This is a genomic window from Micromonospora coerulea (assembly GCF_016598485.1).
Taxonomy (GTDB): Bacteria; Actinomycetota; Actinomycetes; order Mycobacteriales; family Micromonosporaceae; genus Micromonospora; species Micromonospora coerulea.
Window position 1 is genome coordinate 1 of sequence record NZ_JAEMUW010000023.1, and the last position, 53,944, is coordinate 53,944.

Annotated in this window: 68 protein-coding genes and 2 tRNA genes (1 of these 70 cut by a window edge); 27 read left to right on the forward strand and 43 right to left on the reverse strand. The window is 71.4% G+C overall.

The features are described 5' to 3' along the window. Positions 1-520: 520 nt before the first annotated feature. Positions 521-748, forward strand: a complete 228-nt coding sequence (locus I8N68_RS25205; RefSeq protein WP_200214939.1) for a hypothetical protein — start codon at positions 521-523, stop codon at positions 746-748. Between the two features lie 6 nt (positions 749-754). Here I8N68_RS25205 and I8N68_RS25210 read toward each other — a convergent pair whose 3' ends face one another. From I8N68_RS25210 to I8N68_RS33150, 3 genes are read right to left on the reverse strand one after another with little or no spacing between them, the layout of a single operon-like run. Next, a complete protein-coding gene (locus I8N68_RS25210) occupies positions 755-1,552 on the reverse strand; it encodes a carbon-nitrogen hydrolase family protein (protein ID WP_200214940.1) in 798 nt (265 codons plus the stop codon). Between the two features lie 40 nt (positions 1,553-1,592). Next, positions 1,593-2,222 (reverse strand): EamA family transporter, encoded by a 630-nt coding sequence (locus I8N68_RS25215; RefSeq protein WP_234040564.1) that lies wholly within the window; start codon positions 2,220-2,222, stop codon positions 1,593-1,595. Continuing rightward, positions 2,180-2,425: a hypothetical protein gene (locus tag I8N68_RS33150; protein ID WP_234040565.1), complete on the reverse strand. Its 246-nt coding sequence runs from the start codon at positions 2,423-2,425 to the stop codon at positions 2,180-2,182. Before I8N68_RS33150 ends, I8N68_RS25215 begins: the two co-directional genes overlap by 43 nt. A 41-nt stretch (positions 2,426-2,466) precedes the next feature. On the opposite strand from I8N68_RS33150, the gene I8N68_RS25220 reads away from it, so the two are divergent. Beyond that, positions 2,467-3,093, forward strand: coding sequence for a helix-turn-helix domain-containing protein (locus I8N68_RS25220; RefSeq protein ID WP_200214941.1), 627 nt, complete (start codon positions 2,467-2,469; stop codon positions 3,091-3,093). A gap of 24 nt (positions 3,094-3,117) precedes the next feature. Here the strand turns inward: I8N68_RS25220 and clpX are convergent, their stop codons facing one another. From clpX to I8N68_RS25245, 5 genes are all read right to left on the reverse strand, one after another. Continuing rightward, positions 3,118-4,413: an ATP-dependent Clp protease ATP-binding subunit ClpX gene (gene clpX, locus I8N68_RS25225; RefSeq protein ID WP_200214942.1), complete on the reverse strand. Its 1,296-nt coding sequence runs from the start codon at positions 4,411-4,413 to the stop codon at positions 3,118-3,120. A gap of 208 nt (positions 4,414-4,621) precedes the next feature. Beyond that, positions 4,622-5,284: an ATP-dependent Clp protease proteolytic subunit gene (locus I8N68_RS25230; RefSeq protein WP_200214944.1), complete on the reverse strand. Its 663-nt coding sequence runs from the start codon at positions 5,282-5,284 to the stop codon at positions 4,622-4,624. Positions 5,285-5,294: 10 nt separating this feature from the next. Next, positions 5,295-5,936 carry an ATP-dependent Clp protease proteolytic subunit gene (locus I8N68_RS25235; protein WP_200214946.1) on the reverse strand — a complete coding sequence of 214 codons (642 nt, stop codon included), beginning with the start codon at positions 5,934-5,936 and terminating at the stop codon, positions 5,295-5,297. Between the two features lie 172 nt (positions 5,937-6,108). Then, positions 6,109-7,455, reverse strand: coding sequence for a trigger factor (tig, locus tag I8N68_RS25240; protein ID WP_200214949.1), 1,347 nt, complete (start codon positions 7,453-7,455; stop codon positions 6,109-6,111). Between the two features lie 144 nt (positions 7,456-7,599). After that, a tRNA-Pro gene (locus I8N68_RS25245) sits at positions 7,600-7,673 on the reverse strand. A gap of 266 nt (positions 7,674-7,939) precedes the next feature. Here I8N68_RS25245 and I8N68_RS25250 point away from each other — a divergent pair. Next, a tRNA-Gly gene (locus I8N68_RS25250) sits at positions 7,940-8,013 on the forward strand. Between the two features lie 86 nt (positions 8,014-8,099). Here I8N68_RS25250 and I8N68_RS25255 read toward each other — a convergent pair. Both I8N68_RS25255 and I8N68_RS25260 read right to left on the reverse strand, forming a co-directional pair. Beyond that, complete coding sequence (locus I8N68_RS25255; protein WP_200214950.1) at positions 8,100-9,323, reverse strand: tyrosine-type recombinase/integrase; 1,224 nt, start codon at positions 9,321-9,323, stop codon at positions 8,100-8,102. Then, positions 9,307-10,026 (reverse strand): helix-turn-helix domain-containing protein, encoded by a 720-nt coding sequence (locus I8N68_RS25260; RefSeq protein WP_200214952.1) that lies wholly within the window; start codon positions 10,024-10,026, stop codon positions 9,307-9,309. The genes I8N68_RS25255 and I8N68_RS25260 overlap by 17 nt, the downstream gene beginning before the upstream one ends. 159 nt (positions 10,027-10,185) lie before the next feature. On the opposite strand from I8N68_RS25260, the gene I8N68_RS33155 reads away from it, so the two are divergent. The 16 genes from I8N68_RS33155 (at position 10,186) to I8N68_RS25340 (ending at position 17,232) form a co-directional block, all read left to right on the forward strand. Then, complete coding sequence (locus I8N68_RS33155) at positions 10,186-10,410, forward strand: helix-turn-helix domain-containing protein (RefSeq protein ID WP_200214955.1); 225 nt, start codon at positions 10,186-10,188, stop codon at positions 10,408-10,410. A gap of 72 nt (positions 10,411-10,482) precedes the next feature. Beyond that, on the forward strand, positions 10,483-10,680 hold the full coding sequence (locus tag I8N68_RS25270) for a hypothetical protein (protein WP_200214957.1): 198 nt from the start codon (positions 10,483-10,485) through the stop codon (positions 10,678-10,680). Then, a complete protein-coding gene (locus I8N68_RS25275; protein ID WP_200214960.1) occupies positions 10,677-11,015 on the forward strand; it encodes a hypothetical protein in 339 nt (112 codons plus the stop codon). Before I8N68_RS25270 ends, I8N68_RS25275 begins: the two co-directional genes overlap by 4 nt. Next, positions 11,012-12,397, forward strand: a complete 1,386-nt coding sequence (locus tag I8N68_RS25280; protein ID WP_200214962.1) for a F0F1 ATP synthase subunit epsilon — start codon at positions 11,012-11,014, stop codon at positions 12,395-12,397. The genes I8N68_RS25275 and I8N68_RS25280 overlap by 4 nt, the downstream gene beginning before the upstream one ends. Before the next feature lie 166 nt (positions 12,398-12,563). After that, positions 12,564-12,755: a hypothetical protein gene (locus I8N68_RS25285; protein ID WP_200214965.1), complete on the forward strand. Its 192-nt coding sequence runs from the start codon at positions 12,564-12,566 to the stop codon at positions 12,753-12,755. After that, positions 12,752-12,934 carry a hypothetical protein gene (locus I8N68_RS25290; RefSeq protein ID WP_200214968.1) on the forward strand — a complete coding sequence of 61 codons (183 nt, stop codon included), beginning with the start codon at positions 12,752-12,754 and terminating at the stop codon, positions 12,932-12,934. Before I8N68_RS25285 ends, I8N68_RS25290 begins: the two co-directional genes overlap by 4 nt. A 62-nt stretch (positions 12,935-12,996) precedes the next feature. Then, entirely contained in the window at positions 12,997-13,476 is a 480-nt protein-coding gene (locus I8N68_RS25295; RefSeq protein WP_200214971.1) for a helix-turn-helix domain-containing protein, read from the forward strand. Then, positions 13,473-13,724, forward strand: a complete 252-nt coding sequence (locus I8N68_RS25300; protein WP_200214974.1) for a hypothetical protein — start codon at positions 13,473-13,475, stop codon at positions 13,722-13,724. Before I8N68_RS25295 ends, I8N68_RS25300 begins: the two co-directional genes overlap by 4 nt. A 76-nt stretch (positions 13,725-13,800) precedes the next feature. Beyond that, on the forward strand, positions 13,801-14,007 hold the full coding sequence (locus I8N68_RS25305; protein ID WP_200214976.1) for a hypothetical protein: 207 nt from the start codon (positions 13,801-13,803) through the stop codon (positions 14,005-14,007). A 54-nt stretch (positions 14,008-14,061) separates the two neighbouring features. Next, positions 14,062-14,424 carry a helix-turn-helix domain-containing protein gene (locus I8N68_RS25310; RefSeq protein ID WP_200214978.1) on the forward strand — a complete coding sequence of 121 codons (363 nt, stop codon included), beginning with the start codon at positions 14,062-14,064 and terminating at the stop codon, positions 14,422-14,424. After that, the gene (locus tag I8N68_RS25315) at positions 14,421-14,585 is read left to right on the forward strand and encodes a hypothetical protein (RefSeq protein WP_200214981.1); all 165 of its coding nucleotides are present in this window, start codon (positions 14,421-14,423) and stop codon (positions 14,583-14,585) included. The genes I8N68_RS25310 and I8N68_RS25315 overlap by 4 nt, the downstream gene beginning before the upstream one ends. Further along, complete coding sequence (locus I8N68_RS25320; protein WP_200214984.1) at positions 14,582-15,307, forward strand: hypothetical protein; 726 nt, start codon at positions 14,582-14,584, stop codon at positions 15,305-15,307. The genes I8N68_RS25315 and I8N68_RS25320 overlap by 4 nt, the downstream gene beginning before the upstream one ends. Then, positions 15,304-15,606, forward strand: a complete 303-nt coding sequence (locus I8N68_RS25325; protein WP_200214986.1) for a hypothetical protein — start codon at positions 15,304-15,306, stop codon at positions 15,604-15,606. The genes I8N68_RS25320 and I8N68_RS25325 overlap by 4 nt, the downstream gene beginning before the upstream one ends. A gap of 5 nt (positions 15,607-15,611) precedes the next feature. Next, positions 15,612-16,301 (forward strand): 2OG-Fe(II) oxygenase, encoded by a 690-nt coding sequence (locus I8N68_RS34020; protein ID WP_200214989.1) that lies wholly within the window; start codon positions 15,612-15,614, stop codon positions 16,299-16,301. Then, positions 16,298-16,927 carry a nucleotidyltransferase domain-containing protein gene (locus I8N68_RS25335; protein WP_372433843.1) on the forward strand — a complete coding sequence of 210 codons (630 nt, stop codon included), beginning with the start codon at positions 16,298-16,300 and terminating at the stop codon, positions 16,925-16,927. Before I8N68_RS34020 ends, I8N68_RS25335 begins: the two co-directional genes overlap by 4 nt. Before the next feature lie 92 nt (positions 16,928-17,019). Beyond that, positions 17,020-17,232 (forward strand): hypothetical protein, encoded by a 213-nt coding sequence (locus I8N68_RS25340; RefSeq protein WP_200214993.1) that lies wholly within the window; start codon positions 17,020-17,022, stop codon positions 17,230-17,232. On the opposite strand, the gene I8N68_RS25345 is transcribed toward I8N68_RS25340, so the two are convergent. The 8 genes from I8N68_RS25345 to I8N68_RS25380 form a co-directional block, all read right to left on the reverse strand. Then, positions 17,229-17,798 (reverse strand): DUF2321 domain-containing protein, encoded by a 570-nt coding sequence (locus I8N68_RS25345; protein ID WP_200214996.1) that lies wholly within the window; start codon positions 17,796-17,798, stop codon positions 17,229-17,231. The genes I8N68_RS25340 and I8N68_RS25345 overlap by 4 nt on opposite strands. A gap of 122 nt (positions 17,799-17,920) precedes the next feature. After that, positions 17,921-19,672 (reverse strand): type IV secretory system conjugative DNA transfer family protein, encoded by a 1,752-nt coding sequence (locus tag I8N68_RS25350; protein WP_200214999.1) that lies wholly within the window; start codon positions 19,670-19,672, stop codon positions 17,921-17,923. Then, entirely contained in the window at positions 19,669-20,367 is a 699-nt protein-coding gene (locus I8N68_RS33165; protein WP_234040568.1) for a hypothetical protein, read from the reverse strand. The genes I8N68_RS25350 and I8N68_RS33165 overlap by 4 nt, the downstream gene beginning before the upstream one ends. Then, a complete protein-coding gene (locus I8N68_RS25360) occupies positions 20,364-20,537 on the reverse strand; it encodes a hypothetical protein (RefSeq protein WP_200215000.1) in 174 nt (57 codons plus the stop codon). The genes I8N68_RS33165 and I8N68_RS25360 overlap by 4 nt, the downstream gene beginning before the upstream one ends. Further along, positions 20,534-20,836, reverse strand: coding sequence for a hypothetical protein (locus tag I8N68_RS25365; protein WP_200215001.1), 303 nt, complete (start codon positions 20,834-20,836; stop codon positions 20,534-20,536). The genes I8N68_RS25360 and I8N68_RS25365 overlap by 4 nt, the downstream gene beginning before the upstream one ends. Continuing rightward, a complete protein-coding gene (locus I8N68_RS25370) occupies positions 20,836-21,411 on the reverse strand; it encodes a DUF6907 domain-containing protein (protein ID WP_200215002.1) in 576 nt (191 codons plus the stop codon). The genes I8N68_RS25365 and I8N68_RS25370 overlap by 1 nt, the downstream gene beginning before the upstream one ends. Before the next feature lie 171 nt (positions 21,412-21,582). Then, on the reverse strand, positions 21,583-21,753 hold the full coding sequence (locus I8N68_RS25375; protein ID WP_200215003.1) for a hypothetical protein: 171 nt from the start codon (positions 21,751-21,753) through the stop codon (positions 21,583-21,585). 768 nt (positions 21,754-22,521) lie between these two features. Then, positions 22,522-22,680, reverse strand: coding sequence for a hypothetical protein (locus I8N68_RS25380; protein WP_200215004.1), 159 nt, complete (start codon positions 22,678-22,680; stop codon positions 22,522-22,524). A gap of 250 nt (positions 22,681-22,930) precedes the next feature. Here I8N68_RS25380 and I8N68_RS25385 point away from each other — a divergent pair, with 250 nt between their 5' ends. Then, positions 22,931-23,500 (forward strand): DUF3592 domain-containing protein, encoded by a 570-nt coding sequence (locus tag I8N68_RS25385; RefSeq protein ID WP_200215005.1) that lies wholly within the window; start codon positions 22,931-22,933, stop codon positions 23,498-23,500. A 760-nt stretch (positions 23,501-24,260) separates the two neighbouring features. On the opposite strand, the gene ltrA is transcribed toward I8N68_RS25385, so the two are convergent. The 8 genes from ltrA to I8N68_RS25425 form a co-directional block, all read right to left on the reverse strand. Then, complete coding sequence (gene ltrA, locus I8N68_RS25390) at positions 24,261-25,718, reverse strand: group II intron reverse transcriptase/maturase (protein ID WP_200215006.1); 1,458 nt, start codon at positions 25,716-25,718, stop codon at positions 24,261-24,263. A gap of 705 nt (positions 25,719-26,423) precedes the next feature. Further along, a complete protein-coding gene (locus I8N68_RS25395; RefSeq protein WP_200215064.1) occupies positions 26,424-26,735 on the reverse strand; it encodes a tyrosine-type recombinase/integrase in 312 nt (103 codons plus the stop codon). Between the two features lie 190 nt (positions 26,736-26,925). Continuing rightward, positions 26,926-27,882 carry an ABC-2 membrane transporter-related protein gene (locus tag I8N68_RS25400; RefSeq protein WP_234040570.1) on the reverse strand — a complete coding sequence of 319 codons (957 nt, stop codon included), beginning with the start codon at positions 27,880-27,882 and terminating at the stop codon, positions 26,926-26,928. A gap of 5 nt (positions 27,883-27,887) precedes the next feature. Continuing rightward, on the reverse strand, positions 27,888-28,781 hold the full coding sequence (locus tag I8N68_RS25405) for an ABC transporter ATP-binding protein (RefSeq protein ID WP_200215008.1): 894 nt from the start codon (positions 28,779-28,781) through the stop codon (positions 27,888-27,890). Continuing rightward, positions 28,778-29,182, reverse strand: coding sequence for a GntR family transcriptional regulator (locus I8N68_RS25410; RefSeq protein WP_200215009.1), 405 nt, complete (start codon positions 29,180-29,182; stop codon positions 28,778-28,780). The genes I8N68_RS25405 and I8N68_RS25410 overlap by 4 nt, the downstream gene beginning before the upstream one ends. Before the next feature lie 276 nt (positions 29,183-29,458). Then, positions 29,459-29,758, reverse strand: a complete 300-nt coding sequence (locus tag I8N68_RS25415; RefSeq protein ID WP_200215065.1) for a tyrosine-type recombinase/integrase — start codon at positions 29,756-29,758, stop codon at positions 29,459-29,461. 194 nt (positions 29,759-29,952) lie between these two features. Next, positions 29,953-31,206: a hypothetical protein gene (locus I8N68_RS25420; RefSeq protein WP_200215010.1), complete on the reverse strand. Its 1,254-nt coding sequence runs from the start codon at positions 31,204-31,206 to the stop codon at positions 29,953-29,955. A gap of 315 nt (positions 31,207-31,521) precedes the next feature. Then, complete coding sequence (locus I8N68_RS25425) at positions 31,522-31,821, reverse strand: hypothetical protein (protein ID WP_200215011.1); 300 nt, start codon at positions 31,819-31,821, stop codon at positions 31,522-31,524. 339 nt (positions 31,822-32,160) lie between these two features. On the opposite strand from I8N68_RS25425, the gene I8N68_RS25430 reads away from it, so the two are divergent. Both I8N68_RS25430 and I8N68_RS25435 read left to right on the forward strand, forming a co-directional pair. Beyond that, a complete protein-coding gene (locus I8N68_RS25430) occupies positions 32,161-32,838 on the forward strand; it encodes a hypothetical protein (protein WP_200215012.1) in 678 nt (225 codons plus the stop codon). Then, a complete protein-coding gene (locus I8N68_RS25435) occupies positions 32,829-33,758 on the forward strand; it encodes a hypothetical protein (protein ID WP_200215013.1) in 930 nt (309 codons plus the stop codon). Before I8N68_RS25430 ends, I8N68_RS25435 begins: the two co-directional genes overlap by 10 nt. A gap of 209 nt (positions 33,759-33,967) precedes the next feature. On the opposite strand, the gene I8N68_RS25440 is transcribed toward I8N68_RS25435, so the two are convergent. Then, positions 33,968-34,957 (reverse strand): hypothetical protein, encoded by a 990-nt coding sequence (locus I8N68_RS25440; RefSeq protein ID WP_200215014.1) that lies wholly within the window; start codon positions 34,955-34,957, stop codon positions 33,968-33,970. A gap of 275 nt (positions 34,958-35,232) precedes the next feature. Then, positions 35,233-36,261 (reverse strand): DUF4331 family protein, encoded by a 1,029-nt coding sequence (locus I8N68_RS25445; protein ID WP_200215015.1) that lies wholly within the window; start codon positions 36,259-36,261, stop codon positions 35,233-35,235. A gap of 462 nt (positions 36,262-36,723) precedes the next feature. Between I8N68_RS25445 and I8N68_RS25450 the strand changes: the two genes are divergently transcribed. After that, positions 36,724-36,885, forward strand: coding sequence for a GNAT family N-acetyltransferase (locus tag I8N68_RS25450; protein ID WP_200215016.1), 162 nt, complete (start codon positions 36,724-36,726; stop codon positions 36,883-36,885). A 71-nt stretch (positions 36,886-36,956) separates the two neighbouring features. On the opposite strand, the gene I8N68_RS25455 is transcribed toward I8N68_RS25450, so the two are convergent. Further along, a complete protein-coding gene (locus tag I8N68_RS25455; protein ID WP_234040571.1) occupies positions 36,957-37,520 on the reverse strand; it encodes a GrpB family protein in 564 nt (187 codons plus the stop codon). A gap of 125 nt (positions 37,521-37,645) precedes the next feature. Further along, entirely contained in the window at positions 37,646-39,529 is a 1,884-nt protein-coding gene (locus I8N68_RS25460; protein WP_200215018.1) for a propionyl-CoA synthetase, read from the reverse strand. A gap of 143 nt (positions 39,530-39,672) precedes the next feature. Between I8N68_RS25460 and I8N68_RS25465 the strand changes: the two genes are divergently transcribed. Continuing rightward, a complete protein-coding gene (locus I8N68_RS25465) occupies positions 39,673-39,939 on the forward strand; it encodes a hypothetical protein (RefSeq protein WP_200215019.1) in 267 nt (88 codons plus the stop codon). A 148-nt stretch (positions 39,940-40,087) separates the two neighbouring features. Here the strand turns inward: I8N68_RS25465 and I8N68_RS25470 are convergent, their stop codons facing one another. Then, positions 40,088-40,621: a hypothetical protein gene (locus I8N68_RS25470; protein ID WP_200215020.1), complete on the reverse strand. Its 534-nt coding sequence runs from the start codon at positions 40,619-40,621 to the stop codon at positions 40,088-40,090. A gap of 98 nt (positions 40,622-40,719) precedes the next feature. Between I8N68_RS25470 and I8N68_RS25475 the strand changes: the two genes are divergently transcribed. Both I8N68_RS25475 and I8N68_RS25480 read left to right on the forward strand, forming a co-directional pair. After that, positions 40,720-41,931 carry a GNAT family N-acetyltransferase gene (locus I8N68_RS25475; protein ID WP_200215021.1) on the forward strand — a complete coding sequence of 404 codons (1,212 nt, stop codon included), beginning with the start codon at positions 40,720-40,722 and terminating at the stop codon, positions 41,929-41,931. A gap of 69 nt (positions 41,932-42,000) precedes the next feature. After that, positions 42,001-42,333: a hypothetical protein gene (locus I8N68_RS25480; RefSeq protein ID WP_200215022.1), complete on the forward strand. Its 333-nt coding sequence runs from the start codon at positions 42,001-42,003 to the stop codon at positions 42,331-42,333. A 16-nt stretch (positions 42,334-42,349) separates the two neighbouring features. On the opposite strand, the gene I8N68_RS25485 is transcribed toward I8N68_RS25480, so the two are convergent. The 4 genes from I8N68_RS25485 to I8N68_RS25500 form a co-directional block, all read right to left on the reverse strand. Continuing rightward, positions 42,350-42,820, reverse strand: coding sequence for a ribose-5-phosphate isomerase (locus tag I8N68_RS25485; protein ID WP_200215023.1), 471 nt, complete (start codon positions 42,818-42,820; stop codon positions 42,350-42,352). A gap of 64 nt (positions 42,821-42,884) precedes the next feature. Next, entirely contained in the window at positions 42,885-44,093 is a 1,209-nt protein-coding gene (locus tag I8N68_RS25490) for a DUF1015 family protein (protein WP_200215024.1), read from the reverse strand. Positions 44,094-44,169: 76 nt separating this feature from the next. After that, positions 44,170-44,562 (reverse strand): hypothetical protein, encoded by a 393-nt coding sequence (locus I8N68_RS25495; protein WP_200215025.1) that lies wholly within the window; start codon positions 44,560-44,562, stop codon positions 44,170-44,172. A 129-nt stretch (positions 44,563-44,691) separates the two neighbouring features. Then, the gene (locus I8N68_RS25500) at positions 44,692-45,315 is read right to left on the reverse strand and encodes a mycothiol-dependent nitroreductase Rv2466c family protein (protein ID WP_200215026.1); all 624 of its coding nucleotides are present in this window, start codon (positions 45,313-45,315) and stop codon (positions 44,692-44,694) included. A gap of 219 nt (positions 45,316-45,534) precedes the next feature. On the opposite strand from I8N68_RS25500, the gene pepN reads away from it, so the two are divergent. Beyond that, on the forward strand, positions 45,535-48,081 hold the full coding sequence (gene pepN / locus I8N68_RS25505; protein WP_200215027.1) for an aminopeptidase N: 2,547 nt from the start codon (positions 45,535-45,537) through the stop codon (positions 48,079-48,081). Between the two features lie 218 nt (positions 48,082-48,299). Here pepN and I8N68_RS25510 read toward each other — a convergent pair whose 3' ends face one another. From I8N68_RS25510 to dmpG, 8 genes are all read right to left on the reverse strand, one after another. Further along, the gene (locus I8N68_RS25510; protein WP_200215028.1) at positions 48,300-48,713 is read right to left on the reverse strand and encodes a DUF5130 family protein; all 414 of its coding nucleotides are present in this window, start codon (positions 48,711-48,713) and stop codon (positions 48,300-48,302) included. Further along, on the reverse strand, positions 48,700-49,002 hold the full coding sequence (gene ctaJ / locus I8N68_RS25515) for an aa3-type cytochrome oxidase subunit CtaJ (RefSeq protein WP_443673264.1): 303 nt from the start codon (positions 49,000-49,002) through the stop codon (positions 48,700-48,702). The genes I8N68_RS25510 and ctaJ overlap by 14 nt, the downstream gene beginning before the upstream one ends. 56 nt (positions 49,003-49,058) lie before the next feature. Beyond that, entirely contained in the window at positions 49,059-50,522 is a 1,464-nt protein-coding gene (locus I8N68_RS25520; protein ID WP_200215029.1) for an amidase, read from the reverse strand. A 281-nt stretch (positions 50,523-50,803) separates the two neighbouring features. Beyond that, positions 50,804-51,814: an amidohydrolase family protein gene (locus I8N68_RS25525; RefSeq protein WP_200215030.1), complete on the reverse strand. Its 1,011-nt coding sequence runs from the start codon at positions 51,812-51,814 to the stop codon at positions 50,804-50,806. Beyond that, entirely contained in the window at positions 51,814-52,338 is a 525-nt protein-coding gene (locus I8N68_RS25530; RefSeq protein ID WP_200215031.1) for a 3-hydroxyanthranilate 3,4-dioxygenase, read from the reverse strand. Before I8N68_RS25530 ends, I8N68_RS25525 begins: the two co-directional genes overlap by 1 nt. Next, positions 52,331-52,756, reverse strand: coding sequence for a RidA family protein (locus I8N68_RS25535; protein WP_200215032.1), 426 nt, complete (start codon positions 52,754-52,756; stop codon positions 52,331-52,333). The genes I8N68_RS25530 and I8N68_RS25535 overlap by 8 nt, the downstream gene beginning before the upstream one ends. 47 nt (positions 52,757-52,803) lie before the next feature. Beyond that, positions 52,804-53,577 carry a 2-keto-4-pentenoate hydratase gene (locus tag I8N68_RS25540; RefSeq protein WP_200215033.1) on the reverse strand — a complete coding sequence of 258 codons (774 nt, stop codon included), beginning with the start codon at positions 53,575-53,577 and terminating at the stop codon, positions 52,804-52,806. After that, a protein-coding gene (gene dmpG, locus I8N68_RS25545) for a 4-hydroxy-2-oxovalerate aldolase (protein ID WP_200215034.1) crosses the window boundary here: on the reverse strand, positions 53,574-53,944 show its 3' portion. 703 nt of this gene lie beyond the right edge of the window; 371 of the gene's 1,074 nt are visible here — the last part of the coding sequence; its start codon lies off the right edge, out of view; its stop codon occupies positions 53,574-53,576. The genes I8N68_RS25540 and dmpG overlap by 4 nt, the downstream gene beginning before the upstream one ends.

Consider the following 53,944-nt stretch of genomic DNA (forward strand, 5'->3'; position numbering starts at 1 on the left):
CGGAAGCCCTACCCAAGTAGGACCCGTCCGGGGCAACCTCTCCAACTTACTCGGTCCGACCTTCGCCGTCAACCTCGTGTCCGAGGTGATCAACTCGATTCGGTCCGATCCACGCCGACGCACGCCGTACCCGGCGGTCGTTTCTGTCGTGGGAAGCGGCAGACCGGCCGATCGCCGCTCTCGCGGCCACCCGCCCGGCTCCCTGCCGGCCTTTGAACCCTACCCGGTCGGCTTCGCGTCCGCAACCCCGTTGTCCTTGGAGTTGCTCGCCCCGCCCGGTCCAGGCTCGTACCGGATTACAACCCGGCAGACCCTGGGGCCATTCCCGCGGTTCCGGCCTCTGGACTTTCGCCCGTTTCGTCCGTTCCCCGCTGACAGAGAGAAAGTTACGTGAACGGCCGGGAGATGGCAAATCAGCGAACCTGAGTGGATCTTCATGGCGGCGCCGGGGAGCCGTCCGACCGTGGACAACGCCAGCGGAAGGGGCCATCGGCGGGCGGGCCGTGCCAGAGTGTCTGTCATGGCTGACGTCTCCCGCGTCCCGGCGGCCCCGCTCGCCGAGGAGGCGCTGCTCGGGCTCCTGCTGCCGTTCTGGCAGCTGGTCATCGGCGCGTTCGTACTCTTCGTCGTCGTGGTCTCGATCGGGCGGCTGGCCCGGCGGGGCGCCTCGCGGATGACGACCGCCCTGCTGGTCAGCGCCGCGGCGATCGCCGGCTTCACCGTGCTCGGCGTGCTCCTCGAGAGCTGATCGCCCTCAGAGCCGCCGGTTCGCGAGGCTTGGCAGCTCGGCCCGGATCGTGCGCAACCGGTCCAGGTCCAGGTCGGTGACGGCGAGTCCCGGCCCGTCCGGCACCTGGCTCAGCACCGTCCCCCACGGGTCCACCACCATGCTTCGCCCGAAGCAGGTGCGCCCTGGCTCGTGGTCGCCGATCTGGCCCGCAGCTGCCACGAAACACTGGTTTTCGATCGCTCGTGCGCGCAGCAGGACCTCCCAGTGGTCCCGCCCGGTGTGCGCCATGAACGCCGCGGGCACGACCAGCAGCTGCGCCCCGCCCTCGCCGGCGAGCTGCCGGTACAGCTCCGGGAAGCGGAGGTCGTAGCAGATCGAGAGGCCGACGCGCAGGCCCTCCACGTCGACCACCACGGGCTGCTCCCCCGGCGCCACCGTCGCCGACTCCAGGTACGACACCCGCCCCGGGATCTCCACGTCGTACAGGTGGATCTTGCGGTAGCTCGCGGCGAGAGCGCCCGTCCGGTCGAAGACCAGCGAGGTGTTCCAGGTGTGCTCGGAATCGGGGCCCACCTCGTGGAAGGAGCCGGCGATCACCCAGATGCCGAGGCGGCGGGCCACGCCGGCGAAGAACCTCCCCACCACGCCGTCCACCGACTCGGGCTCCGGCATTCCCTTGGCGGGGCCGAGGTAGTCGACGTACTCGGGGAGGACGGCGAGGTCGGCCCCGGCCGCCGCGGCCCGGACCAGCAGGGCCTCGGCCGCGGCGAGGTTCGCCGCCCGGTCGTCGCGGGCGTTGAGCTGGCAGACGGCGGCGCGCATGGGGATCAGCGTACGGGCGGGCGGTGGCCGACGACAGGGCTCACAGGCTCGCCAGGACCAACGCCCCGGCCGCGAATCCCAGTCCGGCGATCTGCGCCGGTCGGAGGCGCTCCCGGTCCACGGCGAGGGCCAGGAGCACGGTGCTCGCCGGGTAGAGCGCGGCGATCGCGGCGACGATGCTGAGGTGGCCCCGACTCGCCGCCGCCAGGTAGAGCGCGTTCGCCGCGGAGTCCAGCAGGCCGGCCGCCGTGGCCCAGCCGAGCACCCGCGGGCCGAGCCGCAGGCTCACCCCGGTCCGCGCGGCGAGTGCCAGCCCGAAGCCGATCGAGCTGACCCGGACGGCCAACACCGGCCACATGCCGGCCCCCTCGTCGGCTTGACCGAGGAGGGCGAAGAAGACGCCGAAGAGCGCGCCTGCGGCGAGCGCCGCTCCCACCACCCGCGGCGACACCGCTCCCGAGATCCCGCCCTCACCGAGGCTCACCAGGGCGATGGCCAGCACCGCGAGGCCGGCGCCGCTGAGTGCGAGGGTGCCAGGCGAATGAGCGGTGAGCAACCCGGCGACGATCGGCACCAGGGCGGCGGTGATGGCGGTGACGGGCGCGACGACCGCCATCATCCCGCCGGCTAGGGCCCGGTAGAGCAACACCACTCCGGCGGCGCCGGCCACGCCGGGAACAGGCCCCAGGCCAGGTCGACGGGACGGGGCGTGCCGGGAACCACGAGCACGAGCGCGAGCAGCAGGGGAACGCTCAACAGCTGCGACACCACCGTGACGGCGACCGGGTCAGCACGCCGGGATGCCTTGCCACCGGAAAAGTCGGCCGTGCCGAACGCGACCGCGGACACCGCAGCGAGCACAATGGGGAACATCGGAATGTCGTATCACAATATTGACCGCGAAGGGTAGTGTGATGACCGACGCCGGAACCGCGCGGGTGAGCGCGGTAACCTCCGCCGTCGCGCGCCAGGTACACGAGCTGCGCGCCGCGCGGGGCTGGTCGTTCGAGGAGCTGGCCGGCCGATCCGGGGTCAGCAAGGGCATGCTCGTCCAGATCGAGAGCGCCCGGACCAACCCGAGCATCGCCACCCTCTGCCGGGTCGCGGACGCCTTCGGGGTCAACATCGCCCGCCTCCTCGAGCCGGCCGAGGAAACCACCGTGCGGCTCACCGCTGCCGGGGAGGCGCCGGTGCTGTGGCGGGGCGAGCAGGGCGGAAGCGCCCGACTGCTCAGCGGCCTCGGCGAGCCCGACCTCGTGGAACTCTGGGACTGGTGGCTGCACCCGGGCGAGACGCACCACTCCCCCGACCACCCCCGCGGCACCCGTGAGGTGCTGCACGTTCTCAGCGGGACGGCGACCGTCATGGTCGACGGGACCACGCACGAGGTACGGACCGGGGAGACGATCGAGTTCCACGCGGACCGCGAGCACGGCTACCGCAACACCGGTGACGAGCCGGCCCGGCTGGTGATGGTGGTGGTCACCCCGTCGGGCGAGTGGGACCGCCGGACCCGCTCACGCCGACCGCGCCCGGAGTGAGCCCGGGCGCGGTCGGTACGGAGTTCAGGCGGACTTCTCCTCGCGGTCCCGGCGAGCCCGGCGACCGGTGAACTCGCGGGGCACGATCGTCGGGTTGACGTTCTCCAGGACCACCTCGCGGGTGATCAGCACGCGGGCGGCATCCGGGTTGCTCGGCACCTCGTACATCACGGAGAGCAGGACCTCCTCCATGATCGCCCGAAGACCACGGGCGCCGGTGCCGCGAAGCATGGCCTGGTCCGCGATGGCCTCCAGCGCCGGCTGCTCGAACTCCAGCTCGACGCCGTCGAGCTCGAACAGGCGCTGGTACTGCCGGACCAGCGCGTTGCGCGGCTCGGTGAGGATCCGCACCAGCGCGCTGCGGTCGAGGCTCCGCACGTTGGTGATCACCGGGAGCCGGCCGATGAACTCGGGGATCAGCCCGAACTTCAGCATGTCCTCCGGCATGACCTGGCTGAAGATGTCGTCGGTCGACCGCTCGGAGACCGACCGCAGCCGGGCGCCGAAGCCGGTGCCACCGGAACCCGTCCGGGCCTCGATGATCTGGTCGAGCCCGGCGAAGGCGCCACCGCAGATGAACAGCACGTTGGTGGTGTCGATCTGGATGAACTCCTGGTGCGGGTGTTTGCGCCCGCCCTGCGGCGGCACGTTGGCCACCGTGCCCTCGAGCATCTTCAGCAGGGCCTGCTGGACGCCCTCGCCCGAGACGTCCCGCGTGATCGACGGGTTCTCCGACTTGCGAGCGATCTTGTCGACCTCGTCGATGTAGATGATCCCGGTCTCGGCGCGCTTGATGTCGTAGTCCGCGGCCTGGATCAGCTTGAGGAGGATGTTCTCCACGTCCTCGCCGACGTAGCCCGCCTCGGTCAGCGCCGTGGCGTCGGCGATCGCGAACGGCACGTTGAGCATCCGGGCGAGGGTCTGCGCCAGGTGGGTCTTGCCGCAGCCGGTCGGGCCGAGCAGGAGGATGTTCGACTTGGCCAGCTCGACGGCGTCGCTGCCGGAACCCGGCGCGCCGGCCGCCTCGGCCTGGATCCGCTTGTAGTGGTTGTAGACCGCGACCGCGAGCGCCTTCTTGGCCTGGTCCTGGCCCACCACGTAGTTGTCGAGGAACTGGCAGATCTCCATCGGCTTGGGAAGCTCTTCCCACTTCACCTCGCCGGACTCGGCCAGCTCCTCCTCGATGATCTCGTTGCAGAGATCGATGCACTCGTCACAGATGTAGACCCCGGGGCCCGCGATCAACTTCTTGACCTGCTTCTGCGACTTGCCGCAGAAGGAGCACTTCAGTAGGTCGCCGCCGTCACCGATCCGTGCCACCTACGTTCTCCCTGCACTCGTCGGCCGGAACGCCGGCCCTGACCTGCGGGCGCCGGGCGCCCGTCCGTCTGTTCCCCGCCGGTCCGACCCAGCGAAGCGGTACAGACCCGACGTTACCCGCTGGCGGAGGTTTCTCCGACCCCCAAAACGGGTGTGTCAGAGGTCGGCCGGGAACTCAATCCACGGCCGACCTCCGACCCGGTGGTGCTCAGCTGCTGGCGTGCGCCGCCAGCAGGCCCTTCTTGCGGCTGGTGAGGATCGTGTCGACCAGCCCGTACTCCTTGGACTCCTCGGCCGTCATGATCTTGTCACGGTCGATGTCCTTGCGAACCTGCTCGATCGGGCGGTTGCAGTGCCGGGAGAGCATGTCCTCCAGCTGGGTCCGCATCCGCAGGATCTCCCGCGCCTGGATCTCGATGTCCGAGCCCTGACCGTAGCCGCCCTCGGTGGCCGGCTGGTGGATGATGATCCGGGAGTTGGGCAGCGCCATCCGCTTGCCCGGCGTGCCGGCGGAGAGCAGCACCGCTGCCGCGCTGGCTGCCTGGCCCAGGCAGACGGTCTGGATGTCCGGCCGGACGTACTGCATGGTGTCGTAGATCGCCGTCATCGCGGTGAACGAACCACCCGGCGAGTTGATGTACATGATGATGTCGCGGTCCGGGTCGGTGCCCTCGAGCGTCAGCAGCTGGGCCATCACGTCGTTGGCCGACGCGTCGTCCACCTGCACACCGAGGAAGATGATCCGGTCCTCGAAGAGCTTGTTGTACGGGTTCGACTCCTTGACCCCGTACGACGTGCGCTCCACGAACGAGGGCAGCACGTAACGGTTGTGCACGGCCGCGAACTGGGGCGGCAGGCTCAGATCGGTCATCGTCAGCTCCTCAGCTCAGGGTCCCGGCGCCATCCGGAACCTGGGCGGCCCCGATGATCACCTTGTCGATGAAGCCGTAGTCCATGGCCTCCTGGGCGGTGAACCAGCGGTCCCGGTCCGAGTCCGCCTCGATCTGCGCCTGGCTCTGGCCGGTGTGGTGCGCGACCCGCTCCTGGAACATGCGCTTCGTGTAGAGCATCTGCTCGGCCTGGATCGCGATGTCCGACGCGGTGCCGCCAAGGCCACCGGACGGCTGGTGCATCATGATCCGCGCGTGCGGGAGGGCGTACCGCTTGCCCTTGGTGCCCGCGCAGAGCAGCAGCTGCCCCATCGAGGCCGCCATGCCCATCGCCACGGTCGACACGTCGTTGTCGATGAACTGCATGGTGTCGTAGATCGCCATGCCGGAGTAGACCGAGCCACCCGGCGAGTTGATCCAGAGGTTGATGTCGCGGTCCGGGTCCTCCGCCGCGAGCAGCAGCAGCTGCGCGCAGATGCGGTTGGCGACCTGGTCGGTCACCTCGCTGCCCAGGAAGATGATCCGCTCCTTGAGCAACCGGTTGTAGACCGAGTCGTCGAGGTTGCCAATGGTGTCGCCACCGCGGGCCTCGATCGCCCGAAGCGGCTTCGCTGGGATGTGCATGTCGGTCATGGCAGCCCTTCGCTCTCCGTACCGTCCTACCCGACACTAACCGCTCAGCCGGGGGGCGTACTCCCGGTCGGGGCACTGTTCGCTCTCAGCGCAGTTGGCCGACAGCCGTACCCCGGAAAGGGTTTCGGCCGCCGCCCACCGCGAAGCGGCGGACGGCGGCCAACCCGGATGATCAGTGCTGGTGGTCGTGCTCGGCCTCGTTCTGGGCGCGCAGCGCGTCGAGGGTGACCTCGTTGCCGGCCGAGTCCTTGATCTTGATCTTCTCCATCACCGAGGCGAGCGCCTTGCCGCGGCGGACGTCGCCGAAGACGGCCGTGGCGGCGCCGGAGCGGACCAGCTGGTCGTAGTACTGCTGCGGGGCCATGCCGGCGCGCTGGGCGCGGTGCACGATCTCGTGGCCGAACTCGTCGTCGGAGACCTGCACGTCGTCGGCGTCGGCGAGGGTGTCCAGCAGAAGCTGGATCTTGACCCCGTCGGTCGCCGCCTCGGTCAGCTCGGCGTCGATCTGCTCCTCGGTCTTCTCCTCGGCGGCGAGGTACTCCTCCAGGGAGGCCCCGATCCGCTCGAGCTGGTCGACCATGGCGGCCTTGCGGCTCTCGACCTCCTCGCGGACGACACCCTCCGGGGCCGGCACCTCGGCGGCGGCGACCATCTGCTCGAGGGCCTTGTCGCGGGCGGCGTAGATCTGCTCGACCTGCTTGCCCCGCATGACCCGCTCACGCAGGTCGTTGCGCAGCTCCTCGATGGTGTCGAACTCGCTCGCCATCTGGGCGAAGTCGTCGTCCAGCTCCGGCAGCTCCTTCTCCTTGACCGTGCGCACGGTCACCGCGACCTCGGCGTCCCGGCCGGCGAAGTCGCCGCCCACGAGCTGCGTGGAGAAGGTGGTGCTGTCGCCGGCGGCGAGGCCGACCACGGCCTCGTCCAGGCCCGGCAGGAGCTGCTTGCTGCCGACCTCGTGCGAGATGTTGCTCGCCGAGCCGCCGGGCACGTCCTCGCCGTCGACGGTGGCGTTCAGGTCGATCTGGACGTAGTCGCCCTCCTGGGCGGCACGCTCCACGGTCTTCAGCGTGGCGAACCGCTCCCGCAGGCCCTTGACCTGCTCGTCGATCTCGCTGTCGTCGACCTGGATCTCGTCCACGGTCACCTCGATGGTGGCCGGGTCCGGCAGGGTGATCTCCGGGCGGACGTCCACCTCGGCGGTGAAGTTCAGCGAGTCACCGTCGTTGAACTCGGTGATCTCGACCTCCGGGCGGCCGAGCGTCTTCAGGTCGTGCTCGCGGACCGCGGCGAGGATGTTCTGCGGGATGGCCTCCTGCACCGCCTCGTTGAGGACGGTGCCCCGGCCCACCCGCTGGTCGATCACGGCGGTAGGCACCTTGCCCCGGCGGAAGCCGGGCACCTGCACCTGCGAACCGATCTCCCGGTACGCCTTCCTGAGGCTCGGCTCGAGCTCGACGAACGGCACCTCGATGGCGAGCCGCACGCGCGTCGGGCTCAGAGTCTCGACGGTGCTCTTCACAGGCGTACTCCTTGACGGATCTCAGTTGATTCTGGGCGTGATTGCGCGCATCGAGTGTAGGCGAGCCGGGCTGCTGCTTTGGCAGCGCCCGGGTACCGCGCGGAAAAATCGGCGGTTCCCGGGCGACCCGGCCGCGAACGACAGTCGGGGTGGCGGGATTTGAACCCACGGCCCCTCGCTCCCAAAGCGAGTGCGCTACCAAGCTGCGCCACACCCCGTGGCGACGAGAAGTGTATGCCGTCCGCGCCCACCGGACGTCCCCGGGCCGCCGACCCGCCGCGTCCCCCTTTCGCCCGCCAACCCGTCGGCACCGGTCGCTGGGCGACGGCTTCCGGGAATGTGGCGGCGGCCGTACGGCCGGAAGGTCACCACGTCCGCGAGGTGGAGCGGATCCTCGGGCCGTGGGTGGCACGGCGGTATGTGGCTGCACGTCCGAAGCCGGCATTGGGTACGCTGTCGGCGCGCCCTGGAAGCTGGGGCGCCCGCGGGCGTAGCTCAATGGCAGAGCTTCAGTCTTCCAAACTGACGGTGCGGGTTCGATTCCCGTCGCCCGCTCCACAGCTCCACAGCAGGTCAGAGGCTCGCACAGCGATCACCACCCCCGGCCCGAAGATCGCAAACAGAGATCATCTCTCACGGTTTTCTCACACGGCCGATTTCGGGGCCGCCGGGGAGCCCTGGAGGGCCTTCCGCAGCGTCTCGCCAGCACTGGCCAGCGCGCCGTCCTGGCTGTGCACGTAGGTGTTCAGGGTGAACCCGGCCGTGGCGTGGCCGAGCCACTTCGAGATGTCGGCGGTGGGGACACCCCGAGCGTGCATCAGTGACCCGCAGGTGTGGCGCGCGTCGTGCAGCCGGATCACCGGCAGGCCCGCCCGCTTGGCGAGGGCCTCGAAGCGGTCGCCGTACCACTCGGGCCGGTACGGGTGGCCCAGCTCGTCGACCACGACGTGATCCCCGGCGCACACCTCGCCCGTCACCGGGTCGGCGAGCCGGCAGGGCTTGGCGTACGCCTCGCCGGCGGCGTCCCGCTCTTCCCGCTGGCGCAGTTGCAGCGCGGTGAGCGCGTCGACCAGCTCGTCGTCGAGCGGCAGCGTCCGCCGGCCCCGCTCGGTCTTCGGCTCCTTCTCGACGACCACCCCCGCGACCGAGGTACGCGCCCAGCAGACCGTGAGCGTCTTGGCGACCAGGTCCACGTCGGACCAGCGCAGCCCGAGCACCTCCCCGCGGCGCAGCCCGTACAGCGAGAACTGCCACGCGGCGTACAACCGCTCACTCTGGACGGCCTGGAGGAACGCCGCGGCGTTGTCCGCCGTCCACGTCCGCATCTCCGTCGTCGACTGCCTCGGCCGCTCGGCCAGCTTCACCACGTTCCGACCGAGGAAGCCCTGCTTCACCGCGTCCTCGAACGCGGCGGCGAGCAGGGTCAGCATCGCGTTGACGGTGCGCGGGGACAGCTTGCTGGTCCGCACGTTGCCGACCCGGCGCCCGGATGCGAGCAGCTTGGTGACCATCGCGTCGATGTTGGCCTTGGTGACCTTCTGGAGCTCCAGGTGGCCGATGTGCTCTCGGGCGTGCTTCAGCGAGTCGGTGTACGTGCGCCGGGTGCCGGCGCTGAGGTTCCGCTTGCCGGCCAGCCAGGCGTCGATGGTCTCGGCGACAGTGGCCTTCCCCGGCCGGACGTACGTGCCAGCGGCACGGGCAGCGATGATCCGCGCCCGCTCAGCGCGAGCCTCCTTCAGGCTGTCGTACGTGTACGTCTTCTGATCGCGCTTGCCGTCCGGCTTCCGGCCGACGTCGATGACGAACCGGTACCGGACGCTGCCGTCCTTCAGCTCGACCCGCTTGATCGGGTCAGTCCGTCTGGCCACCTGCTCGGCTCCCTTCCGTCCGGCCGTCGAGCCGTTCGGCGATCTCGCCCGGGAGGCCCGGCAGCGTCAGCCCGTGGCGTCGCATCTCGGCCCGCAGCGTGCGCAAGCTGTCCTCGGCCGCGGCCCGCAGCTTGAAGACCATCTGCTCGAAGCTGGCCTCATCGGAGGCCAGGCGGCGGGCGAGCGGCACCGCCGCGTACCAGTCGGCGATCTGGCGCTGGTGCTGGCGGCGCAGCAGCACCGGGGCGGCGTCGGCTTCCCAGCTCACGTCCGGGTCGTCGTACCACTCGTAGAGGCCGGTCGCCGGGTCCTGCCGGCCACGGCCGAACTGCCGGCCGTACTCCTCATCCGTCAGCCCGTGCGGCATCCGCCCCTCGCCGGTGAACCACGCGAGAGCCGCGTTCGGATCGGCGAGGACGCCCGGGACCAGCTGGACCAGCGGGCCCTCAGCACCGACGGGGAAGAGCAGCAGCACCGGCGGCACCCTCAACGCCCGCGCGAGTGCTATCAGGTCGTCGACGTCGACGCGGCGCTCTCCCCGCTCGATGCGCCGTAGCCCGAGGATCGGGATCGGGTGCCCGAGCTCCTCGAGCCTCTTGACCAACTCGGTGTACGTGACGTGCCGGTCCTCGCGGACGCGCCGTAGCTGCTGGGCGAGCTGCTCGCCGACGCGGCCGGGCTTGATCTCTTCTCCATCAGTCACGGTCGCCATCGTGGCATCAAAATGTTTCGCACACAAGGCACGCTTGATTCCGGCACGCATCCGGTGCAGGATGAGCCAAGCAATGCATCAGGTACGCGGTGCCTCGGCATCAGAAGCGCTACCTGGGCAGATCAGCTTCGCCGCCTGAAGGAGTGAGTTGTGCCGACCACCGCCGTCCGCGCCGTCCCCGATGCCACCGCCGAGCCGACCATCACCGCGAAGCGGGTCGCCGCCATCCTCGGCATCTCGATCCGCCACGCCTACGCCGCCATCGAGCGCGGAGACATCCCGTCGATCCGCGTCGGCCGCAAGGTCGTCGTCCCCACCGCCCGGTTCCTGGCGCAGTACAGCGACCTGGTCCCCGAGCAGACGCAGGCGGCCTGACCCCAGACGTGAGCGAGGCCCGGGCCATCACCCCCGGGCCAACGCCACCACCGAACGGAGACGACACCTCCGATGGACAGCACAGTACTCACCCCAAGCCCCAGGGCACACGGATGCCGGGCATGGGGCGGATGCACCCCCGGCGACCGGTGCGCCGAGCACCGCGACAGCGACCCGGTGCCGCTGGCCGAGCTGCTCTTCGTAGCGCTCGACCAGCTCACCCCGCCCCGCCGGCCGCGGCTCCGCGTCATCCAGGGCGGAAAGCGGTGACCGGGGAGGCCGGCACGGTCCTCAAGGCCGCCGCCGCGCTCCGGCGGGGACAGCAGACCTACAGCGGCGAGCAGGTCGCCTACCTCATGCACCTGGCCTACGACTCCGGGCGCACCGCCACCCACCTCGACGACATCGCCGCGACGCACGCCAACTTCGCGGGTCAGAACTGGCGGCTCACCTACGAGCAGTGGGTGGCGGCCCAGCTCGACGAGATGGACCGTGCCGCCCGCGCCCGGGCCGAGCGCGAGGGCCGGCCGTACCGACCACACCCCGGCGGCGCCGTCGACTGGGAGACCGGCCAGCCGATCCAGAGACTGGAGATCGCAGCGTGACTGACTGGACCGGGTGGGATGAAGAACCACCCCCGCCGATGCCGTGGGAGCTCACCAGCGGCTCCTCCGGCGCGGACCCGGTCGACGAACAGCCAGCGGCCGAGATCGACCCCGCCGCCTTCTGGACTGCCCGGCGTCCCCTCACGATCATCCGCAACGTCGCCCGGGAACGCCTCGTGAGCCCCTGGGCCGCGCTGGGCGGCGTCCTGGCCCACGTGTGCACCCGGATCGGGCCGCACGTCGTCCTGCCGCCCATCGTCGGCGGCGTCGCCAGCCTCAACACCTTCTGGGCGTTCGTAGGGTCATCGGGCGCCGGCAAAGATGCCGCCCTGGCCGTCGCCCGCGAGCTGCTGTGGCTCAACGACATGGTGCCCACCCACGAGGTCGGCAGCGGGCAGGGCATCGACTCCACGTACACCACGCAAACCAAGGAAGGGCCGGTCCAGTTCTGCGACTCCGCCCTGTTCACCGCCACGGAGATCGACACCATCGCCGCCCACGCCTCCAGCGCCGGCGCGACCCTGATGGCCACCCTCCGAAAGGTGTACTCGGGGTCCGACCTGGGCGCCCGGTACGCGGACAAGCAGAAGCGCCGGCCCGTCCGCGCACACGCCTACCGGGCAGCCCTGGTCGCCGGGGTGCAGCCGGCCCGCTCTGCGGTGCTGCTCAACGACGCTGACGGCGGCACCCCGCAACGGTGGCTGTGGCTGCCCACGAACGACCCCGAGGCCCTGGACCACGACGACCTCGACGTCGAGCCGTTCGCCGCACCTCAGAACGGGCTGTGGCAGCGCTACCAGTACCTCGACGCCTACGGCGAGATGGAGGACGAAGAGCCCGTCCTCACCCGCCCCAGGGTGGAGATCAAGGTCTGCGACACCGCCCGTAACGCGATCATCCAGCAACGCCGGGCACGTCTCACCGCCCCCCTGACCGGCGGCGAGGACGACCTCAACGGGCACGCCCTCCTAACCCGGCTGAAGGTCGCCGCGCTGCTCGGCATCTTCGACGGCGGCCGGGCTGAGGTCAGCGAGGACGACTGGGCCCTGTCGGGCGCGATCATGGCCGTCTCCGACGCCACCCGCGACGTGTGCACCCACGCCCTCGCCGACACCCTCCGCCGCGCCAACGTCGCCCGCGCCAAACAGGAGATCGAGCGCGCCGAGGTGACCGCCAACCACACCGAGCGCCGAGTGGCCGCTGCCCTCGCCAAGACCCTCCGCCGCAACAGCGGATGGGTCAGCCGCTCCGACCTCCGGAAGTCACTCCGTGGTGCCGACCGCGAGTACTTCGACTCGGCGATCGAGCGACTCCGGGCAGCGGGCCAGGTCGAAGAGGAGGGATCGGAGCGTGGCACCAAGTACCCCGCCGCAGGGGAGTAGCGGTGGGGTGGACAGGGGTGGACATGTCCACCCCACCGCCCGAAACTCCACCCCCGAGCATGATTCACAAGCATCCCAGGACAGCGCCCCTGAGCAGGGTATAGAGATAAATATCAATACAACTCATCACCCCCTAGGTGCGCGTGTGGAGCGGCGTGGGGTGGACATGTCCACCCCTGTCCACCCCAACCCGGCCGCCCTCGATGCAGAGATCCGCGACCGGATCGCCGCCAACGTCGCCGCGTCCGTCGCCCGACGCGAGCAGCGCCGCCAGCAGCGCGCCCAACTCGCCCAGCGCCGCGCCACCGGCCTCCGACGACGCCACGCACAGAAGATCAACCGGAAGGGTCAGCCGTGAACACCGCCGGCCAGGAAGGCGCCATCCTCGACAGGGAACGTCGAGAGCTGGAGACCCTGCTCCGCCAACGCGGCCTGGCCGGCGACACCGAACTCACCTGCGCGATCAACGGACTTGCCGCCGCAATGGCCAGGTACACCCTGGCGCTGAGGGCCGAGAAGCGGGACGGCGCGAAGTGACGCCCCCGCCCTCGGTTCCCCGGGATCTCCATCGCGCAGCCGCGCCCGTTACGCCGCCGGCCATGAGGACCCGGGGCGTACCCGGCACGGACGAACGGGCCCGACTCCGGTCCACCCTCGGTGCCGCTCTTCGCCGTGAGCGGGTCGCACGCCGCCTATCCCAGCGCAGCCTGGCCACGCTGGCGGGCTGTGACCGGCGGACGGTGCAGCGTCTGGAGGCCGGGCAGCTACGCCCCACCACCGCGCTGGTGGCCGCCCTGGCTCACGCCCTGGCCGTGCCGCCCGGCTACGCCCCCGCCGGCCGGCGCGAGCTGGTCGACGCGCTCCGCGCCGAGCTGGTCGCCGCGGCTGGCCCGTCGCTGGTCGAGTCGACCCCGGGTGGCGCCCGTCGACGTCGCCGCCGGCTACGTCGCGCCCGCCTGGCCGCCACCCGTGTGGCCGTGCCGCTGGTGCGCGCTCAGCGCGGTCTACCGCCGCAGCGGCAGGCCGCCCGGGTCGTGCCCGCCGACGTCGCCCAGGCCGTACGGCGGTACGCCCGGTGAGCCGCCGTGCCCGCCGGCAGCGCCCGGCCACCCCGGCAGAGCAGCGGCAGGTGCGCGAGTTCTCCGACCTCGCCGCCGCCGCGCTGTCCGGCCCGATCGAGCAGCGCGCCGCCGCGGTACGCCGCATGGCCCGGGCCGTCGAGCGGCTCCGCGACCCGGGCAGTCTCGCCGACCTGTCGCCCGCCGAGCTGCACGACGTGCTCGCCGAGCGGCACCCGGACCGGCCTGAGCAGGTGAGAAACCCGTGAGATGGCCGCCTGTTTCCGCTGGTCAGCGGCACCCCGTCAGTTTCCCCATCAGACGGTTTCACCCTGGAGGAGCGCAGTGAGCAAGCCACTGTCGTACGACTTCCCCGGCCGGCTGCGCGGCCTGTCCAGCGCCGAGCGCGAGCTGCGCCGCCTGGAGCGGTCCATGTCGGTTGCCACGCACCGAGGCGATCGCTTCGCCTTCGACTACCTCGACCGCCGGCACAAGCGCGCCAGCCAAGCCCTCGCACTCCTGCGGTGGCGTGAGCAGAGCGCAGCCGAGTAACCGTTGACCGCGGGCGCCATCCGACCCGGACCTGTCGAGCTGCACGACGGGTCCGTGGTCGTGCCCGCGCACCTGGCCGGTGCGGTACGCCGCATCCTCGTGCGGGACCTGGCCCAGCACGTCCGGGCGAACGGCGGAGCCCCCACACAGGACGTGCGCCAGCTCTTCTACGCCCTCGCCCGCGCCGAGCATCAGCACGACCAGGCCGCCGAGGGGTTCGCTACCGAAACCACGCCCGCCGCGCCCCCCATCGTGGAGATCAGCACGGACGACGCGGCAGCACTCCTGGAGTGCAGCGCCCAGCACGTGCGCCGGCTGTGCCGGTCCCGGCGGTTGATGGCCCGCCGGGTCGGCCAGCGGGCCTGGCTCATCGACCCGGCGTCGCTCGACGCCTACCGACACCGGAGGACGCAGTGAGTCTCGAAGCCCTACAGAACGCGGTCGCCGCCAAGTTGGAACGCCAGGCCCCCGAGGTCGAGCGGCGGAAGGCGGAGATCAAGAAGGAGCTCTTCGGCCCCGACTACGCCGAATGGCACAAGAACGACCCGAAGACCAGCACCGGAGGCGACGCAGCATGAGCACCCCGACCACCATCGAACCCGCGACCCACCCGCTCGACTTCTCCCGCCCCGAGGTGCAGACCGCCCTCGACGAACTCGGCCAGGCGCAGCAGCTGCTCACCGCACTGGAGGAGCGCGTCCGCGACGGCGACCCCGGAGTCCGGCCGGCGGAGCTGGCCGACGCCCGCCAGGTCGTGGAGTTCGCCCGGCTGCGCGTCGACGCCGCCCGCCGCGCCGCCCAGCGCCGCGAGCGCGACGAACGGGCCGCCGAGTACGAGCGGGTGGCCGCCCTCGCCCGAGCGGTCGATAACGCCGCCGACCAGACGATCGTGGACGCCTTCGGCGAGGCCGTGACCGCCCTGGCCCGGTTGTGGGAGCTGGCCGACCAGCGTTCCCGGCAGGTGCGCGGCGTCGCTCGCCGCGCCGCGGCGGCGGTCGCCACCGCCGACCAGCACGGCGAGCGGGACGAGCTGCGGGCGGCCGGCGTCCACAACGCCGCCGCCGGCGGCCTCATGGGCGCCGCCGCCATCACCGTCACGCCCTCGGACGGGAGCGGCTACTACCTCACCGACGTGCGCAGTGGCGCCGTTCTCGCGGCTGCTCTGGGCCGTGCGGCCGAGGTGACCGGCGCGGACATGGCCGAGCTGGAGCCGCAGTCGGCGCTGTCCTCCACGGCCCGCGTCTTCCCCGCCGTCGCCCAGGTCCAGCCCGCCACCGCCGCAGAGGAGACGCAGGCATGAAGAAGATCACCGCCACGGCACCCAGCGCCTACGTCAACGGCCCGAACAACACGAGCGAGCCTGTCGGCGGCCAGCCGGCTTGGTTCGTCAACGGCGAGGCGTACGTCGCCGACAACCACCCGTTCGTCGAGTACGCCACCGGCCGGGCCGGCTACACCGTGACCACGGTCGCCTCAGCGCCTCAGGCGTACACCGACGCGGTGGCCGCGATGAAGGCAGGCCCGCTGCGGCAGGGCAGCCAGCTCCGGGACGCCGCGGTGGACCCGCAGCCCGGCGACAACTTCAACCGGCCGAAGTGACGGCCGTGACGCGCACGAAGCCGCGCAGCCGGCGGGGCCGCCCCGACCGGGAACGTGGCCGGGAAAGCCCCTACGACCGGTTCGGCGGGTACGCCGCGACCACCGAGGCCCACCGGCTCGGAATCGCCTCGGCCACCAGCGACCCGCACCGCCCCGACGCCCCACCGTCGTGCTCCTTCACCTGGTGGTGCCCGCCGGACCGGTTCGCGCTCGACGCCCCCACCTGCGGCCAGCTGGTCGACCTCGCCGAGCGTGGCGTCCGGCGTGATGACGTGGCCCGGGAGCCGTGGCGTGCCACCGCGTACGCCCTGCCAGGGCCCGTCCTTGGCGACCAGCTCGCCGACCAGGTGTTCACCCCCGCCGAGGTCGCCAACGAACTGTGGTGGCGGCTGGCCATCGGCATCTGGCACGCCGAGCTGAAGCGGTACGACACCGGGCACAGTCACCCCGAGCACGCCGACCTGGGCCCGTCCTCAATGGGCCGGAAGCTGGCCATGAGCGTGCAGCTCTCCGACCCTGGCCGGTATGAAGGTGGGGATCTGCAACTGCGTCTCGGTGGTCACTGGATCACCGCACCGCGCGAGCGGGGGACGATCGTGGCGTTTCCCGCCTGGATTGTCCACCGGGTCACCCCGGTCACCCGGGGCACGCGCTGGTCCCTGATCGTCACCGGCGCCGGTGAGCCGATCCGGTGAGCGCCAGCCTCTACCTGCGTGGCTCATGCGCCGTTGGAGCAGACGGGCCTTGGTCGGACGTGGACCTGGTCGTCATCACCCCCACCGGCCACATCGGGAACCGGGGACTGTCCGCGCTGCTGGCTGCGGGTGGTGTGGCCCGGATCGCCGTCGGCCGCCCGATCGATCTTCTCGTCACCGACCCCGGACAGCTGGAGATCAACCACCTGCTGTCCAACGCGCTGGCGCACGCGCGGCTGCTGGTCGGCCCGGCGGTGGCCGTCAAACGGCCCGAACCGGCGGCGTGGGCGCTCCAGGCCCGCCAGTTCGCAGAGGATCTCGTGAGGCACGGTGACAGCGCTCAGCAAGCCGCTGGTGTGCTGTGGGCCGCCGCCGCCCGGCTGGTCGAGTCGGGCGCCCCGGCGCCGGCACGCAAGGACGACGCAGCGGAGATATGGGCGGAGCAGGTACGCGGGCGCTGGGTTGACCTGCTGATGCGAGCTCACACCGGCCGCCAGGTGGGCAGGGACGAGTGCACCGCCTTCCTGGAAGACGTGCGACCAGTAGCCCTTGGCCCACGGCGACGCCGCCGTGGGCGTGGGCGGGGACGTGGAGGCCGCTCCCAGCCGACCGGTACCGCCGCATAGCCACGGACGCGGTACGGCCCCGCCAGCGCGACGCTGGCGGGCCGTACCGTTGCGTCGGGCAACTACGTTGGGCCGTCGGGGGTGGACGTCCAGTGAGCAGAGCCACGATCCTTCAGGCCGCCGTGACGGTCATCCTGGCCGGTCTGTTCCTGATGCTGGCCGGATCAGCACCGGCGCCCGCGCCTCCCACCCCGGTCCGGTCGTGGCGGCCGGCGACCCCCGAGGAGGAGCGGCATCGCGCCGAGGACCGGTTGTACGAGGAGCTGCTCCGGCAGCAGCGGCAGCACCAGACCCCATCAACCTAACCGCCTGCGACCATCCGCCATGCCTCGTCGCTGACAAGCCTCTCCAGGATCTTCCCGGCCCCTGCCACGAACAACCCCGGTGCTCGTTTCTTGATCTCTGTCAGAAGCTTCGATTCGCGCCGAACGTTGTCCTTCGCGGCCAGCGTCTGAAGCTGCTTCAGGTGCTCGGACACCACAGCCCGGTCCTCATCGCTGATGTCCAGGTCGTTGAGCAGACTCAGCAGCCACCGCACGCGCTGCTCGTCACTGGCCCACGGGTAGGGCACGCTGCAGCGGTCGCAGAACTTGTTGGGGTGCTCGTCGTAGGTAGGCCGTTGGCCCGGCCGCGGCGTGATTGCCCAGCTTCTGCCCTTGATCCGCAACCCGCACTCCGGGCATTCGCCGAGCACCAGGTCGCCGCACTCTGAACAAGAGCCGAGGTTCTTGCCCGGGTATGCCTCGTAGGCCGTGGCCTGCTGGTGTCCCTGCCGGCACACCGTCGCCGCCCGGAAGCCGTCGCCCCTGCCGTCGCGCCCCCAGAAGCTAGCGGGGGCGGTGGGGTCGGTGGTGCTGTGTGGGGTGGTCATGGGCAGCAGGCTAGGCGTCGGCCTCCTGAGTGGCCAGTGCCGGGCCAAGCCCCATCACACCAGCGACCCGCTGAAAGGCGCTCTACGGCGCTCTCAGCGGGTCGTTTTCGTGCCTTGATCGCCTATTGGTTGTTGCCCACCCATTCGGCGAGGTCCTGCCGGGCGTACAGGTCGGCGTTGCCGCGCTTTCCTCTCGCCTCGGGAATGGTCCCGACGCGCCGCTGAATGCGCTTCTTCGCCGCGTCGTAGGACCAGGGGAGTAGGCCGGCGTCTACGGCGTCCCGGAGGGTCAGCATGTCCCCGTCCCCGGGGACATCGCTGGTCAGCGGGCTATCAGGGACTCGCGGCGTGATGATGGCGCGCACCTGCGCTTTGTTGAGGTACGCGACCTGTACCTCAGTTGCTTGACCACCGATGACGATTTGCCACCGGCCGAGAGTGCGCGATGCTCGCGGCATTGCCGCCTCGGGCACGAGCATTTTCCAGTTGTTGGCGGTGTACCGGGCGAGGCACCTGATCCCGAAGTTCTCCCGCGCTTCCGGCCCGCCGATCGCCCGGGCCGTGAGCATCTGCGCGATGGCGATGACGTTGACCTTCGCGCTGCGGCCCATGAAGAGCAGGTTGGCCAGCGCGGAGATGGCCGGGGACCGTTTCGGGTCGCCCTTGCCGCGGTTCTCCGCCCACCAGTTCGCCAGCTGCCCGATGGTGGCGTTCAGCTCCTCGGCGATGACCAGGACCCGCGGCCCCGGGTCCCAGTCTTCCGGCTCGTGCAGCGCCAGCGTGTTCCGCTCGTCGGCCAGGGCGTCGAGCCCGATGAGCGCGTTGTGCATCTGCTCCGGCCGCGTGCAGTAGTCGACGCCGGCCAGGTCGAGCAGCGCCCGGTGGGATCCCTTGCGGTCCAGGATGACGACCCGGCCGCGCCGGGTGAGGACCTGCACGGCGACCAGCTGGGCGAGCACGCTCTTGCCGGCGCCCGTGCCGGCGGAGATGGCGATGTGCGGGGAGTCGTCGCGCAGGCTGAGGGTGACGGCCTGGCCGCCGATGCCGTCGCCGATGTAGAACTCCCACTCGGCCAGCTTGGGCAGCTCGTCGACGACCCGCTCGTGCCCGACCTGCGCGGGCGGGCGGCGGCGGACCGTCCACCGGGCGACGACGCCCGGCCCGACCTGGTCCCACGACTCGACCAGGCCGGAGACGGGGATCTTGCTGCTGATGATGGACGACACCAGCTTGCGCTGGTCGGCGGTGACGTACGGCGTGCGGATGGCCAGCTCGATCCGCGGCCCGTACTCCGGCGCCGGCCGGCGGAACACCTCGAGGCGGGCCGTCACCGGCCGCGCCTTCCGCTGCAACGCCCACATGCCGCGCTGCAGGTGCTCGGGCAGCCACCGGAGCGCCGGCTCGAGGTGCTCGCCGTACCACAGCCTGACGGCTTCCTCGGCCGGCGAGAGCGGCTTGGCCAGCCGTGGGGTGAGGTTCCCCAGCGACGGATCAACGTGGAGCTCCACCCCGGTCTGCAGCCCGAGCGGCGGCGCGACGGCGGCGAGGGTCGGGGCGACGTACGCGCGGTGGAACCGGCGGCGCACGAGCCGCTGCCGGCCCTTCACCGCGGCGACCAGGGCGACGCCGCCGGCGGTGGTGGCCGCCTGGTCGGGGAACGCGGCGGCGAGGCTGGCGACGGTGGGCACCCCGACGCGGGTGATCTGCCGCTGCCATCCGGCCCAGCGGCCGGCACCCCGACGCAGGTACGGGTACCCGGTCCGGCCGTCGAGCGGGCGGCCGGTGAGGTAGCGGTACGTCAGCCGCCACCCGAGGTGCTTGCGGCGGCGGAGCAGCTTCTCCAGCTCGACGACGCGGACGGTCTGTGCGCTCACGCGGTCACCTCCACAAGTGACGTTCCGTTGACGGGCGTTTCCGCAGCTACCGGGCCGGTTGGTGACGGCAGGTAGCGGCGGGCGGTGGACTCGCTCACGCCGGCCCTGGCCGCCACCTGGGCGACCGTTCCGGCGGGCAGCTTGGCGGCAGCGCGGGCCACCTTCTGCGCGCTGGTGAGCGAGCGGGGGCGCGACCGGGTGACGGTCGGCTTGGCGTCAGGCTCGGCGACCGGTGGCGTCACCGGGGCGACGTCGACCGGGGCCGGTTCCGGCGTCACGGCGACCAGCTCGGCGACCGGCTCGACGCGGCGACCGGTGGCGATCAGCGCGCCGGTCGCCATCAGCATCAGACCGTCCACGGCCAGCGGCCCCAGCGCCACCGTGACGCCATCCTCGCCGTAGTGGTCGAGCAGCCCGGACAGGTGCCGGTACGACACCAGCGCGGCAACGAACGCCACCGGCAGCAGACCACCGAACCGCAGCGCCACCCACCGGCCGCCGGCGGGCCACTCGACGCGGGCCAGGATCTCGACGGCGACGAACAGCGCCACCGGCCAGAACACCGACATGGCGACAGCCAGCGGCGCCGGGTCGCCGGCGGCAACGTAGGAGTGCGCGACGTTGGCGGCGATCGACACGGCACCGCCGAGGATCGCGCCGAGGTAGGCCCAACCGCGGCCTCGTGCACGGTTCATCGGGTGAGCTCCTTCGGACGGTCGGCGGTGACCATCTGGCGGCGGACGTGCTGGCGGCGGATCGCCGCGGCGGTGGTGTCGGCGTGCCGCTCGACCAGGTGCCGGGCGACCAGGAACACGGCCAGCGGCGTACCGGTGCCGCCGGCGAGGATCAGCAGGACGTACCTCACCGGGCACCTCCGAGGGCGCGGGCGATCAGGGTGGACAGGTGCGCGACCAGCTCGGCCGCAGCGGGGATGGAGAGCACCAGCAGGTTGTCCGGCTCGGCCGTGGCCGGCTCATCGGTCGGGTCGACCCGCTCGTGCCACTGGCTGACCGCCACGGACACGGGCCCGTCGGTCGACGCCTCCAGGTGCACGGTCGTCCGGTCGTACTCGGTGACGACCTCCAGGCGCTCGGACAGGTGCACCTCCGGCGCCGGCCGGTGCACCTCGCGGGTGCACCAGCTCGGCAGGTGGGAGGTGGCCATCAGCGGCGGGCCTGACGGGCGAGGCGGGCCGCCTCGAACAGCCGGGCGGCGAGCTGCTCGGCCAGCTCCGGCGACAGGTACGCCGACGACTCGATCTGGTTGCCGCCCTGGTCGCCCATCGTGAAGTAGATGGTGGCCGGGTCGATGCCGCCCGGCAGGTCCGCGGCGGCGAGCTGCTGCAGGTCCACGCCGATGAACTTCTCTTCGCGCAGGTCGGCGCCGGACGGGGCGGTCATCTCGCCCATGTCGCGGGTGTGCAGCCGGTCCGCGTCGTCCTCGGTGTGGTCGGCGGTGCACCACGCCGGGCACGGCATCGTGTCGACGTCGGGGGTGGGCCTGCGGCCGATCCCACCGGTCCAGCTGGTCTGCGCGGCGATGTGGTCGAGGGCCAGGTCGTACACCTCGCCCACGGTCACGCCGAGCTGCGCGGCGGCCTGGTGGACGCTGGCGACGTCTCGGGTGGCGAACGCCTGCCAGGCCAGGGCGGCCCGGCCGGTGGCCGCGGGGATGACGGCGGTGTCGGCGTCGATGAGCCGGTGTGACGCGGGGACGTGGGCTGTGGCGATAATGGCCATGGGTCGCAGCTCCTCTGCGATCAAGGGCCCGGAGTTCAGGTGGTGAGACACCTGCCGGGCCCGCTCTGGTTTTGTGGGGTGCCGGGGAGGTGTGCGCCTCTCCGGCGGCCTTGCTTGACGGTTGGTTGGTGGGTCCGGGGTGGGGGCCGGTTGCCCGGCCCCCCCGGTCGGTCAGGCGGCGTAGGCGAGGGCGTCGATTGCGGCCTGCTCGACCTCGTACCGGTGGCAGGGGAGGCACACCTCGCACTTCCCGCCGTTCGGGTGGAGCCGGACCTCGGCGCCCTGGTCTCCGCAGACCTCGCAGCCCTCGGGGGCCAGCTCGCCGATCTCCCGCTCCGTCATCTCTGTCTCCCTCGCTCGGTCCCGTTTCCCTTGTGACCTCAGTCTTGCATCATTTTGATGTGCGCACAAGTCCATACAGCGCGCGGTGTGCATCAGGATGGATCCAACAAGAGGAGGGTCGTCCGTGCGGCTGCCTCTCACTGGCGTCTCACATCACGGGGCGCGAGCCCTGCTCGGCACGCGCGTCAGGGGTGCGACCGGATCGGCTCTACCGCGTCTCACCTCGGCGGGGAGCACGGGGCGCACACGGGTGCACGAGACTCGTGCGCCTTCCAAACTGACGGTGCGGGTTCGATTCCCGTCGCCCGCTCCACGCACGAAGGCGCAGGTAGACCGCATGATCGCGGCACCTGGGCCTTTTCGCTTCTCCCCCGTGTTGGAATCCGCGTGCCATTCACGGTTGGCGTCGGCCCCCTCCAGTGATGCGGCGGTCCATCGCCCGGGCGATCTCGCGGTCGCGCTCGCTGGTGGCGTGCTGGTAGCAGGGCGGCGCGGATGGTGGCGTATGCCATGCGGTGCATAGGCTCACGGGTGCTGGCCCCCGACGCGGCGGCGAGGGTGTTGCCGGTGTGGCGCAGGTCGTGGAAGTGGAAGCCGGCCTGCTGGGCGACCTCCGGCCGGCATCGGCCGGGCCGGCCGGCCACGCTGACAGGAGACAAGACCAGAAGACCTCAGGGTTCCGCCCCGAAACCCCGACCCTTCTCAGAGATCAGCCGCGGATCACCCCGTCACCTGCGGTCGGCGACTATGCCTCAAGCGCGCGTGCTTTCAGGCACCGCTCCGCGGACGATCGGCGGCCCTGCGAGTGTCCGCGTCTTTGATCGCATGCCGCACGGCCAGCCGGATTACCAGGTAGAGGACCGCTAATCCGATGGCCCAGGTAACGAAAAAGGTCAGTAGCTGGACGAGCGAGGTATCGAACATCATGGCCGGCAGACTAGAGAGCGCCTCCTTCCTCGGCTGCCCCTCATGGGTGGTTCGTACAGCCATCCGTACAGCCAAGACCACCCACGAGCACCGACCCTGCCCGACAACTCTGGACGCCTGACCAGGCGAGCACCTGGCTGACCACCCATCCCTGATCTTCTTGTAACCCGCAGGTCGTCGCAGGCCGTACGTTTGCGCCGCGGCCTACAGTCGTCGCGAACAACCCAAGCGAGACGTCTGTGGGGTGGCGGTGGTCAAGCAGCACCGGCGGCGCGCACGAGGGACGCAGCGGTGGACCACCGTGCAGCCGGTCGGCCCGGTCCAGCGGGAACCCCGTAGCCGATGGCGTCCCGGCTACTGGCTTCGGCACCCGGCGTTCTGCCTGCTCTTGGCCGGGTGCTACGCCCTCACCGTCGTCGGATACGGAGTCGGCGGGTTGCTCACCCGGCGCAACCTCCAAGAGCGGGGCGAGCTGACCGCTGGCGTCGTCGAACGGGTGACGCAACGAGAGTCGATGTGGGTGCAGGTCATCACCCCGGACGGCGAGGCCGTGAGCGCGTACGTGAACGACCTTCCGGCCGACCGCCCCGCCCCCGGCGACCGAGTCACTGTGGTCTACGACCCGCAGGATCCGGACTACGCCTACCTGCCGGGCGACTATCCGCCGGAAGTCAGGAACTCGCTGCTGTTGTTCGGCATCGGTCTGATTCCCACCGCGCTCTACGGGCGGTACCTGCGCCGGACCTGGCATCGGTGGCGCAACCAAGCAGAGGGGTGGCGTCACCGTCGGCCGGTGCCCCGGCTGGGCAAGCGGCAGTGACGGGCGCCGGCGCGCTACCTCCTACTCCTGGCAGTCCGCATTCAGTCCGCAAAAGGGAGACGAACGGCGGGGAGCAGTGTGCGATGTCGAGAGCCGTTTCCGCTGCTAAAACCTGGTCCGTACAGGTGGTCCGGGGTAGGCGGCTCGATCTCGTAATGCGTAGGTCATTCCAGCCGCAGGTCAAGCGCACTTTCTGGCCTTAGGAAAGTCGCCGTGAACGTCCAGGACCGCTCGTTGAGGGCCGTTTCCAAGGTGACCTCATCCGTGTCGTCCAGGTCCACCTCGACCGGGAGCTCCTCTGCCAGCCACTACGGACCTGGACCACATGTCGGCCGGGGTGTACGTCGAAGCTCTGCCAGGCCCCACGCTTCAGGCGTGCCACGACCTGGCCGTCGACTTCGATCCTCATGCGGCTCAGAATCCCACCAACATCCACGGCACGACGGACTGTGATGATCGGCATGAGTGTGTCCTCCCTGTCACGCGCCCGTGATTCATCGGAGCACGTCAAGGCTGTGCACGCCACACAGCGACAGCAACCGCTGACAACAGTCCCGTGCCCAGGCGTACGGGGCCGGACGATGAGGGCGGAGGGCCAGCGGCAAAAGCCCGGATCTGAACCATCCAGGACGGACGCGCCGAGGCTAGTTGAGTCGGCCTGGAGCGCGGTGCCGGCATTGCTGCTGGTCCGTTTCTCCAGGCCGCTCGCCGAACCCGCCGTGCGCGTCTCCGCGCAACGGGCTCTCCACGGTTGCTGTCGTCAGGCGTGGTCGGTCGCAGGCCAGGGGCTGGGGATCATGCGCCGGCGGTAGCGGGTCACGGGGATGGCCGCTATCGGTCGGTACTCGGTCCCGTCCGCGTTGATGGGTAGCCACTTGCCGGTTGGCGTGGTGAATCTTCGGCGGACGGCCTTCCAGTTCCAGCGGTGCCGGTGTATCAGCATCCTGATCAGCCGTTGCCAGGCGAACCGGTCCAGGGTGTGGAAGGTGTGTTTGGCGACGGCGTGCCGGAAGTAGTTGGCCCAGCCGTGCATGACCTGGTTGAGGCGGGTCAGCACGTACCCGAGGTTCTGCTGTGATGTCCTGTGGGTCAGTGCTCGGATCTTCGCCTTCAGCGACCGGGTCGGCCGTTCGGCGATGAACGTGTACACGTGCCACTGGTTCGAGCCTCGCTTGCGGCGCCACCGGATGTGGAACCCCAGGAAGTCGAACCCGTCGCGCATGTGCACGATCCGCGTCTTGGCCGGCGACAGGCGCAGGCCCAGCGGAGCGAGCACGGCGGCGACGTCCTCGCGCAGCGCGATGGTGTGGTCCTCGGTCCCGTGGACGAGGACCACGAAGTCGTCGGCGTAGCGCACGAGGCGCCACGTCGGCAACCCTCTGCCGCGCCGGTAGTTGCGCCGGCCGCTGGTGGACATCGTCCCGCCCGGCTTCCACGGCGCCATCAGGTGCTCGTCGAGCACCGACAGCGCGATGTTGGCCAGCAGCGGGGACAGGATGCCGCCCTGCGGCGTGCCGGTGTGCGTGTCCCGCCGGTCACCGATCTCGGTGAGCACTCCGGCCTTGAGGAACGCCTTCACCAGTGTCAGCACGCGTTTGTCCTTCACCCGTGCTCGTACGCGGTCCATCAACGCGGTGTGGTCGATGGAGTCGAAGCATGCTTCGATGTCCGCGTCGAGCACCCACCGGTACCCGTTGGTGCCGTAGAGATGGATGTCGGCGATCGCGTCCTGGGCCCGCCGTTTGGGCCGGAACCCGTAGGAGACCGGCTCGAAGTCGGCCTCGAAGATCGGTTCCAGCACCAGCTTCAACGCCGCCTGCACGACCCGGTCCGCCACGGTCGGAATACCGAGGCGGCGGACCTTGCCCGACCCGCCCGGCTTCGGGATCTTGCGTTCCCGTACCGGCAGCGGCCGGAACGTGCCCGCCTTGAGCTGGGCACGCAGGTCGTCCAGGAATCCCGGGACGCCGATGAACTCCTCGACGTGGGCGACGGTCAGGCCATCCACGCCAGGGGTTCGAGCGCCCAGGTTGCCCGCGACCCGGACGAACGCCATGAGCAGCGTCGCCGGATCGTGCACGAGGTTGAACAGGTCATCAAACCGGCGGCCGGGATCGGCCGCCGCCCAACGATGAAGTTTGGCCTGCATCTCCGCTACCCGCTGGTCCGGACTCGCGTCCGGGCGGGCGTCGCCATTCGGCGGCGCGTCTTGCGGCATTACAGCATCCATCCCTTCGCGTAACCGCTGCCGCCCTTCCCCATGTACCGGGCTCTCCCCAGTTCGGAGTACTACGGCGGCTCCGCCCCACCCGGCCCGTTCGACGGTCGGTGCGCCTATCCCGACCCGCCGGCTGGCTGCCGACCCGTCGGGAACCGCGACCGGATGGTTCCCGTGTTCACTGCTGTTCGTTCGTCGAAGGAGGAGCCCGACTTTGCCCCTGCGGCCTCGCCATGGGTACGCCGCAGACCTTCCCCATGGCCTTCCGGACCGGCGATCCTGTCCAGCCCGGAAGATCCCCGCCAACCCTGTCGGCGGGCAAACACCGCTCCCGGCCCCTATCCACCAGGTTCGAGCCGGCAACCCATTGAGGGACGTGATGACGCCGGTTCCTCGCGTACTCCTCTTCGTCTCGCTCGCCGGACCCGCACCATCTGGCAGTGCTGGCACGTCCCGGCTTTGTCAGGGCTGCTCCCACCCGTCCCGGCACCACCCGGAACAGGCTGCCCTCAGCTACGTCCACCTGCTGCGACAGGCAGACGGTGGCAGTCTTCCACCTCCACTCGAACAACAGCGCCTCACGGCGCACCGGATCAGAAGGTTAGGGGTTCGAGTCCCTTCGGGCGCACAGCAGGTCAATGGCCGGTTTCCCAGTGCGGGTGACCGGCCGTTGATCTTTCTGACCCCCACGGTTGACCCCTACGCCTACGCGTCGAAGAGGAAGCCGAGCCGGTCCACCGAGTCCTGCTGCACCCGACACGTCGCCTCCACGTAGATCGACTTGGTGACGGTGGGTGAGCTGTGCCCGAGCACGTCCTGAATCCGTTCGAGCGGCACGCCCTGGTCGTAAAGCAGCGTCGCGCACGAATGGCGCAGGTCATGCACGCGAATACGCCGAACCCCCGCCCGCTCGCACAACTGGTCGAAGTGCCGATTGATGTTGCGGGGCTCGATCGGAGTGCCGATCTTCGTGGCGGTCCCCGGCCGGCTCCCGCTCCGTCCGTTGCAACGCCCGATGACCGCGCAGCACGTCGACCAGACTGAGCGCCAGAGCCACGGCCGGCTCCGATCCGTCCGTCTTCACCGGCCCGAACCGCAGCTCCCCGCCGGTGCGTGGCAACCAGCTATCCGCGATCTTCTTCTAGGTCGCTTCTGGCCGCCCACGCCGACGCCGCGCCGGTTGACGCTCGCTGTCAGTCCGTTCTCCTCAGAACGCGGAGCGCCGGATCCGCCAGAAGACCAGCGCCAGCAACAGCACGGCCAACCCGACGAAGGTGACGGTCTCGATGAGCTGGAAGGTCCAGTATCGCTCAATGGGCTGGTAGACGACCCAACGCTGGATACCGTGGTCGTGGAGGTAGGTGGTGGGGTCGCCGCCCCCTTCACGAGCCTTGCCCTCCATGATGACGGCGCCGAGTCCGGTGATGTGCCGGCCGCCAGCGTCGATGAAGCCCTGGTCCAGGATCATGTCCTGCACGTTGGACGTGCCGTCGGTGATGTCGCCGGATCCTGGAACGAAGGCCTCGACGCGGGTGACCGGCGTGACGAAGTGAGGACGGATCCAGCCGGCGACGGTGAAGCGCATCGCCAAGAACACGACGAACGCCCCGGCGGCCGCCGGCAGACTGCGGCGCAGCACCGCTCCGGCGGCGACACTCAGCGCGAACGCAAACAGTGTGTACGCCATGGGCGCGACGCCCGTGAGGTCGAAGCCTGTGATGTCGAACCCGCCGCCCAGCAGATCAAGCGGTCGCCGATACCAGCCGATCACTGCGGACAGGCCTGCGGCGAGAAGGACGCTGACTGTGCCGAGCGCCACGACCTTGAAGGCCAGCCAGCGCCTACGGGGCACTGCCTGTGTCCAGACCAACTGCCAGGTGCCCGCCTCTAGTTCACGGGCGAGCAGCGGCGCGCCGAGGAACCCGCTGATCGCGTACGGCGCGAAGTTGAGCAGGATCAGCACGGCAGTGCTGTAGCCGTAGTCCTGCTGGAGCCGAACCAGCGCGGAGCGGCAGGCCTGGTCCAGCGGCGGCGCCAGGCAGTGCGCGGAGCCCAGCGGGAACAGGGCGTGCATCGGCCGGCCGAGTATGAAGAGCACCATAGCGACGACGCCGACGAAGATCGCCAGGGCCAGGGCCTCGCTGCGATGCTGGCGCCACATCATCCATGTCATGCCGGCTCCTTGTGGGACCCGGCCTCGAGGTCGACGGGTCGGCGCAGGTAGGCCAGCACCAGCTCTTCCAACCCGACGGGGTTTGCCTGCCAACCGGGCATGATCGCTGCCGCTCCTTGGCGTACCAGCAAGGTGCTGTGTCTGTCGCTGTGCTTGACCTCGACCACGGACCGGGAGCCGCGGGGGTCTGTCTCGATCCGCGGACCCACGAGCAGGCGGTGCTCGGCGAGCAGCGAGTCGATGTCGCCGCTGAGCACGACCTGGCCGTGGTTGATCACGACGAGGTGGTCGCAGACCCGTTCGAGCTCGTGGACGGCGTGGGAGGAGAACAACACGGTCAATTCGCCGTCGGCGACCGCGCCCATGAGGGTCTGCTGGAACTCCTGCCGTGCCAACGGATCCAGACTGGACATCGGCTCGTCGAGCACCAGCAGATTGGGTCGCTTGGCCAGCGCCAGCGCGAGCGCCACCTGGGACTGCTGCCCTCCGGAGAGCGCGCCGGCGCGGGCGTCCAGCGAAATGCCCAGCTGGGTCAGGCGCCGCGCGGCCAGTTCGTGGTCGAAGCGCACGTTGCACGAGCGGCCGAAGCGCAGCAGATCCGCCACGGTGAACTGGCGGTAGAGCGGGTGGTCCTGCGCAAGGAAACCGATGCGGGACAAGGCCCGCACGCTGTTCGTGGTGGGCGATTCGCCGAACACCTCGACCGATCCCACCGTCGGCGTGAGCAGACCGACCGACAGTCGCAGCAAGGTGGTCTTGCCGGCGCCGTTCGGGCCGACCAGTGCGCTGACACGGCCGGGCGGCAGCTCCAGCGTGCAGTCGCGCAAGGCCCAGGCCTCGCGATACCGCTTGCCGACGTTCCGGGTACGCAGCGCCGGCTGGGCCCTCATGCCGTCTTCCTCTTCGTCTTCGTCTTCGTCTGGTGGTGGACGCTGGAGAAGAGGGCGGCGATTGCGTGATCGTCGAGCCCTGCTGCGTACGCCCGGCGCAGCCAGGTTTGCAGGCCGTGTCGCAGCGAGGTGTAGGTCGCCGGGGGCACCGCAGCCGGCAGTGTGTCGTTGACGAACGTGCCGTGGCCGGGCCGGCCGGTGACGAGGTCCCCCTGCTCCAGCTGGCGGTATGCCTTCGCCACTGTGTTCGGGTTGATGGCGAGGGACTCGACGACCTCCCGGATCAGGGGCAGGCGGTCGCCGGGCTGAAGAAAACCCAGCAGGACTGCCTGCTGGACCTGCTGGACCAGCTGCAGATACGGCGGTACGCCGGAGCTGGTGTCGAGCCGGAAGTGGAACAAAGGACCTCCCCTCCTTTACTAAGGGCGTAGTAAAGCAGTAAAGCCAGTAGTTCTCAACGGGTCTCGGCCGGCGGCGACGACCCGGATCCGTCAGCGGTCGGTCAGGCCGCCGATCTCGGCGAGTACGGCGTCCACGAGCGGAAGCACTTGTGCCGCAAGCTGTGGGCGGCGGGTCGGGCCATCCACTGGCCAGTAACCGGCCTCCCCAGCGGGCGCAGGCGGGCACGAGCGGTCCTTCTCCCCGAGTTGGGATCTTGCGTGCCATCCGCGTGCCATTCACCGTCGACATCGGCCCTCGCCGGCGATGCGGCGGTCCATCGTCCGGGCGATCTCGTGGTCGCGCTCGCTGGTGGCGTGCTGGTAGATCAGGGCGGCGCGCATGGTCGCGTGTCCCATGCGGTGCATGAGTTCGCGGGTGCTGGCCCGCGCCGACGCGGCGAGCGTGTTGCCGGTGTGCCGTAGGTCGTGGAAGTGGAAGCCAGCCAGCCCCACCGAGGCGACCGTCTTGGTCCACCTGACGGCCCGCCCGAAGTTGCCGGAACGCAGCGGCGCCCCCTTCGCGCCGGTGAAGATCAGCGCATCGACGAAGGGCTACGGCAAGACCACCGTAGGAGGGAGTTTTGGCTGGAGAAGGAAGTCTCGGCCGAAGCCGCTCGCATGGCAGCCTCCCACGGACTGGTCTGCTACGACCCGCAGTGGGAACTACTCCGGCGGACGGCCGAGGAGCAAACGCCGTGATGCAGGTCGACGCATAGCCGAGCCGATTTGACTCAAAGCCGGTCGTATTGCTCGCGGACCAGCGCATTGACAGTGGCGTCGATGTCCGACGGTCCACCGTTCGCGCTGACGAGCACCACGACGTCATCCCGGTGCGCGATCGCGTTCACCTCGACCCGTCCCTGCTCTTCACCGCTGAAGACCATGGCCCCCGGCACATTGGGGAGGTCCACGCCGTTGATCGTGCTTCGGACAGCCCCCTCGATGTCGACGTAGGACCGCTGGAACTGGTCGGCCACCAGGGGCGAGTCGAATTGGAGCAGCGTGACCTGCACCAAGGCGTGGTCGGGCCGGGTCCACGCCGTCCCCGCGGAGTGCTGCACGTCATCGCGTAGCTGCTCGGCGAGCATCAGTGCCCGGAAGTCCGTGAGCGGCAGGAGCCGGGAGGTGTTGACCCGGTCGTCGGCGGCTGCCGGTTGAGCGGGTGTCGAGTCGGCCGGCGATGCCACCAGCAGCGTCGCGAGGTCGCGGTGCCGGTTGGCGGGCCGGTGCGTCGCCTGCCAGGCGAACGTCCCGACCAGGATCGCCACGGTGAGGGTGCCCACCACGACGCCGGTGACGGGCCAGGGCTGACGCCACCACGGCAGGCGCGCGGGGCGGGCCGACCAGCTCTGGCCGAGCATCAGCGCCGGGAACGGGGTGCTCGGTGCGGCGGGAGCCGACGACCCGGCTCCGACGGCTTCGGCGTCGGGTGTCGGCCCAACCGGGGCGGGCGTGGGTGGTGCCGACGACTGCGGCGACGGCGGCAGAGCCGAAGCGCCAATGGCCAGCAGCATCGTCCCGAACAGCGCGAGGTAGGTGCCGGCGAGGAAGTCAGTGCTGGGTCCATCGCCGATGGGGAATCCGCTAGCGTCGATGGCGGCGCCCGGTGCAAACATCGTCAGCGCCAGCATCAGCGCCAGCATCAGCAGCCGGGCGGCGATCCGTACACCACGGCGCCACTCCGGCCTTACCCACGCCGCCACCAGCAACGAAAGCAGCAGGACCCAACCGGCATACAGGGACGCCTGAATGCCCGGCAGATCGGTCAACGCGTACGTCTTCGCCTCGGCGGTCGGCGCCCCACCCAACAGGCGATCAATGACGTCCTGCCCCGGTCTCGCGACTACCCACGGCAGGGAGTGCGCGTTGACCAGCACGACAAGTCCGAAGAGCATCGTCGCCACGGCCTTTGCACGGCCCTTACCCAGTTCGTCCGTGCCGGGTCGACCCGAGCTGAGGTGCTCCGAGCCAGAGGTGATCTTCACGGTGGACATCATGGCAGCGCTACCGCACGTGGTCGACCCCGATTTCAGGGCAGCGTCAGCCGAGCCGACGGCGCCTCAGGCCGCCGCGCAGAGCCGCCGCGCCCGGATGCGCAGCCGCTCGAGTGCGCGAGAACCAGGCCAAGGCGGACTGTGCCGGACGGCCTGAACGTGGTCTTGGGAACTTACGGATCAGGTGGCGACGGCGTGCCAGCCACGCGCCGGTAGCCAGTGCCTCCAGATCCCGCTACTCGGAAATGCTGGCGCTGAGGACGTCGGCAATGCTCTTGTCGCGCTGCGTTGTGGCGTGCTGGTAGATCATCGCGGCCCGGGTCGAACCGTGGACATACGCGCCATCAGGTCCGCCAGGCTGGCACCTGCGCCGCCGGCGAGGGTGTTACCCGACTGCAGCACCGCGATAGACAGCAGAATCGCCGCAATGGTCAGGCCGAATACGACCGCGATGAGGGCGTCCACCTGAGGCTTCAGCCACGGTCTGCGGTGGGTCAGGGCAAGGATGAGCCACGCCACAGGTGCGGCTACCACAGAGAGTGGCAGCACGTAGATCGACATGTAGAGCCCGCTGAGCCAGTTCGAGTTGAGCCCCAAGAGCACCACGACGACCCCATGAGCGGCGAGAAGGTATGCCAGCGCCCACAGGCATGCCCACCACGGCCGAGAGGACATGGGCTGCGCCCGCATCAGTCACCCCCCCCCCCCGGGTCGCGACCTCAGCGGCGTGCACGGTGCGACCACTGATCGTGCATCGATCTCTGAGATATCGCAGAACCGTCATCCTTCCACGCCGCGTCGCCATCTCCTGCCGACCGTTCGTACGTCGGCCAACCGACAGCGCGGCGTTGCGGGCGTCGGCTGAGCCGAGGCTGTTCAGGGGACACCGGTCCGCCGACATCTGTGGCAGCATCACGCGTCCGTCCGGCACGAGGGAGGGCCACCATGGATGAAGAGCCAACACCACGGGCGGCATGGCCCGACCTGGTCGGCGTCGTCGCGGCCGCGGCGGTCGGACTGCTCGTCGCGGCCCGTGGGTTCCACCTGACGCTGTACGCCGCCTTCACCGACCTGCTGGCCCGCGGGCCTATGGGACCGGGCGTGTACGCGGCGGCGGTGCTCGCGGTGGCGATCGCCGTGCCGGCGCTGCTGCCGCGGCTGCCGGGGTGGCCGGTGGCGGCAGCCGGCCTGGCGGTCTTCCTCGCCGCCGACCTGACCGTCGCCGACGTGACGAAGGTGCTGCTGCCCATCGAGCTGGGCACGACCCGCGAGGTCGCCATCGCGCTCGCCGTCACCGCGGGCCTCGGGCTGGCCCTGGGTGGGGTGCTGCTCGCGCTCGCGCAGGCGTCGCCGGCCGCCGCGTGGTGGGTCGGCGCGGGGCTGGCCGCCGGGCTGGTCCTGCATCCGGTCAGCAGCGAGCTGTTCCGCGCGGTGCTACCCCGACGCGCGGAGTACCCCCCGTTGGCACCGACCGCGCAGCGCGGAATCGTGGACCCCGTTGACGTGGAGCTCTGGCTCGCCCTCGGGCTCGTCGTGGTCGCCGCCGTCGTCGCGTACGTCCGGGGGAGCGGGTACGGCGGGGTCGGCTCCGCCCGGTTCGACCCGGCGCGCCCGTGGCGGTGATCGCCGTCGCCGCGCTGCTTCTCCTGGGTCTCGCACTGCGGATGGGGACGATCCGGGAGCTCCGCCTCAGCTCCGACGAGATGGCCGGTCGGGACCCGGCGATCGAGTCGTTCGCCCAGGTCTCCGCCGTGGTGCTCGCCGCCGTGGTGGCGCTCCTGCTGACCGCCTACGCCTACCGGCTCGGCCGCGCGCGGGCTGCCCGCTGGGTGGTGCTCGGGGCCGCGGCGGCGCCGGTTGCGGTGTTCGTGTTCCCGGACGCCGGCCCGTCGTCGGGTACCCGGACGTCGCTCGTGCTGTTGCTCGGGATCTTCGCGGTGGCTGGCGGTGCGCTGGCGGGTCGGCACGCGGCGCGGATGCTGCCCTGGGACGCGATCGGAGTGGTGGTGGCTGTCGCCGCGACCCCGTTGACCTGGCCGGTGGTCCGGGCGGAACTCCCGTCGGCCGACACGGTCGGGCCGGTGCTGGTCGCGGTCGGTCTCGGCCTGGCCTTTGGGTCCGGCATCGTCCTGGTGACCGGTCCGGCGGAAACGGCGCCCATCGGCGCGGCCGGCACGATGAACGGTCGTGCGGTGGGCTCGCGGGTTGTCGGCCCGGCGGGCGATTCGACTGCTAGTCCGACCGCCGCCGACGCGCCGGCCGTCGCCTGGGTGGGTGAGCCGACCGGTGGTCGGACCCGTCACGCGTCCGTCAACGGCGCCGGTGTGCTCGTCCTCGGGCCGGCCGCGCTGATGCTCTGCGCCACGGCGCTCGCGCCGGTCGTGCTGAGCTCCCAGGTCAGGGGCCTGACGGAGCAGGATCCGTCCTTCACTCTGCCGCTCTTCACCACGGTGGGTGCCGTGCTGCTGGCGCTGCTCTTCGGGTTCGCCCGGGCGGTCGACCGTCTCCGCCGGGATCTGCGCGCCGAGGCCGCCGCGTCCTAGATACCTAGTGCCGCCCGATCCCCTCGCCTAAAAGGTGCTTTCGGCAAAGGACGCAACGTCCATGACGTCCACTGGGTTCGGCCTCGACGGCGCTCCAGCTTGTCCCCGTCCGGGGAGGCTGGACGGTCTACGACTGCCCGACGAGGAGATCCGCACAGCACCTTGGGGCGCAGGGTCCCAGTCCGTACTCGGCTCGACGGGCGGCCGGCTTAGCCATCCCTGCTGGCACTTGGGCTGGTTCCCGACTCCGAGGCGGTCGGAGACGGGTTGGAAGTGGTACTTGCAGTCGCCTCGATCGGCCACGGCACAACGGGCTCGGAAGCCGGAAGATCGGGCTGCGCTCGAACGAATAAGAAGAGTAGGGCGACAGCCGTCACTAAGGGGGTCAGGACGCACGCGACAGTTACCACCACCACGATCCGAGTGCCGTTGCGAGAAGGCTCCAAGGTCTTGGTCTCCGCCTCAACACTCATGCCAGGAGAGCCGGTGGCGGGGTCGGTCCAGTTCTGTCGCCTCGGGAGGGCGTACACCCCCACCGGCAGGAGCACGAGCCACAGCGGTACCAGCAGGGGAGCGAGCGCCGGCCAGATGGGCCACACCGGCTCGGTGAGCATGTTCATGCCCAAGCCCGCCCAGGTGAGGGCGACGCCTGGGAGTAGGCCGACCGTCACCAGGGTGCCGACCAGCAGGGGTACGGGTGGACGTCGCCGTGCCACCAGCCAGAACAGCGCCGCGCCGGCGGCGGCGCCGAGGAGGGTGCCAGTGACCGTGACGGCGAGGAACTTGTCGGGCGCGGCCGGTGCGACGGTCAGCCTCGACCCGCTCGCCGAGTGGGTGAGCGTGACCGTCAGTCCGTCCCGCTCGGCCCGCCAGCCGCACCGGTAGCGCGGCACGCGGCGGAGGCCCTGCCACCCCTGCGTCGCGGCGTTGCGTCGCAGCTGCTCGGTGAGCGCGCAGTCGCCACGGTCGTCGTACCAGAAGGTCACCTGACCCGAGCCGAGGTCGTCGGCAGCGAAATTGACGTCCCACCGGGAGCCATGCACGATCCGATCCGAGTCGTACGGCACCGCATCGGGGAGCAGCTCCGCCGCCACGCTCCGCGCCCGGTCGTAGCTGGGCGGCGTGACGCCGCGGCCGCCGTACCAGGAGCCGACGCTCAGGCCGACCGTGCCCAGCAGCACCGCGCCGAGCAGCAGCATCGCGACGCGCCGCAGCCGATGACCCACCGGCCCACCCCCTGTCACAGTGCGGTAGAGGGTAGCCTGCGCCGTCTATCCGTGGTGCCCGGCGAGTGCCGCTGCAGGAGTGGAAGCCACCGTGGGGGAACGGGCGCGGACGAACCGGACCGATCAAGTTGCCGTCGAGGACCAGGACCAGGCGCGCCGGACGGCTCAGACGTGGAGATCCGCCAGCGACGGAGTCAGCAGAACCAACAGGTCGACCCGCGTGACTCCGTCCGGTGGCGGAACGGCGGTCAGGCGGGCACCACGTAGGGGAACGTGTCGGAGCGGGCGTTCTTGGTCACGTCGGGGGTGAGGCCGGAGGTCATGCCGGTGTTCAACACCAGGGAGAACATCACCTCGGGTGCGTTGTCGGCCATGGTGCGCCCGTTGCGGACCGCGAAGCCGTAGTTCGCCTGCGTCCCGAGCTGATATGTCAGCAGGTCGGGATAGACCTGCCGGGCCACGCTCCAGCCGTACGCCTGCGGATCGGGGGCGGTCCCGTTGGCCGCGACGACGCGTGCGACGGCCGAGGCGATCTCCTCGCCGTTCTCGCTCAGGTCCTTTGAGGGGTGCCGGGCGTTGGCCGGGTTGGTGAAGTCGGTGTCGGTGGGCCAGAAGATGGGCCACATCATGGGGTGGCCGGCGCGGTTGATCGGCCGCCACCCGCCCGCGTCGGTTGCCAGCTTCGTGGTGCACCAGACGCCGATCTCGGTGCCGTCGGGCAGCAGGAGCAACGGCTCGTCCCGGGAGACCTCGAGGACGATCGACTCGACCGTGGTGCCGGCGAAGCTGTTCTTCGCGTTCTCCGGCCGCCACTTCGACCGGTCCAACTTTGCGCCGTCCTTGAAGGCGGCGTTGACGGTGGCGAGTTGGTCCAGGTCTATGTAGAACGGGTCGCTGATCCGCCCGGCCCAGATGCGCAGGTTGTCGCTGCTCGTCACCTCGCCGGTCATCCCCTCGAGAAGGAGCCTGCCGGTCGCGCCGTCGTCGCGGGCTTCCGCGCCGGTGAGCGCGTGCAGGGTCAGCCACTGCTTTCCCGAGCCGTCCGGCTCGCCGAAGGCGACCCGGTAGGTCAACTCCTCAAGCTCGCCGCCGCTGAAGTGAATCTTGAATTCGTATCGTGCCTCGTGGTGGAAGCCCCGCTTGATGTCGGCTTTCGTCACGGAGCTGTTGACGTCCATGACGAAGACCGTGCCGCGTTCGCCCTTGAAGACGAACAGATCGTCGGTGTAGAGCTGGCCGCTCTGCGCGGCCAGCGGGGTGTCCAGGTGATGCGACATCGGTTGCTCCGAGACCTAAAGGTGTTTTATGACGATTAGGACGATAACGGCGCAAAACCTGGTTTTCCGGGAGAGCGCCAGATCGCTCCTGCCCTTCAAGGAACGTGGCCGCGGCTGCCGGCCCGTCCATCCGTGGGGAGGCGGTCCGAGGCGAGCGGACCACTCGCGTCCCCCGGCACTGCGAACTGACGGTTTCGGGCTGCGGCCGTCCGACGAGGTGGACTCCCCGGCCGGGTTCGCGGCCTTCGTGGCCCGGCTGACCGACGCGTCGGATCCGGCGAAGCCGCTGGGCGCCGGGCGGGTGCACTGCAAATACCGATGGATCGTCGAGGGTGACCAGGTGCTCGGTGGGATTGCATTCCGGCACGAGCTGAACGACTTCGTGCTGCGGGTCGGCCATATCGGCTACGGCATCCGGCCGTCCGCGCGCCGGCGAGGGTCGCCACCTGGGCGCTGGGCCGAATGCTCGACGAGGCGCGGGTACTCGGCTTGGACCGGGTGCTGATCATCTGCGAGGCGGACAACGTCGCCTCAGCGAAGACGATCGAGCGCCACGGCGGTCTCCTCGAGGGGTTCCGGGACACCGAGCTCGGCACCGTGCGGCGTTACTGGATCAAGAACTAGCCCACCAGGCTGCCTTCGCGGGCCCAAGCGCCGGTCCACCTGCCCGAAGGGCAGATCTGCTCGCCCCTGCCTCATCCAGCCCGAATGCCGGCCCTCCTCTCTATCTCCCTGACGAACGCCCGCTTGTCCCTCGTATAACAGCCGGAGTCGGCCGCGTGCCGGGCGGCGAGGTCGCGTTTGAGGGCGAGGTAGGAGTCGGCGTCTGCTGGATGCGAGCGGAGGTAGTCGCGGAAGGCGATAAGGCGACGCCAGTAGTGGCTGTCACGCTCGGTGATGTGCAGGTGATGGGTGCGGAGACGGGTGAGGTCCTCGGGACCCTTCCGGAAGACCCGGCGGCTCGGGTCGTCAGCCTCGGACTCGGGTGTGTAGGTGTAGCCGATTCCCCGTAGGCGCTCTACGAGCTCTGAAAAGCCGTCGAAGTCCCGGACAGCGGCAAGGATGTCGATTACCGGCTTCGCCGCCAGGCCGGGGACTGACGTGCTCCCGACGTGTTCGACGGCAACCAGACAGTCCCTGAGCGTGTGGATCAACAGCTCGGCTTCCTCGGCATAACGCACGGGCCAGGCTGGGTCGTACCTGTGGAGACGAACCGGCGCTGCTCGATACCAGGGTGCTCCACCTGCCTGCCCGCCCATGTGCCTCTTCCTACCGAGCGGGTGCGACAGCTTCCGTTCAGGCGGCAACCGCGCTGCACCGCTTCGCCGCCGGCTGACGGGAGGCGACCACGTCGCCGGATCGGTCGCCCTCGGGCTGGGCCGGCTCAGTCGGCGGCACTGCCGAGGCCGCGGAAGACGGCCAGGGTGGCCGGATCGTCGATGGTCGCGGGGGCCGGCTCGTCGCGCCCCTCGACCAGGCCACGCATCGTCCGGCGGAGGATCTTGCCGGATCGGGTCTTCGGCAGGGCCGGGACCACGGTCACCCGGCGGAACGCGGCCACCGGGCCGATCCGCTGCCGGACCAGGGCGACCAGCTCACCGGTGAGGGCGTCCGGGTCGACCTCGGCCCCCGCCTTGAGCACCACGTACCCGCTGGGCACCTGACCCTTGAGGGCGTCCGCGACCCCGATGACCGCGCACTCGGCGACCGCGGGATGGCCGGCCAGCACCTCCTCCATCGCCCCGGTGGAGAGCCGGTGCCCGGCCACGTTGATCACGTCGTCGGTACGCCCCATCACGTACAGGTAGCCGTCGTCGTCGAAGCGCCCGCCGTCGCCGGTCAGGTAGTGGCCGGGGAAGGTGGACAGGTAGGAGCGGACGTACCGGTCGTCGTCGCCCCACAGGGTGGGCAGGCAACCCGGTGGCAGGGGCAGGCGGATCACGATCGCGCCGTCCGTGCCGGGCGGGACCTGGCGGCCGCCGCCGTCGACCACCCGGACGTCGTACCCGGGGACGGGCACCGACGGGGAGCCTGGCTTGAGCGGCAGCGGCTCCAGGCCGCGCGGGTTCGCCGCCACCGGCCAGCCCGTCTCGGTCTGCCACCAGTTGTCCACCACCGGTACGCCGAGCTGCTCCCCCGCCCACGCCCAGGTGTCCGGGTCGAGCCGCTCACCGGCCAGGAAGAGGGTACGCAGGCAGGACAGGTCGTACCCGGCGATCAGCGCGCCGTCCGGGTCCTGCCGGCGGATGGCCCGGATCGCGGTCGGCGCGGTGAAGAGCGCGGCCACCCGGTGCTGGGCGACCACCCGCCAGAACGCGCCCGCGTCCGGGGTGCCGACCGGCTTGCCCTCGTAGAGCACGGTGGTCGCGCCGGTGAGCAGCGGCGCGTACACGATGTAGGAGTGGCCGACGACCCAGCCGACGTCGGAGGCCGCCCAGAAGACGTCGCCCGGCTCGATGCCGTAGATGTTGCGCATCGACCAGCGCAGCGCGACGGCGTGCCCGCCGTTGTCCCGCACCACGCCCTTGGGCCGGCCGGTGGTGCCCGAGGTGTAGAGGATGTAGAGCGGGTCGGTGGCGGCGACGGGTACGCAGTCCACCGGTTCGGCGTCCGCCATCACCTCGTCCCAGGTCAGGTCCCGGCCGGGCAGCACCGGCGCGGGACACTGCGGGCGCTGCACGATCACGCAGTGCGCGGGGGCGTGTGCCGCCTCGGCCAGCGCGGCGGTGAGGATCGGGTGGTAGTCGACGACCCGGTCCACCTCGATGCCGCAGGAGGTGGCCACGACCACGGTGGGCCGGGCGTCGTCGATCCGGACGGCCAGCTCGTGCGCGGCGAAGCCGCCGAAGACCACCGAGTGCACCGCGCCGATCCGGGCGCAGGCCAGCATGGCGATCACCGCCTCCGGCACCATGGCCAGGTAGAGCAGCACCCGGTCGCCCCGGCCGACGCCGAGCCGGCGCAGCGCCCCGGCGAACCGGGCGGTCTCTGCCAGCAGCTCCGCGTAGCGGTACGTGCGCACGGTCCCGGTGACCGGGCTGTCGTGGATCAGCGCGGGCTGGTCGCCACGGCCGGCCGCGACGTGCCGGTCGAGGGCGTTGTGGCAGGTGTTCAGGACCGCGTCGGGGAACCAGCGGTACAGCGGCGCCGCGCTGTCGTCGAGGATCCGCTCCGGCGCCCGGTACCAGTCGATGTCCGTCGCCGCGTCCCGCCAGAAGCCGGTCGGGTCGGCGATGCTCCGCTCGTACGCTGATCGATACGCGCCCATGGCCCCATGCTGGGCCGCCGACGTCCGGCTCCACGACGGCCGGCCGGGGTCGGTGCGCCGGACGCACCGCCCGGGTCGCCGAACGGCCGGCGGGCGGGTGGTTCGTCGTTTTCGTCCGCCGGGACCGGGGTACCGGGACCGCCATGGAGACGAACACGAACGCCTACCTCGTTGGTGGTCCGCGCGACGGCAGCAGCCAGGACGCGGGTGACCGGGCCCTGCTGGAGATCGAGATCGACGGCATGATCCACCGGTACATCCGGACCACCAAGCAGCACGGTGACCACGGCACCATCTACAACTACGACGGCATGGTGGCCCCGGGTGGCGGCGAGCCCGGTGTCGAGGATCCGGCCGCCCGGGTCGCCTCGCCGAAGGCGGACGCCGAGGGGCACGGCCGCACGCACTGACCGGCGGCTCAGCGCGGCGGGCGGACGGATGAACCCGGCCCGGTCGGGTAAGCAGCCGCCGTCCTGGTGGAGTGACGACCGGTGTCGCGGCATTCCGCGACCGGGCGCGCGGGCGGGCGGCGGCCGCCGACCCGCCCGCGGCTCCTGGTCAGTTGCCAGTGACCCAGTTCCAGGCCGTCACGACCCACTCGGTCTGCTGCAGGTAGGCCACGCCCACCCCGGCCAGGAAGAGCGCCGTCACCAGATGCGCGCCCCGGGCACTCCGGCGTACCCGGCCGAGCTGCCGCTCCCAGATCAACCGGCCGAGCAGGCGGGAGAGCGCGAAGAGGCCGACGGCGGTGAGCAGGCTCAGCACGAAGGTCAGCAGCGGGGCGCTCAGGTCACCGCGGCCGGAGATCGCCCAGATGCCCCAGCACACGAAGGCGAAGAGGCCGCCCGCCGCGCTCCACTCGCCGCCCCGGCGCAGCTGGGCCAGGTGCCAGCTCAGCGGCCGGCGAGGGCCGGAGTCCGCCGACCAGTCGGCCGGGTCGACCGCGGGGAACGGCTCGGTGCGCGGGGTGCGCGGCTGCCCCACGGACGCCACCCCCCGGCGGTACGGGTCCCGTTGCGTCGGCACCCCGACACCGGGCTGCGGCGGCACCTCCACGGTGCGCTCGGCCCACGGCTGTGTCTGGTCCGCCATCTCGTGTCCTCCCCCTGACCGACGCCGGCCACCTTTCCGAGCGTAGCGAGCCGGCAAATGGGTCGCCGACCCCGACCGTGATGGGTTAGACACATCCGATGACCGATGTGGTGGTACCGGGCGCCGGGGACTTCGACGAGATCGCCGGGCTGCTCGCCCTGGCGTTCCACGGCGGCCTCGACCAGGAACTCCTGGAGGTCGAGCGGGGAGTCTTCGAGCCCGAGCGTGGCCTGCTCGTCCGCGACGGCGGGACGGCGGTCGCGCACGCCGCCGCGTTCACCCGGGAGCTGGCGGTGCCCGGCGCCAGCGTGCCGGCGGCGCACGTGACGATGGTCTCGGTCGCCCCGACCCACCGCCGCCGGGGCCTGCTCACCGGGCTGATGCGCCGGCAGCTGCGGGAGATCCGGGACGCCGGGCGGGAGCCGATCGCGGTGCTCTGGGCCAGCGAGGGCCGGATCTATCCCCGCTTCGGGTACGGCCTGGCCGCGCAGCGGCTCACCGTCCGCTGCGACACCGCCGGGCTGCGCCTGCCGGCGTCGGCGGCGGGCACGCTCCGCCTGGACCGTCCGGCCGCGCGACAGGCCGAGCTGGCCGAGCTGTACGAGCGGGTCCGCGCCGGCCGCCCCGGCTGGTCGAACCGGGACGAACACTGGTGGCGGTACGTGCTCGCCGACGTGAAGAGCCTGCGGGAGGGCGCCACCGAGCGCCGGGTGCTGCTGCACGAGGGGCCGGCGGGGGTCGACGGGTACGCGCTGTTCCGGACGAAGGATGCGTGGGAGCCCACCGGCCCGCGCGGCGAGGTGCGCGTCGACGAGGTCGTCGCCGCCGATCACGACGCGTACCTGGCGCTGTGGCGGCTGCTGCTCACGATCGACCTGACCCGGCGGCTGTCCGCCCCGATCGCGGTGGACGAGCCGCTGCTGTGGCTGGTGAACGAGCCGCGGCAGCTCGACGCCCACCTCTCCGACACGCTCTGGGTACGGGTGGTCGACGTGCCCGCCGCGCTGGCCGCCCGGCAGTACGCGACCGACCTGGACGTGGTGATCGAAGTCAGCGACGAGCTGCTGCCGGAGAACACCGGCCGGTGGCGGCTGGTCGGCGGTCCGTCGGGGGCGACCTGCACGGCCAGCACCGGGCCGGCCGGGCTCGCCTGCGACGTGCGCGCCCTCGGCGAGCTGTACCTGGGCGGCACCGGTCTCGGGACGCTGGCCGCCGCCGGCCGGGTCCGGGAGCTGGTGCCGGGCACCGTGGCGACCGCCGGACCGGCCTTCGGCTGGCACCGGGCCCCGGCTGCCATGGAGGTCTTCTGACCCGCCGCCGAGGAAGAACCGGCCCCGGCTCGGGGCGGAACGGGCCCGGGAAGGCGGTACGGTCGGCTGATGGGTGATGCGGAGCGACGGCGGCGCCGGCTGCGGCACCACGGCGACGCCGAGAGCGGGTTGCCGGCCCCGGACGGGCCGAGCGCGACGACGGCCGGCGTGCACGACGAGCCGCCCCGCGGCCGGCGGCCCGGCCCGGCCGTTGAGGAGGGCGAGCGGGGGCTGCGCGGCCTGGTCGGCTCCGGCTCGTCCCAGGTGGGGGTGACCGCCGCGCTGCGGGCCCGGGACGCCGCCCGGCCGACCGACGCGGACCTGGCCGAGGCCGAGGCCCGCGTGGTGATCGTCCGGCGCAACTGGGTCCCGCGCGAGGACCTGCCCCGCTCCGGGCGCTGAGCCCGCCGGCCGGCGGTCAGGCCGGCAGGTCGGGGAGCTGGCGGCGCTGCTCGTACGACGCCACCTGGTCGATCCGGCGGGAGTGCCGGGGGTTGCCGGAGAACGGCGTGGTCAGGAACGCCTCGACCAGGGCGGTCGCCTCGTCGAGGGTGTGCTGGCGGGCACCGACCGCGACGATGTTCGCGTCGTTGTGCTCCCGGGCGAGCTGCGCGGTGTCGATGTTCCAGGCCAGCGCCGCGCGGACGCCGGCGACCTTGTTCGCGGCGATCTGCTCGCCGTTGCCGGAGCCGCCGATGACCACGCCGAGGCTGCCCGGGTCGTCGACCACGCGGGCGCCGGTGTGCAGGCAGAACGCCGGGTAGTCGTCGTCCGGGTCGAAGGCGTGCGGGCCGACGTCGACCACCTCGTACCCCTGCGTGGCCAGGTGGTTGGCCAGGTGCACCTTCAACTCGAAACCGGCGTGATCGGATCCCAGGTAGACGCGCATACCGCGCAGTCTGACAGGCCCGCCTCCGTGCCGCCGCGCGGGCGGCGGCACGGAGGCGGATTCGTCACAGGTTCGCCCGGGACAGTTCGGCGACGACCAGGCCGCCACGCGCCTTCGGGGTGAACCAGGTGCTCTTGCGCGGCATCTTCTCCCGGGCGAGGTTCACCGCGACGAAGTCGTCCACCGTGACCGGGGCGATCAGCACGGCCAGCTCGGCCCGGCCGGCGTCGACCTCCCCGGTGAGCCAGCTCGCCGGGTAGTCCCCGCCCACATAGGTGATCCGCTTGTCGCCCGGGTCGAGGCCGAGCGCGTCGCGCAGCAGCAGCCGCTCGACCAGGGCGTGGTCCAGGTTCTCCAACCGGCCGCCGGCGACGTGCGGCAGGGTGACCGCGTACCCCCGGCCGGCGAGGTAGAGGTGGACGGCGCCGCCGGCCGCCGGGACCTCGACCGGGCCGGCGAGCTCGGCGAGCTCCGCACCGGCGGCGCGGAGCCGGCCGAGCAGCTCGTCGGGGGTCGTGGTCAGCTCGCTGACCAGCCGGTTGTAGGGCTGGATGGCCACCGACGCCGGCGTGGTGATCACCGAGAGGAAGCGGGGCAGCCCGCCGGTCTGGGCGGCCAGGCTGCGGTGGTTGCCGTCGGCGACCACCAGCTCGCCGCCACCGGCGAGGGCGGTCAGCGCGTCCTGCTCCGGGCCCGGACCCAGCAGCCAGATGGCGTGCGTCCGCCCGGACTGGTCGACGTCGGTCGCGGCGGGCACGCCGGCCGACTCGGTCGCCGCCGCCAGCGCGGCGTGCAGCTCGTCGCCACGCCCGGTCTGCAGCAGCAGTACCGGCGAGAGCAGGTGCCCGAGCGCCTCGGCGAGGGCGACCCGCTCCCGCACCTTGGCGATGAAGACGTCCTCGTTGCGGATCACCAGGCCGGGCTCGTCGGCCCGGGTGGAGATCTGGTCGGTGTCGACCATGGCGAAGAGCCCGTACGCGGATTCCTCGCCCGGCGCGCTGATCCGGTAGAGCACCACGACCTGCTCGGCCGGGGTGTAGCTGCCGTCCGCCTTGGCCTCGGCGAGCCGGGCCACCGCGTCGGGGAGTGCGTCGAGGAAGGACTTCCCCAGGCTCTCCGGCGCCCGGTGGGGCATCTCGATGCCGAGGGCACTGTGCGGGTTCGCCTCGATGATCGCGGTGATCTCCGCGTCGTCGGCGAACTCGTCGTAGTTCTGCGCGCCGGTGCCGCCAGTGGTGATCCAGGCCCGGGCGATCGGATGCACGACCGTCATGCCCACCGACGCTACCCGCGGCCTCCGGCCCGCCGGACCCGGACCCGGACCGCGTCCACCAGATGAAAGGCGGCGCTCAGCCGTTGCGGTCGAGCGGCGCGTGGACGGTGCGGTGCCGGCCGGACGTCGGGGCGGCACCGGGACGGCGGCCCGGGACGGAGCCGTCCGGGCCGGCCGGGTAGGAGGCCGTCGCGGCGGCGGCGAGCCGGACGGTGGTCGCGCCGGCCCGGAGCGGACCGGGCGTCCGGGTCGGCAGGCCCGCGTCGGCGGGCGGCGTCATCCGGGAGGTGGCGACCACCCGCGCCACGCCCACCACGATCGGCGGGGCCAGCAGGTCGGCCATGTCGGCCGGCAGGGACGGGCGGACGGCGGGCCAGTCGGCCTCGTCCACGGACCAGTACGTCGCACCGGGGTCCTCGGTCGCCGTCTCCTGCGGCGCGTCGTCGGACGTATGGCGGTGCTTAGCCATGGGAGTGCCTCCTCCGAGCTGCCGGACGCGGCCCTGCGGGCCGTCGGCTGGGACACCCGGTGAAACGAGCCCCGCACCGGCCCGGTGACGCCGGGAACGGTGCGGGGCTCGGGGAATGCCGCCGGCCGGTCAGTCGAAGATCGGCCCCAGCTCCCGGGAGCGCTTCAGCTCGTAGAAGCCGGGGGTGCCGGCGACCAGCAGTACGCCGTCCCAGAGCCGGCCGGCCGCCTCGCCCTTCGGTGCCGGGGTGATCACCGGGCCGAAGAAGGCGACCTTGCCGCCGTCCGGGCCGGGGGCGTGGATCACCGGGGTGCCCACGTCGGTGCCGACCGGCCGCATGCCTGCCTCGTGGCTGGCCCGCAGCGCCTCGTCGTACGCGGGGGACTCGGCGGCGTCGGCGAGCGCCGGGTCCAGCCCGACCTCGGTGAGCGCGCCGACCAGCATCTCCCGGGCGAGGGGCTCCTTGCCGAGGTGGATCCGGGTGCCCATGGCGGTGTAGAGCTTCGCCAGCACCTCCGCGCCGTGCGCCTGCTCCACGGCGATGCAGACCCGCACCGGGCCCCAGCCGCTCTTCATCAGTTCCTGGTACTGCTCGGGCAGGTCCCGGCCCTCGTTGAGCACGGACAGGCTCATCACGTGGAAACTGATGTCCACGGGCCGGACCTTCTCGACTTCCAGCAGCCAGCGGGACGTGATCCACGCCCACGGGCACAGCGGGTCGAACCACATGTCCACGGCGACACGTTCGGTCACGGTGAGATCCCTTCACGACAGGTGCGCCGGTGAACCCGGCGCCTCCCCCGATCCTCACCCCGAGCAGCACCGACTGGTACCGGAATGAGAGCGTGACCTCAACCACCGAAGGTGTCGGTGCATGGAAGACTCGGACCGGGCCGGCCTTCGCGAGCGGGCCGGAAAGGCCGGGGCCGCCGGGGCGCGGCGCGAGTGGGATGGAGACGAACAGTGCCGGGAGTGCGCAACCTGACCCAGGTCGAGGCCACCGAGCGGGCCCGCCTGCTCGACGTGACCGGGTACGACATCAGCCTTGACCTGTCGAGCGCGGTGCTCGCCGACGGCCGGACGTTCCGCTCGGTGACGGAGGTCCGGTTCCGCTGCGCCGAGCCGGGGGCGACGACCTTCATCGAGGTGGCCGCCGAGTCGGTACGGTCCGCGACGCTCAACGGCGCGCCCGTCGACGTCTCCGGCTGGTCGGCCGACAAGGGCCTCACGCTGTCCGGCCTGGACGCGGAGAACACCCTGGTGGTGGACGCCGACTTCGGGTACTCGAACAGCGGGCAGGGCCTGCACCGCACGGTGGACCCGGTCGACGGGGAGACCTACCTCTACAGCCAGTTCGAGACGGCCGACGCGCAGCGGGTCTTCGCCTGCTTCGACCAGCCCGACCTGAAGAGCGTCTACGCCTGGCACGCCACCGTGCCGGACCACTGGCGGGTGGTCTCCAACATGCCGGTGCAGCGGGAGGAGCCGGCCGGCGAGGGGCTGAAGACCGTCCACTTCGTGGAGTCGGCGCGGATGAGCACCTACATCACCGCGCTCTGCGCCGGGCCGTACCACGAGGTGCGGGACAGCCACGACGGGATCGACCTGGGCGTCTTCTGCCGGGCGTCGATGGCGCGCTACCTCGACTCGGACGACCTGTTCCTGATCACCAAGCAGGGCTTCGACTTCTTCCACGAGCAGTTCGGAGTGCGTTACCCGCTGCCCAAGTACGACCAGCTCTGGGTGCCGGACTTCAACGCCGGCGCGATGGAGAACTTCGGCTGCGTGACCCACGCCGAGTCGCACTACATCTTCCGCTCGCAGGTCACCGACTTCGAGTACGAGCAGCGGGCCAACACGATCCTGCACGAGCTGGCGCACATGTGGTTCGGTGACCTGGTCACCATGCGCTGGTGGAACGACCTGTGGCTGAACGAGTCGTTCGCCGAGTGGGCCAGCCACTGGTGCAACACCCACGCCACCCGGTTCTCCGAGGCGTGGACGACCTTCCTGTCGATCCGGAAGAACTGGGGCTACCGGCAGGACCAGCTCTCCTCCACCCACCCGGTGTACTGCGAGATGCCGGACCTGGAGGCGGTCGAGGTCAACTTCGACGGCATCACCTACGCCAAGGGCGCCAGCGTGCTCAAGCAGCTCGTCGCGTACGTCGGCGAGGAGCCGTTCGTGGCCGGGCTGCGGGCGTACTTCGGCAAGCACGCCTGGGGCAACGCCACCTTCGACGACCTGCTCTCCGAGCTGGAGACGGCCTCCGGCCGGGAACTGCGCAAGTTCGCCGCGCAGTGGCTGGAGACCGCGCAGGTCAACACGCTGCGCCCCGAGGTGACCATCGGCGCGGACGGCGCCTACGAGCGGGTGCTGGTCCGCCAGGAGGCGCCGGCCGGGCACCCGACGCTGCGCACCCACCGGATCGGGGTGGGCCTGTACGACCTGACCGACGGCCGGCTGGTCCGCCGGGAGCGGGTCGAGGTGGACGTGACCGGCGAGCAGACCGAGCTGTCGGCGCTGCCGGGCAAGCCGGCCGCGGACGTGCTGCTGCTCAACGACGACGATCTGACGTACACCAAGCTGCGGCTGGACGAGCGGTCGATGGCGACCGTGGTCCAGCACATCGCCGGCTTCGAGTCGTCGCTGGCCCGGGCGCTGTGCTGGACCGCCGCCTGGGACATGACCCGCGACGCCGAGCTCGCCGCCCGCGACTACGTCGCGCTGGTGCTCGCCGGACTGCCCGCCGAGACCGACATCAACCTGGTCACCGCGACCCTGCGGCAGGCGACCACCACGCTCACCTTCTATGCCGACCCGGCGTGGGCGCCGACCGGCTGGGCCGGGCTGGCCCGGACCGCGAAGGACGCGCTGGCCGCGGCGGAGCCGGGCAGCGGCTTCCAGCTCGCCTGGGCCCGGGCGTACGCCTCCGCGGCCCGCTCGGCGGAGGACCTGGCGACCCTGCGCGGCTGGCTGAACGGCGGCGAGGTGCCCGCCGGGCTGACGGTGGACACCGAGCTGCGCTGGACGGTGCTGCAGTCGCTGGTGGCCAACGGTGCCGCCGGGGCCGCCGAGGTGGAGGCCGAGCTGGCCAACGACCGCACCACCAGCGGCGAGCGGGAGGCCGCGTACGCGCATGCCCTGGTGCCGACCGCGGAGAACAAGGCGACCGTGTGGGCGCAGCTGACCGGCTCGGAGGCGCTGCCGAACTGGCGCAACCGGGCGCTGCTGCAGGGCTTCACCCACCCGGCGCAGGTGGAGCTCACCGCGCCGTACCGGGACAAGTACTTCGCCGCCGTCGCCCAGGTCTGGGCGCAGCGGGACAGCGAGCCGGCGCAGGAGTTCGTGCAGCTCGCCTACCCGGCGTACCTGGTCGAGGAGGACACGGTGGCGGCCACCGACGCGTGGCTGGCGCAGGAGGGCCACCCGGCGCCGCTGCGCCGCCTGGTGGCCGAGGGCCGCGACGGTGTGGTCCGCGCGCTGAAGGCCCGCGCCAGGGACGCCCGGAGCGCCTGACCGAGCAGTACGCGGCCGGGGCCGGCGTGGGCGAACGCCCGTGCCGGCCCCGGCCGTCATGGTCGCCATGGGAGGCCTGCTCGGCACCGTGGGGCCGGACGACGCCGTCGAGGTGAGCGAGCCGTGGCCGATGGGCTCGACCCGAGCATCTGGCCCCGCTGACGACAAGGCCCGGCCCGCCGATTCCGGGGGCCGGGCTCGTGTTCGTCCGGGCGGGCTCAGCCCTTGCCGGCGTGGCTGGCGAGCTGGTCGAGGCCCTGGATGATGCCGCCGGCCAGGTCACCGCCGCCGAAGGACGCCACCATGGAGAGCGCGGCGAGCTTGGCGTACGTGTCGGGGATCCGCTTGCGCGCGTAGCGGCCGGTGACGATCTCGAGCTGCCGCTGGTTGGGCGACACGGCGATCAGCACCGACTTGTCCGGCTCGGCGAGCTGCCGGTGCAGCCGCTCGGCATGCTCCCGGATCGGCTCGTCGAGGCCGCCCACGTAGATCGAGAAGACCAGGCCGGTGCCCTGGTCGGCCAGGCGGAGCGCCTCGTCGATGCGGAGCAGCTGACGGGTCGAGAAGGGCCCGTCCAGCACCTGGGGCGGGGTACCGGTCCCCGTCGTGGCCTGCTTCTCACCAACGGTCACTTGCGCCTCCGGTTCCACCGGCCGGCGCCTCGACGCCGGCCTTCTCAAGCTTGCGGCTGGTCAGCGCCGGCGCCTGCGCGCCCGCGGCCAGCGCGGTGCCGGCCGAGTCGGCCAGCTGCTCCGGGCGGCCCAGGAACCAGACCGGAGTGAAGTCGAAGGGTCGGCCCGGCCGGTAGCGCTTGGCGCCGCCACCACCGCCACGGCCGCCGGCGAGTGCCAGTCCGGCGATCACCAGCACCGCGGCCGCCGGGATGCCGACGAAGATCAGCAACGTCTCGGTAACAGACAATCCCAACGCCCCCAGGCGGAAAGAGAGACCAGAGAATTTCCGGGTCGGGTGGACGATCAAGCAGACGATTCCCCGACTCCGCTTGTGGTATTCACGTTAGCGGAGTCGACGGCCCGCCAAATTGCGGGGTGGTGATCCCATCCGCCACTCACGTGCTCGAGTTGCGCGGCAGCGGCGATCAATCGGACGTCCTCGCCGTACCGGCCGGTGAGCTGCACGCCGACGGGCATTCCGTCCGCGGTCCGGCCGATCGGCAGGGAAACGGACGGGTCACCGGTGACGTTGAAGATGGCGCAGTACGGCGAGAAACGCCGCTGCCGGTCGAAATCCTCGGCCGGGCCGAGAGCGGCGAACGCGCCCACCGCCGCCTGCGGCGCGGCCAGGGTCGGGCAGAGCAGCAGATCGCAGCCGGCGGTACGCCGGACGCCGCGGCGTACCTGCGCCTGCAGTTCGCCGAGAGCGGCCATCAGCGGGCCCGCGCCGACGGCCGCGCCCCGGTCGCGCAGGAACCGGGTCAGCGGCAGCAGGTCGGCGTCCCGCTCGGCCGGCACCGGGGCGAGCGCCAGCACGTACCAGATGGTTTCGAAGAGCGGCCACGCCTCCGGGCCGAGCGGCGCCGGAACCTCGACCACCTCGTGGCCGGCGGCGGCGAGCAGCTCGGCGGCCCGGTCGACGGCGGCCACGCAGTCGGGGTGGACCGGCTCGTCGGCGAGCATCGGGGTGGTGAAGCGACCGATCCGCAGCCGGCCGGGCGCCGCGTCGCGGGCCGCGCGCAGGTAGCCGCCGGCCGGCGCGGCCGGCGGCAGGTACGGCTCCCCGGGCACCGGCTCGGCCATGACATCGAGCAGCGCGGCCACGTCGGTGACGGTCCGGCCGAGCGGGCCGTTGGTGGGCAGCCCGAACGCGCCGAAGCCCAGCGGGCCGCCGGAGACCAGCCCGCGACTGGGCTTGTAGCCGACCAGGCCGCAGAGCGACGCCGGGATGCGCAGCGAGCCGCCGCCGTCGGAACCCTGCGCGACCGGCACCAGCCCGGCCGCCACCGCGGCCGCCGCGCCGCCGCTGGAGCCGCCCGCGGTGTACGCGAGAGCCCACGGGTTGCGCGCCGGCGGCGCGACCAGGCCCTCCGAGTAGAGCGAGCAGCCCAGCTCGGAGGTGGTGGTCTTGCCGAGGCTGACCAGCCCGGCGGCGGCCATGAACCGGACCACGTCGGCGTCGACCGGCGGTACGAAGTCGGCGAACGCGGCCGAGCCGAAGGTGGTCCGCACCCCCGCGGTCAGCGTCAGGTCCTTGATCGCGGTCGGTACGCCGTGCAGCGGCCCGCGCTCCTCGGCGGGCACGGCATCGGCGGCGCGGGCCGCCTCCCGGGCCCGCTCCGGCGTCACGGTGACGAACGCGCCGACGGTGTCGCCGAGCGCGTCCACCCGGTGCAGGTGGTGCTCGACCAGCTCCACGCTGGACAGCTCGCCCCGGCCGACGGCGGCGGCCTGTTCCAGGGCGGTCAGGTCGTGCGGCTCGGCCATACCGTCATCCTGCCCGCTCCGCACGGCCTTCGCTGGGGTGACACGGTCCTGGAGTCACCGGGTGCCTGGCGGTGCCACCCATTCGGAGCGCGGGCCGCCCACCTCGGCCAGCAGATCGAAGTCTCGGTCGTAGTGCAGAACGGTCGCGGAATACTCGGCTGCCACGGCGGCGACCGTCAAGTCACCGGGACTGGCGGCCCGGTGATGGCCCCGAGCGGTGAGCGCCAACTGGAGGTCCCGGGCGCGAGTGGAGACAGCGGCGGTGACCGGAATGGCCGGCTTTATATACCGAACGTCCCGAGGAAGCGCAGGGCGTTGCGGGACAGGAGCTTGTCGCGCTGGTCGGCGGTGAGGAAGTCGGCCTTGCGGACCACCTGCCCGACCGGCCGCTCCCCCAACGGGTACGGGTAGTCGCTGCCGACCAGCACCCGGTCCTCCCCCATGGTGTCGACCAGCAGCCGCAGGGCGGCCGGCTCGAAGACCACCGAGTCGACGCTGAACCGGTCGACGTAGGAGCTGGGCGGCGCGGTGGAGGCGCCGCGTACCAGGTCGCCGCGGCGGTGCCAGGCGTTGTCCGCCCGACCCAGCCAGAACGGGAAGCTGCCGCCGCCGTGCGCGAAGCAGATCCGCAGCGTCTCCGGCACCCGGTCGAAGACCCCGCCGAGGATGAGCGCCAGCACCGACAGGTGCGTCTCGGCCGGCATCCCGGTCAGCCAGCGGGCCATCCACCGGTCCAGCCGGGGGCCGCCGGGCATGTCCCAGGGGTGCACGAAGACGGGCGCGCCGACCTCGGCGCAGTGGGTCAGGAACTGCACGATGCCGGGGTCGTCCAGGTCGCGGTCGCCGACGTGGTTGCCGATCTCCACGCCGACGTGGCCCGCCGCCAGGCAGCGGTCCAGTTCGGCGCAGGCGGCGTCCGGGTCCTGCAACGGCACCTGGCAGAACGGCACCATCCGCTCGCCCCCGCCGGCGGTGACCTCCAGGGTGAGGTCGTTGAAAATCCGGGCCACCTTGACCGCCTGGTCGGCCGGGCGGTCGTAGGAGAAGAAGACCGGGGTGGGCGACACCACCTGGACGTCCACCCCGTCGTCGTCCATGTCCGCCAGCCGGGTCGACGCGTCCCAGCAGGCCGAGCCGACCGGGCGGAACTCCGTCTCGCCGACCATGATCATGGCGGCCCGCTCGGAGTCCACCCGCAGCCGGGGCCAGCCGGACCCGCCGCACGCGGCGTCGAGGTCCGGCCACCCCTTCGGTACGACGTGCGTGTGCACGTCGACGACCGGTCCGCGCATCAGCCCTTGCCCGGATGCACGGTGCCGCACTTGTCGCAGGTGCGGGCCTTCTCGTCGGCGTAGAACGCCTGGAACACCGGGGGCAGGTCGGCGGCGATGTCGCGGACCTGGAGCTCCACCTCATGCACCTTGTGCCCGCACTCCGGGCAGTACCACTGGAACTTCTCCAGCGTGCCCTCCTCGCGGACCCGCTCGACCACCATGCCGATCGAGCCGGCCTCCGGTCGCTGCGGCGAGTGCGGGGTGTTGCGCGGCAGCATCCACATCTGACCCTCGCGCACGTGCACCGTACGCGGCCCGTCGGGCGTCATCAGGTTGATGTGCATGTTGCCCTTGACCTGGTAGAAGAACTCCTCGTACGGGTCGACGTGGAAGTCGGTGCGCTGGTTGGGCCCGCCCACCACCATGACGATGAAGTCGTCCCCGCCGGGGAACATCTCCTTGTTGCCCACCGGCGGCTTCAGCAGGTGCTGGTTCTCCGCGATCCACCCGGGAAAGCTGAACGGCTCGGCGATCTCACTCACGGCTGACCTCCTTTGGGAGCAGGGCGACGGCTTGCATCTCGATCAGCAGGTGCGGATGCGGCAGCTGGTGCACCGCCACCGTCGTCCGGGTCGGCCCGGTGGCGTCGAAGAACTCGGCCCACACCTCGTTGTACCCACCGAAGTCGTTCATGTTGACCAGGTAACTGGTGACCTGGACCAGGTCGGACAGCTCCGCACCGACCGACCGCAGCAGGTCCCGGACGTTCCCGATGACCGCCCGGGTCTGCACCCGGATGTCGAGGTCCGTCGTGCCGAACTCGTCGACCGTCACGCCGGCGAAGGTGTTGTCCGGCAGCCGCGACGACGTACCGGAGACGAAGACGAACCCACCGGCGACCTTGACGTGCGGGAACGCCCCGCGCGGCACGGCCTTTCCGGCCACCACGTGGGCGGTCACGTTGTCCTCGGTTCGCGACTGCGGGGCTCGCAGCTCACTCCTCCCGCTCACGCCGCCGCCCGCAGCGACGCGGTGCCGAGCTTCTCCACCACGGCCCGGACGTGCGCGCCCGGCCGCAGCGGCACCGCGGCCGTGGCGGCGCCGGCCAGGAAGACCCAGCCCTCGCGCAGCCGTACCCCGTGCCGGCCGGCGAGCCGGATGCCCTCGTCCAGCGCCCGGCGTGGGTCGCCGAGGATCGCCGCCGTCGAGCCCACCTGCGCCACCCGGCCGTCGATCTCCAGCAGTACGCCCAGGTTGTCCAGCCCGTCCGGCACCGGCGACCACGCCCCGACCACGAACGCGGCGGCCGAGGTGTTGTCGGCGATCACGTCCGGCAGGGAGAAGGCGAAGTTCGCGTACCGGGAGTCGATCAGCTCGATCGCCGGGGCGACCGCGCGGACCGCGTCGGCGAACGACCCCAACGGCTCGCCGGGCTCGGGGAGGCGGTCCAGCAGGAACGCCACCTCCGGCTCGACCCGGGGGTGGATGAAGGCGCCGAGGTCGACCGTGCCGCCGTCGGGGACCCGCATCAGGTCGGTGAGCCGGCCCCAGATCACCTCGTCCACGCCCATCTGGGCCATCTTCGCCTTGCTGGTCAGCCCCATCTTCAGGCCCACCAGCCGCTCACCCCGCTCGAGGCGGCGCTGGACCAGCGCGGTCTGCACCGCGTACGCGGCGTCGACATCCAGGCCGGTCTCGGCGGCCAGCTGGCCGATGGCGGTGGCGTTGTCCGCGGCGCCGCCCAGCTTCTCGGCGATCCCCGCGATGTCCGGCCCGATCATGCGGTCTCCTCCTGCTCGCGGCGGCCGGCGAGGTCCAGCGCCACGTCCACGATCATGTCTTCCTGACCGCCGACCATCCGGCGCCGGCCCAGCTCGACCAGGATCGAGCGGACGTCCACGCCGTACTTCGTGGAGGCGCGTTCGGCGTGCCGGAGGAAGCTGGAGTAGACGCCCGCGTACCCCAGGGAGAGGGTCTCCCGGTCGACCTGGACCGGCCGGTCCTGGAGCGGGCGGACGATCTCGTCGGCGGCGTCCATCAGCGCGAACACGTCGCAGCCGTGCTTCCAGCCATGCAGCTCGGCGACGGCCACGAAGACCTCCAGCGGCGCATTGCCGGCACCGGCGCCCATCCCGGCCAGGGACGCGT

Bases quoted from the DNA above. Each gene is read 5' to 3' on its own strand.
- I8N68_RS25320 (WP_200214984.1), top strand. From the start codon at position 14,582: ATGAGCACCCCGACCACCATCGAACCCGCGACCCACCCGCTCGACTTC.
- I8N68_RS25430 (WP_200215012.1), top strand. From the start codon at position 32,161: ATGGATGAAGAGCCAACACCACGGGCGGCATGGCCCGACCTGGTCGGC.
- I8N68_RS25465 (WP_200215019.1), top strand. From the start codon at position 39,673: ATGGAGACGAACACGAACGCCTACCTCGTTGGTGGTCCGCGCGACGGC.
- I8N68_RS33165 (WP_234040568.1), bottom strand. From the start codon at position 20,367: ATGAACCGTGCACGAGGCCGCGGTTGGGCCTACCTCGGCGCGATCCTC.
- I8N68_RS33150 (WP_234040565.1), bottom strand. From the start codon at position 2,425: ATGTTCCCCATTGTGCTCGCTGCGGTGTCCGCGGTCGCGTTCGGCACG.
- I8N68_RS25475 (WP_200215021.1), top strand. From the start codon at position 40,720: ATGACCGATGTGGTGGTACCGGGCGCCGGGGACTTCGACGAGATCGCC.
- I8N68_RS25205 (WP_200214939.1), top strand. From the start codon at position 521: ATGGCTGACGTCTCCCGCGTCCCGGCGGCCCCGCTCGCCGAGGAGGCG.
- I8N68_RS25490 (WP_200215024.1), bottom strand. From the start codon at position 44,093: ATGACGGTCGTGCATCCGATCGCCCGGGCCTGGATCACCACTGGCGGC.
- I8N68_RS25235 (WP_200214946.1), bottom strand. From the start codon at position 5,936: ATGACCGACATGCACATCCCAGCGAAGCCGCTTCGGGCGATCGAGGCC.
- I8N68_RS25445 (WP_200215015.1), bottom strand. From the start codon at position 36,261: ATGTCGCATCACCTGGACACCCCGCTGGCCGCGCAGAGCGGCCAGCTC.
- I8N68_RS25400 (WP_234040570.1), bottom strand. From the start codon at position 27,882: ATGATGTGGCGCCAGCATCGCAGCGAGGCCCTGGCCCTGGCGATCTTC.
- I8N68_RS25440 (WP_200215014.1), bottom strand. From the start codon at position 34,957: ATGCTGCTGCTCGGCGCGGTGCTGCTGGGCACGGTCGGCCTGAGCGTC.
- I8N68_RS25480 (WP_200215022.1), top strand. From the start codon at position 42,001: ATGGGTGATGCGGAGCGACGGCGGCGCCGGCTGCGGCACCACGGCGAC.
- I8N68_RS25540 (WP_200215033.1), bottom strand. From the start codon at position 53,577: ATGATCGGGCCGGACATCGCGGGGATCGCCGAGAAGCTGGGCGGCGCC.
- I8N68_RS25210 (WP_200214940.1), bottom strand. From the start codon at position 1,552: ATGCGCGCCGCCGTCTGCCAGCTCAACGCCCGCGACGACCGGGCGGCG.
- I8N68_RS25460 (WP_200215018.1), bottom strand. From the start codon at position 39,529: ATGGGCGCGTATCGATCAGCGTACGAGCGGAGCATCGCCGACCCGACC.
- I8N68_RS25325 (WP_200214986.1), top strand. From the start codon at position 15,304: ATGAAGAAGATCACCGCCACGGCACCCAGCGCCTACGTCAACGGCCCG.
- I8N68_RS25375 (WP_200215003.1), bottom strand. From the start codon at position 21,753: ATGACGGAGCGGGAGATCGGCGAGCTGGCCCCCGAGGGCTGCGAGGTC.
- I8N68_RS25270 (WP_200214957.1), top strand. From the start codon at position 10,483: ATGGACAGCACAGTACTCACCCCAAGCCCCAGGGCACACGGATGCCGG.
- I8N68_RS25230 (WP_200214944.1), bottom strand. From the start codon at position 5,284: ATGACCGATCTGAGCCTGCCGCCCCAGTTCGCGGCCGTGCACAACCGT.
- I8N68_RS25370 (WP_200215002.1), bottom strand. From the start codon at position 21,411: ATGGCCATTATCGCCACAGCCCACGTCCCCGCGTCACACCGGCTCATC.
- I8N68_RS25365 (WP_200215001.1), bottom strand. From the start codon at position 20,836: ATGGCCACCTCCCACCTGCCGAGCTGGTGCACCCGCGAGGTGCACCGG.
- I8N68_RS25470 (WP_200215020.1), bottom strand. From the start codon at position 40,621: ATGGCGGACCAGACACAGCCGTGGGCCGAGCGCACCGTGGAGGTGCCG.
- I8N68_RS25345 (WP_200214996.1), bottom strand. From the start codon at position 17,798: ATGACCACCCCACACAGCACCACCGACCCCACCGCCCCCGCTAGCTTC.
- I8N68_RS25525 (WP_200215030.1), bottom strand. From the start codon at position 51,814: ATGCGCGGACCGGTCGTCGACGTGCACACGCACGTCGTACCGAAGGGG.
- I8N68_RS25380 (WP_200215004.1), bottom strand. From the start codon at position 22,680: ATGATGTTCGATACCTCGCTCGTCCAGCTACTGACCTTTTTCGTTACC.
- I8N68_RS25405 (WP_200215008.1), bottom strand. From the start codon at position 28,781: ATGAGGGCCCAGCCGGCGCTGCGTACCCGGAACGTCGGCAAGCGGTAT.
- I8N68_RS25220 (WP_200214941.1), top strand. From the start codon at position 2,467: ATGACCGACGCCGGAACCGCGCGGGTGAGCGCGGTAACCTCCGCCGTC.
- I8N68_RS25495 (WP_200215025.1), bottom strand. From the start codon at position 44,562: ATGGCTAAGCACCGCCATACGTCCGACGACGCGCCGCAGGAGACGGCG.
- I8N68_RS25455 (WP_234040571.1), bottom strand. From the start codon at position 37,520: ATGGGCGGGCAGGCAGGTGGAGCACCCTGGTATCGAGCAGCGCCGGTT.
- I8N68_RS25295 (WP_200214971.1), top strand. From the start codon at position 12,997: ATGAGGACCCGGGGCGTACCCGGCACGGACGAACGGGCCCGACTCCGG.
- I8N68_RS25485 (WP_200215023.1), bottom strand. From the start codon at position 42,820: ATGCGCGTCTACCTGGGATCCGATCACGCCGGTTTCGAGTTGAAGGTG.
- ltrA (WP_200215006.1), bottom strand. From the start codon at position 25,718: ATGCCGCAAGACGCGCCGCCGAATGGCGACGCCCGCCCGGACGCGAGT.
- I8N68_RS25520 (WP_200215029.1), bottom strand. From the start codon at position 50,522: ATGGCCGAGCCGCACGACCTGACCGCCCTGGAACAGGCCGCCGCCGTC.
- I8N68_RS25450 (WP_200215016.1), top strand. From the start codon at position 36,724: ATGCTCGACGAGGCGCGGGTACTCGGCTTGGACCGGGTGCTGATCATC.
- I8N68_RS25285 (WP_200214965.1), top strand. From the start codon at position 12,564: ATGTCCACCCCTGTCCACCCCAACCCGGCCGCCCTCGATGCAGAGATC.